Below are 55480 nucleotides of genomic sequence, written 5' to 3'. Positions count from 1 at the left end.
TTGATGGGCGGCGCCGAACCCGGCCACGCCGAACATGTTCTGGAGACGGCATGATGCGCCTCGAACTCGTCAAACGCCCGCAGCGATCGATGCTGTTTTCAGCCCTGTCGCCCTTCATCGCCTTCGCCCTGACGATGATTGCCGGCGCGATTCTGTTCGCGCTGCTCGGCGTCAACCCGTTGAATGCATTCGAGATCTACTTCATCGAACCGATCAGCCAGGTCTGGCAGCTGCATGAGCTGGCGATCAAGGCCGCCCCGCTGATCCTGATCGCTGTCGGCCTGTCGGTCTGCTACAAGGCCAACATCTGGAACATCGGCGCTGAGGGACAGTTCATCCTCGGCGGCATTTTCGGCTCGGCTATCCCGGTGCTCTTCCCCGGCTTCGAAGGCCCGCTTGTGCTGCCGCTGATGCTGTTGTTCGGCATGGTCGGCGGCGCCGCCTACGCGGCCATCCCGGCTTTGCTGAAGACGCGCTTCGGCACCAATGAGATCCTGACCAGCCTGATGCTGGTCTATGTCGCCCAGCTCTTCCTCGACTGGCTGGTGCGCGGTCCCTGGCGCGATCCGCAGGGCCATGGCTTTCCGCAGACGATCCAGTTCAACGACTCGGCCGTCCTGCCGGAGCTGATGCCGGATGCCGGCCGCGCCAATTGGGGTTTTGTCTTCGCGCTTGTTGCTGCCCTGCTGATCTGGGTGCTGATGAGCCGCCTGCTCAAGGGTTTTGAGGTTCGCGTGCTCGGCTCCAGCCCGCGGGCAGGGCGCTTTGCCGGCTTCGGCCTCAACCGCATGGTGTTTTTCGCCTTCCTGCTGTCGGGGGCGCTGGCCGGGCTTGCCGGCATCTCGGAAGTCTCCGGCGCCATCGGCCAGCTGCAGCCCGTGATTTCGCCCGGCTATGGCTTCACCGCCATCATTGTCGCCTTCCTTGGCCGGCTCAATCCGCTCGGCATCGTTGCCGCCGGCCTGGTGCTGGCGCTGACCTATCTCGGCGGCGAGGCGGTGCAGAGCGCGCTCGGCATCTCCGACAAGGTCGCGCGTGTGTTCCAGGGCATGCTTTTGTTCTTCGTGCTCGGTTGCGACACGCTCATCCACTACCGCATTCGCCTCGTCGGCATGGCGCTGGCGAAGGGCGCCGCAAAACTCGATGCTGCGCCAAAGTTGAAGGAAGCCCGCTGATGGACATCACCGTCAACATCCTTTTGACCATCGCCACTGCGGCGACGCCGCTGTTGATCGCGGCCATCGGCGAACTGGTGGTCGAGCGCTCCGGCGTGCTCAACCTCGGCGTCGAAGGCATGATGATCATGGGCGCCGTCGGCGGCTTCGGCGCCGGCTATCTCACCGGATCGCCCTGGATCGGCCTGTTGGCGGCAATCGCCATGGGCGCGGTGTTCTCGCTGCTGTTTGCGGTGATGACGCTGTCGCTCGCCACCAACCAGGTGGCGACCGGCCTGTCGCTGACGCTGCTTGGCCTCGGCCTCTCCGGCATGATGGGGACCAGCTTTGTCGGCCAGCCCGGCGAGCGGCTGCCAAACCTCTACATCCCGGGGCTCACCGACATTCCTGTGGTCGGCAGGTTGCTGTTCGGCCAGGATCCGATCTTCTACATCTCGATCGCGCTCACCGCCGCCGTCATGTGGTTCCTGTTCAAGACCCGCACCGGGCTGACGTTGCGCTCGATCGGCGACAGCCACACATCGGCGCACGCGCTTGGTATCAAGGTCATCCGCTACCGCTATCTCGCGGTCATCTTCGGCGGCGCCTGCGCCGGCCTTGCCGGCGGCCACCTGTCGCTGGTCTATACCCCGCAATGGGTGGAGAACATGACTGCCGGCCGCGGCTGGATCGCGCTGGCGCTGGTCGTCTTCGCGTCCTGGCGGCCGTGGCGGGTGCTGGCCGGTGCCTACATCTTCGGCGCGGTCTGGATCGGCCAGCTTCATGCACAGGCTTTTGGCATTCCGGTGCCGTCACAGCTGCTTTCTTCTCTGCCCTATCTGGCAACCGTCGTGGTTCTCGTTCTAATCTCGCGCAACAAGCGTCTGACGATGATGAACACGCCGGCTTCCTTGGGGCAGCCATTCGTTCCGGATCGTTGACAACAAAAAAACGGGAAGCTCCAAGGCTAAACTCAGAGAGGTAACACAATGAAAAAACTGCTTATTGCTCTTATGACCACAACTGCTGCCATGTCGCTGGCTGCGTCTGCGCAGGCTGCCGACAAGCTGAAGGCGTGCTGGGTCTACACCGGCCCGATCGGCGATTTCGGCTATTCCTACCAGCATGACCAGGGCCGCCTCGAGGTGGAGAAGGCGCTCGGCGACAAGGTCGAAACCGCTTACCTCGAAAACGTCTCGGAAGGCCCCGACGCCGACCGCGCTTTCGAGCGTCTGGCGCGCGAAGGCTGCAAGATCATCTTCGGCACCTCCTTCGGCTTCATGGATCCGGAAGTGAAGGTCGCCAAGAAATTCCCGAAGGTGATGTTCGAGCACGCCACCGGCTACAAGACAGGTGACAATCTCGGCATCTACAATGCCCGCTTCTATGAAGGCCGCTATGTGCTGGGCCAGATCGCCGCCAAGGAATCGAAGGCTGGCGTCGCCGGCTACATTGTTTCCTTCCCGATCCCTGAAGTGGTGATGGGCATCAACTCCTTCATGCTCGGCGCGCAGTCGGTCAACCCGAACTTCAAGGCCAAGATCGTCTGGGTGAACTCCTGGTTCGATCCGGGCAAGGAAGCCGACGCCGCCAAGGCGCTGTTCGACCAAGGCGCCGATATCATCGTCCAGCACACCGATTCCACCGCTGCCTTGCAGGTGGCCGAGGAGCGCAAGCTGCACGGCTTCGGCCAGTCCTCCGACATGATCAAGTTCGCGCCGAACGCGCAGCTGACTTCGCTCACCGACGAGTGGGGTCCGTATTACATCAGCCGCGTGCAGGCGGCTCTGGACGGCACCTGGAAGCCGGACAATGTCTGGCTGGGCATCAAGGACGGCGCAGTCAAGCTGGCACCGTTCACCAACATGCCCGACGATGTGAAGGCGATGGCCGAGGCAACCGCCAAGAAGATCGCCGATGGCTGGAACCCCTTCACCGGTCCGGTCGCCAAGCAGGACGGCACGCCGTGGCTCAAGGACGGCGAAGTCGCCGACGACGGCACGCTGCTCGGCATGAACTTCTATGTGAAGGGCGTCGACGACAAGCTGCCGCAATAAGCAGCAGAACCGCAAAACAAAAAGGGCGCCACGTGGCGCCCTTTTTCATTCCGTGGCCTGCGCTCCGGCGGCCCCTCGAAACCGACCCAAAATGCCATCTAGGGCGCCGCCGATCCAGGCCTTGGCCCAACGCTGGGTCGGTCGTTCGAAATACCGCCAGATCGCCCATGAGATAAGAACCATGAGCGCGACGCAGCCCAGGGCCGCGCCCCATTTGCCGGCAAAAGGTGCGGCGGCATTGATGGCGATGTAGCCGACTTTCTGGTGCAGGAGATAAAGCGGATAGGTCAGGCCGCCCAGCGCCAGAGTCAGTGCGGACGGCATGACATAGCTGCGCAGCAGGATCGCGCCGATCAGCAGGGAATGCATGACGACGTTGGCGATCACCAGATGCGGCTGCGAAACGGCGATGCCGTATTCATTCAGCATCCACTGCTGCGTCACCGACAACGTGCTGCACGACAGAAGGAAGGCCGCACCAAGCAGCAGCAAGGCGGGCAGGGAGCGGCCATGCGCATGGATATGGTGGACGAGCACGCCGGCGGCGAAGAACGGACCGAATTCGGTGATGAACAGCAGCCTRATCGCGCGGCTTTCGATAAAGAGCTCGTTCGACGCCGCAATCGCCAACCAGACGAAGATCAGTCCAAGCTTCCATTTCTGGAAAACGCCGCCGAGCAGAGCGAGCGTCACCCATCCGTAGAACACCAGTTCAAGCAGGATCGACCAGTAGACGCCGTCCATGAAGGGCTGGCCCAAGGCCGGCGCAAACATCGACAGATTGGCGGTGTATTGACCGAGAGAAGTTGAAAACAACGGCGCGCCGAAAGCCATGACGATGACGAAGGAGATGGTCACGCACAGGAGGTAGCCGGGGTAGAGCCGCACGAAGCGTGCGATGGCAAACTCTTGCCAGGCGCGGCCCTCCGCCGACCAGGCAATGACGAAGCCGCTGATCAGGAAGAACAGATTGACGCCGAGATAGCCATAGAGCGCGAACGGCGCCGCGGCCGGATAGCCTTCGGTCAGCGCGCCCTCGGCAGCCGCGCCGCGAAAGAAATAGTGGAAGAACACCACAGCCAGCGCCGCCGCCAACCTCAACAGGTCCAGCGTCGCGACGTGATCCTGCCGGGCAGGTCTGGCATCCATGTGAAGTCTCGGCGTTTACGGTCAGGAAACCATAACGCAGATCGCGACGAAACAGGGTAAACAGCGGCAAATATCGCGAAATTTGGTAAATGGCGGCAGAAGCATCCGGCCGGACACAATTGTCTGCGACACGGTTCCGTGAGCCCCTTCACAGACGAAGTCCCTCTTTACTTTCATGCTCATCTTGCGGCCTGACGAAATCGGCCGACTTTACTAATTTTAGCAGGAGAATGTCTTATGCAATTGAGCAAAAAACTCTTAGCCATCATCGGTAAACGTATTCCAGCCATTTACGACGTCATCCCGCACGGACCACAGTGGCGGCTGGCGCAAGTCGCACTCAATCCCCAGCCGCTCCCGCCTCGCGAACTGGGCGCAGCGATTGCGGACGAATTCGTCCGCTCCGCCTGGTCCGCAGAGCGAGGCGGGCTCGATGCGAAGGCGTTGATGAGCGACCTCGACGATTGGTGCCCGACGCGACCGAAGCACCCGAAGCTTCCGCCGTGGTTGGGTCCGTTCCCGCCAGAGCCGGAGCCGCGACCCGATTGGTTCGTGGACTACCATCTGGGATTTGCCGCACGCCTTTCGGTGATCGCAGCCGACATGGCGGGCACGCGGCTGGACAAGACCCTCAATCAGGCGATCGATCGGTCCCTGGCTGCAATGGAATCGGTGAAGCTCTGAAGAAAACGCGACACCGCCTTGCGAGGCCAGAAAAACGGAGGGCGCCGTAACGGCGCCCTTTTGGCGGCTTTCTAGACCGCTGAACCGTAAAGATCGTAAGCGTCGGCGCGGTCGATCTTGACGGTGACGATGTCGCCCTGGCGCAGCGGACGGCGCGACTGGATGTGCACCGAACCGTCGATCTCGGGCGCGTCGTATTTGGTGCGGCCCTTGGCAGAGGTACCATGCGCCTCGTCGATCAGCACCGGCAGGCGCTTGCCGACCTTCTTGGCCAGCTGCGTCGCCGAAATCTTTTGCTGGCGCTGCATGAAGCGATGCCAGCGCGCTTCCTTGATCTCTTGCGGCACCTGTTCCAGGCCGATATCGTTGGAGCGGGCGCCTTTGACCGGCTCGTATTTGAAGCAGCCGGCGCGATCGATCTTGGCCTCGTCCAGCCAGTCGAGCAGCATCTGGAAATCCTCCTCCGTCTCGCCGGGGAAACCGACGATGAAGGTCGAGCGTATGGCGAGATCCGGGCACACATCGCGCCAGCCGCGAATGCGCTCCAGCGTCTTTTCGCCATGCRCGGGCCGGCGCATGTTCTTCAGCACCTGCGGCGAGGCGTGCTGGAAGRGGATGTCGAGGTAGGGAAGGATTTTTCCGTCCGCCATCAGCGGAATGACGTCGGCGACATGCGGGTAGGGGTAGACATAGTGCATGCGCACCCAGATGCCGAGCTTGCCCAATTCTTCCGACAAATCGAGGAATTTCGCCCGCACTTCGCGGTCGCCGAACATCGAGGTCTGGTACTTGATGTCGATGCCGTAGGCGCTGGTGTCCTGCGAGATCACGAGCAATTCCTTGACGCCGGCCTTGGCGAGTTTCTCCGCCTCGCGCAGCACATCGGCGGCCGGCCGCGAGACGAGGTCGCCGCGCAGTGCCGGGATGATGCAGAAGGTGCAGCGGTTGTTGCAGCCTTCCGAAATTTTCAGATAGGCGTAGTGGCGCGGCGTCAGCTTCACGCCTTGCGGCGGCAACAGGTCGATATAGGGATCGTGGCTCGGGGGTGCGGCCTCATGCACCGCCGCCATCACGCTCTCATAGGCCTGCGGTCCGGTGATGGCGAGCACGTTGGGGTGCTTTTCTCGGATGACGTCCGGCTCGGCACCGAGGCAGCCGGTGACGATGACCCGGCCGTTTTCCGAAAGCGCCGAACCGATGGCGTTGAGCGACTCGTCGCGCGCCGAATCGAGGAAGCCGCAGGTGTTGACGACGACAAGGTCGGCGCCGTCATGCTTGCGCGCGATCTCATAGCCTTCGGCGCGCAGGCGCGTGATGATGCGCTCGGAATCCACGAGGGCCTTCGGGCATCCAAGGCTGACGAAACTGACGCGAGGGGCAGACATAAAGCAACTTCCGGGTTTTTCGGGATAGGCGGCCCAGTACCACACTTATTGCGGCATTGGTATGGGCAGCGGCTGCGGCGAACGCGACCGCAGCTTCAGGCAGGCCCCCGTGCTGTTACAGAGCTATGCGGCCGACAGCGTCAGCTCACCACCGGACTGACATGCGGCCAGACCTCGACCACGCCGCGATAGACCATATCGATAGCGACATAGAGGATGATCAGCAGGCCGATATAGGCGATCCAGCGGTAGCGGTGCAGCAGCCTGGCAATGAAGCTCGCGGCGAGGCCCATCAGGGCGATCGACAGCACGAGGCCGATGACCAGCACCGGGAAATGATCGCGCGCTGCACCGGCGACCGCCAGCACATTGTCCAGCGACATCGAGACGTCGGCGACGACGATCTGCAGCGCTGCCTGGCCGAGCGTCTTGCGTGCTTTGCCGGTCGCCACCGTCTTGTCGCCGTCGAGATCGGCATTGGCCAGCGCCTCGGTCGCCTCCTGCTCGTCGGCATGGGACGTGCGCAGCTCGCGCCACATCTTCCAGCACACCCACAACAAAAGGATGCCGCCGGCCAGCAGCAGGCCGACGATTGCCAAGAGCTTGACGGTGACGGCGGCAAACAGAATGCGCAGCACCGTTGCCGCCAGCACGCCGATGAGGATGGCCTTCTTGCGCTGCTCGACCGGCAGGCCGGCTGCGGCAAGGCCGATGACGATGGCGTTGTCGCCGGCAAGCACCAGATCGATGGCGATGACCTGGAGGAGGGCTGTCATGCTTGCGGCGCTGAAAATGTCCATCGACCGGAGGCCCCTTTTTGTTCGCCGCGTGTTCGTCGTCGGATATGTCGACGGCCTAACGTGTATGGTTCCCGCGCGTCAAGAGAACGCTACGGGCAAGGCCAAAAAACCACGGGAATAGCGAAAGCTCGTTCTGCCAGAGAGAACTCTGGTTTCGGAAAATTCAGTCGTAGAGATTGTACTTCGCCCAGTCGGCTTCGGGGATCTCGTCACCGATGCGGTAACGGAACTGCAGGACCTCCATATGGTCCGGCGCCGTCTCGCATTTGAACTTCAGCCGGTACCATTGCCCCTTGCTGCGGAAGGCCGCACCCGGGCTGCGGATGGCATCGGCTTTCATTTCCGGCGTCGCGAAGGCATACGCGACGACGCGATCGGCCTTGTACTTGTGGTCGTCATGGCTGATGCGGTCGAGCACTTCGGCGTCGCATCGCTGTTCCAGCCGGGTCTGCGGATCGAGTTTCAACAGGCCGGCGCGCAAGGCGGCGTCCATTGCGAGGGCCGGCCAAGCCAGCGTCACCGACGCCAAGGCCGCAAGGAATAGTTTTTTCATGGGCGGGAGAACCAGCATATTTCGGGTGAAAAATCAACCGGAGTGCCGATCCGGTGCCACCCAGCCAGGCTGGCGATTGAAGCCGGAAACGGCGCACAACGGTGCCACGTCGAAGACGTAATCTTCCGGATGGAGCCACGAGAACCAGGACAAAACGATCGCGTTACGGCCCTCGCGCGGACAGCCAGACAGACAGCAGTCCGGTGAGCGAGCCGATGATCCCGATGATCACACCAGCCCACGTAATGGCGGCTTCACGCCGGTCACTGCGCTCCAGCCGGATCGCTTTTCGAACTTGCGAATAACCGATCGTCGTCAGGTGCCACGTGTGTAGCTGGTGCGACCGTTCCCAAATGGAGCTGGCCTCGCTCGGGTATTCATAAGGAACGTCAAGGCTATCCGCGTCGCGCAGGAGCCTCCGCGTTTTGATCGCCTCGATCGCGTCAATGTGTAACGACGTTTCCCGGTGACGAGCGTTTTCAGCATTCTCGCGGTCGTTGACCGTTTTGGCCTTTGCCAATTCGACATCGTAGGCGCGATCGATGCGCCTGATAGCGCGCCGGCTTCTGGCAATTTCTACAGCCTCTTCAATCCGGAGTGGCATCCACATGGTTTGCCTCCTTGGAAGTTGTCAGCGTGAACTTTCTCGACCAGCGCCGCTCGAACCGAGATAGCCGATCGCATTGTTCACTGAAATGGAAAAGCCCAGCGCGGTGGCTGGGCTGTCCAAAGGACTCCGAACCGGAATAGTTTTCAGTTAACGTTCGGCGGCGTGTAGCTCTCCCACCGCGATAGATGGGTCTCGATGTCGAAGCGGGACGCCTCGAAGTTGGTGCCGTTGTTGGCCTTGTTTTTGCCGTCGATCAGCCGGTACAACTCGTCGTTCTTGACATCGTCGACAGGGTGGGTCGATCGCCTCACCCGCAGCCATAGCGATCGTGCTCGATCGCAAACGTCCTTGACCCGGCTCATTTCTTCCTCCCGTCAGTCTCCATGCTGCTCGAGGTTTTTCATCGCTCACGCGGTTCCGGTCGGGCCTGCCCAGGCTCGGTCGGTGCGCAAACCTGCGCCTGATCTGCGATCCCGTCAATGTCATCGCATCCAGATCGCGTTGCCCGAGACCCGTTGTGCGGCTCACCGTCCCGGGATCTTCGGCAGGTGGGACGGGGGGCGAATGTAGGGCCTCCGATCTGCAAAGGCCGTTCGCCGCAGCCCCCTTATGAAACGAGATGCTTCCGCACGAAGTGCAGTTAGAAATGCAGCCGCCGGCGGCTGGGGTCAAAAAACCATATGTAAAAACAATGCCTTAGCCATATCAGCTGGCGGAGGGAGTGGGATTCGAACCCACGGTGGGCTTGCACCCACGCCGGTTTTCAAGACCGGTGCCTTAAACCGCTCGGCCATCCCTCCAACTAGTTGTCTTTATTGCGCTTTTCCGTTTCTGCCCACTGGCCGAAATGGCCGGTTGCAACGCAGTTTGCAACTATTTGGCTTTCCGTTCGCTGCTTATAGCGGCCTGCAACGCGGCGTCAACTTGCTCGGCGGCGTCGGCCTGCATTCCCGGCATCACATGGCTGTAAAGGTCGAGCGTGATACCGATCGTCGAGTGTCCCAAGCGTTCGCTGGCAACCTTCGGATGAACTCCGGCTGAAAGCATTTGCGATGCATGGGTGTGCCGCAAGTCGTGAAATCGGATGCGGGGCAGGGAAGTCTTACCGAGGACGCGGACCCACTCATGGGTCAGCGACCTAGGCTGGATCGGTGACCCGTCCATTTGAGCGACCACGAAGCTGTCAGCGTCGGGGCGGATACCAACGCGAAGCTGCTCCTCTGCCTGACGCGCACGATGTGCTTTCAACTCCGCGACAGTGCTGGCCGAAATGGCAACGGTCCGCGCGCGGCCGCTCTTCGGTTCCTTGTACCGAACGCCATCGTCGGTCTGCTCGGCACTCTCCTCAATCGACAATTGCCGGCGGTTGTCACCAACCTCGACGTGACGCCAGCGGAGGGCAAGGATCTCGCCGCGGCGCAGGCCGCATGTGACCGCCAGCAATGTCGGTAAAAACATACGTGTCGCCCGCAAAGTCTCGAGCAGGGTCGCCGTCTGGCTCACGTCATAGGCAAGCATCTTCTTGCGCTCGACTTTCGGCGGCGTCGTTTTGGCGGCAGGGTTGCGGGAAAGCCGGTCCCATGTCACCGCTTGGCCTAGGGCATTGATCAGGACGCGGCGGTAGTGGTGAATGGTCCGGGGCGCCAGCGGCGGGAGCGGCTTCGTCTCTGCCCCGTCCTTGCGTTTGCGGTGATCGGCCCGGGGCTCGGTTAGTGCCTTCGTGAAATCTTTATCGATACGATCGGTCTTCAACTTCGCAAGGATCACGCTGCCGAACAGCGGGGCCAAGCCCTTGCGGCATATCTCGGCATAGCGCTCCCAGGTTTTCGGCGCGACAGAAGGTTTTACGAAAGTCAGCCATTCGTCGAGGAACTCGGCAACGGTCTGCTTGGTGGGCTCGGCATAGGTGCCGGCGTCGAGCTCAGCGATTAGCCGCGCGCATTCCCTCTGCGCCTCGCGTTTTGTTCCGGTGAAGCTGTGCCATTTGCGCTTCTTCTTGCCGGTCTTGGGGTCGATCTCGCCAACATCCAACACGATGGCGAAATGGCCTGCGCTGCGTTCGCGGATGTGGCCTCTCATTTGTCGTTCTCCCAGCCCTCTATCGCTTGAGTCACAGCCGACAGAGCATCGTGGGCACTTTTCATGGCTGCCTCGAAGCTGGCGTGTTTTCGCAACTGCCGCGTCGGCGCTGTTACTGCGCCGATCTTCGTTGCCAGCGCTGTTTGAGCCTCGAGCACATCAACGATTAGCCTAGCGTTATTTGCCAACGCGTCGCGCAATACATTACCTTCTGTGACTTCGTTCGAGGACTGATCGAGGCTCTTGATCATATCTTTGAACGTGTGCCCGTCGATGATCATCCTTGTGATCGCGACGGCATCCTTTTCTAGGCCGTCGGCCAACGCATCGAAAGACAGGCCGATCTGAACAAGGCGACGGATCGCGTCCGACCTCGTCGCGACCCGTACCGAATGCTGCCACTCGTCAATCTCCTCCAGTTCCTTGGGCGAGATGAGCATATGGAGGCGCTCGGTTTTCTCTCGACCCTTGTACCCTTTTGGCATCGACAATCCCCAACTGTGCGGAACTGCGGAATATGCACATATTCCTGTTGCAGGCAATCGCAAAGCAGCGTAAATCGTATATACGCATATTCCGCATCTCCGATGGAAAGGCATCTTTCGATGACACTCGATGAAGCATTGTCCCGGCCAACGTTGTCGGTCCCTGAAGCCGGCGCGGTTTTTTATGATCTCTGCAGGAACGCAGCGTACAACGCAGCGAAGCGAGGCGATTTCGAAACCATCCGGATGGGCGGCAAAATCGTGGTGCCGGTCGCGCCGATCGCCGCCAAGCTTGGGCTGAAGATGAATGTCAACGCCAGGGCGGCCGCATGACCGAGCCCGCCGCGCAAGATCAACAACACGCGGATGCGATCGACCAAGCCGTTCAGTGGCTGATCGACACCCCCCGTCACCAACGCCAGCGCGCCGCGGTGCCGCTCCTGAAAGCCCATTTTGGTCTATCGACTGACGATGCCGTTTCGGCCGTTCGAGAATTCAATCTGCGGATGGCGCGCGCCGCCTAAAATCCCCCAAACACAAGGGACGTCAACCAGGGACAGCGATCGATCGAGCAGAAGTTAGACAAGTCAATTGACATCCATCACCGCCGCCCTGGATGAACCCGACGCCCCACCCTTGGTATCGACATCATAGCCTTTGGGCGTGTTCCGGAGACCTCGGGGCCTACCAGTGGGACGGTTCCGATCTTAGCGAGTCGCATGATGAAATAAGGAACCAAAGTGTCCGAGCGATTTGTTTTCTACCGTCTCAACGACCTGCCGCGACCTCCGATGCGGCGCGAGGTCGTGACCGGGTTTGCCGCCGAGGGTGAGGTGATCGCTCTCGTTGGTCCTCCGGGTGCAGGGAAGTCCGCGCTAGGCGTTCTCTTGGCCTCCTGCGTAGCAAGCGGCGCAACGTTCCTTGGTCGGCAGGTGAAGAGGGGATCGGTAGTCTATGTTGCCGCCGAACGCCGGATGGAATCTGAGCGCCGGCTCTTGGCTAGCGGCAGCATCGACCAGCCAATCTATATTTCCGGCGCCCGACCCGCGTTAGCCAACCCGGACGACGTGGCCGAGTTCATCTCCTCCGTTCAAGCGATCGATGCCGAACTCCCTGTTCGCCTAATCATCTTCGACACGGCCGCGAAGTGCTTCTACGGGTTGGACGAAAACTCGGCTCGCGACATCGGCCTGGCCACTGAAGGACTGGCGCGGATTAACGAGGCATTCCCGTCTGCGTTCCTCAGTCTGCTCCATCATACCGACAAAGCCGGCCGCGGCATGCGCGGATCTAGCGCGCTCCTCGGTGCGGTTGATCTCGAGGTGACGATCAAAGGTGGCGGTGCCGGTCCGCGCCTCGAGGTTACCAAGGCAAATGCCGTGCCGGAAGGGCAGTCGCTTCCATTCAGGATCGTTCCTATCAGGGCCGCCAATGGGCAGGAGGTCATCTCCGCAAGAGCTTCTGAGGTTGAGGCAACTGCAGCGAATGACAGCACGAGGGGCGGCAAGCTGTCCCGCGATGCTCGTACCCTACTCCGCTGCCTTGAGGGTATGAGCGGTGCAGGCGATGTCGAGACCTGGCGCACCGCCGTCTATGCGGCTTTCGGAGACCGGACGGGCGCCGCGAAACGCGTGGCCTTCAACAAATCCAAAAGTCGACTGATCGAAGAATGCCTCATCGACATCGATGGAAACACCGTAAGCGTAAGCGAGCGTAAGCATGCGTAAACGTAAGCTGGGCAATAGCGTAAGCGGAGGGCGTAAGCGCATCCACCCCTTTTGGGGGTGGTGCTTACGCTTCCTTACGCGCCGAACGATCCTTGGTATCAGGGGCCTATGAGCGCTAACGCTTACGCATGTTGCGCTGATGGCGCGTTAGCCACAGCGAGCCGCTCAGCGGGTCGCATGGGGTCTGGGGGATCATCCCCCAGTGGGGTGCAGGGGCGAAGCCCTGCATCAAGCATTGAACTCATCAAGCAATGGTCCCCCTGGGCTTCCGCAGCGTGTCATGAAACACTCCGGCACAACATTGGCGATCATTGCCTTGGCTGGGGCTAAAGTGGGATCGGTCTACCAGCTCTTCTGCGATCACTTCTGCCGAAATGAAGGGCTCTTCGATCTCTGCCATAGTACGCAGCAGACTGCAGAAGGCTCCGCAGATCGTATTCATTTCCTGAAAGCTAAGAGCCACCGGCCTCTTTCGGCATCTGTGACATTCCTTTGATGTCGCCGAGGGAGTTCGGCTTCTAACTCTTTCCCACTCAATCACCGGGGTAAGTGTCGAAGCCAATCAGCAACAATTGCCGCGCGGTGACTTCACCATCCTATTCATGGGCCGCGGCTCTCAGCATGCCCGTTCAGAATTTATGGGGCAGAATATGTGTACGTGGGTTTGGTTTGGAGATCCAGGGCCCATGAGCAACCAGGAAAGTAAGGTCAGATCCATCAAGCTTCGCATCTCGCAAAAGGGTGAACGCACTTTGAAGGCCGCTGCGCACCGTCGTAGATGCTCGTTACCCACGGTCCTGGGCGTTGTGATGAAGTACTTGATTGAGCGGGAGGAGGTCGCGCGAGACGGCCTTCCAAACAGCGAAGTGGTTGCTTTGTGTGAGGCCACGCAATGAGCGCTCCACTTAAAAATCCGCGTCACGAAGCATTCGTGCGAGCCTACGTCGAAGGCCTGCCCGCCTATAAGGCGTACCTCGAAGCGGGCTACAAATGTACCGTCCGGGCAGCTGCTGTGGAGTCCTCAAAACTCCTGACAAAGCCTGACATCCAGAAACGGCGGCGGCATCTGCTCGAAGGTCTCGCGGAAAGTCTCATGGTCAGCAAGGCATCACTTTGCGCAGAGCTCGAACAAGCCCGTGCCTTGGCACATGAGCATGGCCAGTCGGCGGCGGCGACGGCCGCCAGCATAGCCAAAGCGCGTCTGCTCGGGATCGAAGCTCCGAAGGAACTCGACGTCAATCTCACTGCGACGGTCAACCAGATGACAGGCTCCGAGCTTCATTTCGAGATCGCGGCCATGATCAATGAGATAAGGGCAGCGAAGGGGATGCGCGCCCTAAAAGCGCGAGAGAGCGAAGATGACAACGACACGAAGAACTGATGAAGAAGTGTATCAGCGCCGATAAGCGGGTAAAGATACCGGGCTCATCCACAGCTCTCGAATCCCGGCGCGTCAGGCAATCTTTGGCCAAGGCGTCCTGCCGCGGCTGCTTTGCGCCTCATACCGGTCATCCGCCGGCAGACCTTGTCCGTCGGAAGTGACATCGCTGGCGCAACTAGAGCTTTGGCCGCGCATAGCGGCAATCAATCATTGCCATAGTCCGGCGCGTCATATGAATGCACATCGATGTCGAAATATTCTGTTGGGTCGCTTTCTGACGTTCCGATCACCTGATCCGCTAACCCTACAACCGCAAGCTCGGCCGTACCGGTCAGGGCTAAATCACAGACAGCACACTCGAATTTTCTCGGCGAGTAGATGCTGTCGACATAGATCAGATTGTCGCTGATCTCGGCGGGCCTGTCGGTTACATGCTTGAGAGTAAGGAGCCCCTCGCTGTCGCACACTGGGCATAGTGTTGACTTCAATGAGGTTCCATCTCGAAGGTATCGCCAGGCTCGCTCGGGCTTGGTTTCAGCGCGGCGTGCCTCCAGCTCTCCAGCTTCTTGCAAAGCTTCCAGTTTCTTGCGGCATATGGCGAGCTGCTTCTGGGTCTCTCCCTCAATGCGCTTCCTTTCGCCGGCTGCACTTTCCTCGGCATCCTTTGCGTGCTCTTTGCCGAGGAGTTCGGATAAATCACGAGCAAGGAAATCGGTCAGTATCTTGCATACCCGGTAGAAGTCAGGAAGCCATTGGCCGGTCTTATAGTCGGCGTACGGGAAGGCGCCGGAATGCAGGTGCCGATTTCGGGCATCAATGATGAGCTTGCATGCGGCCTCATCCTCGTCTGTGAAGCGGTCCACCAATAGGGTCAGTCGGCTGAAGATCGTTTTTGCTACTATTGTCGTTGGGCGCGCCGTGGGCACTCCGAAGGCATAGAGGATATTCTTGCCTCCTTCGGACTGTGGGTCGGCAATCAGTACCGGATGTATCTTAGCAAGCGCAGCCTTCCCAAGCACCTCCAGCGTAAAGGCTGCGTTCAAGGGGAACGATGCACCGTTCGGATTCGCCTTGAATGTTTCTTCCGCCAGGGCAATCGCTTTCGCCCACAGTGCATCAGTTGTCCATTCCTGCATGATGCCAACCCTCCAGCCGGAGGAGCCGGCGATATTTGTCGTCTCCTCCTTGTCTATCACCCCTTGAATGCGTGCAGTTCCAGTTGTCGACAAGAACAGCACTGCGCGGCTCCCACTTATGAACTGTCTCCAGCTTGTGGAAAACCTCTCGCATTTTTTCGGCGGCGAAATGTGCGATGCCATTGTGGGGTGTCAGGAACTCAATATCCCAGCGGCGGATAGTGTGGCCGCCAATCGCCGTAGTCCCGCCTACAACGAATGATCCTGCCTTTGTCTTCAGATTCCACAGCGTTCTGGCGTGTAGTTCCAACACCTTCTTAGGCAGGTCGACAAAGCGTGTGATGGCGGTCGGCCTGCCGTACGCCTCGTCCGTATCGTTAATCAGCGCGATCAGGCGAGGCGGGTAGGGCTGGAAGGCAAAATCCGTGTGGTGCGGGAACTCGCCTGCGCCGTACTTCGCCGAAAGCGTGTTCGGCCTGGCTTCCTCCTCAGACTTTATCGACAAACTAGATGTGGTGACACTTCCGATCCTCTGCTTCAGGGCCCGTTCGAGAAGTGGCCGCGATCCGTCGGGAAATGAGATTACGGAAAAGCCATCCTTCAGCGCACACTCGACGGCCTCACGAAATCTGTCTCGCATAGCCTTTCCCCCTAAGTCATCTTTTGTCACGGCGTTCGATCCCGCTTCAGCGGGATCGAAGTCGTTACAGTCATATTTCGTCGCCACCCGCTGTAAAAGAAATGCGTTCCAATATTTCGCAGCTTTCCACTCGTCACGGCCGATCTACCACGACCTCGTTCGCGCTCTTGCTAGGCGTGCGGCGACAGGGACACGGGCGGCGGACCTGCCGCCTACCCCAACCGGGCCTCCAACGGCGTCGGAAGCATAACTCCAGGGCGGTAGATTGATCGAAATACTACCTCGCAGGGTTCGATCGAACACTTCCTACGTTGCAAGAAAGTCGTGAACATATGGACTCGCTAACTCGACTTGCTTTGAACTTGTAGAATAGGGTGTCCGAGGGAATGAGGGGGCGCCTTGGCGATTCAAATCGTGGAGCGAACGAAGCGACGGCGAAGCAAGGCGTCATTGGACGATCGATTCCAATTCGTAGGAGATGCCGTGGCAGCGGGGGACCGTGCTGCGCTCCGATCTGCTATTTTTGAGGTTGAAGACCGGGCATCCGGAGGAGAATTTCTGCTGAAGCTGTGGCGCAAGTCGAATGCACCGGTCGATGATCACCTCCGGCAACTGTGGTTGCACGAGATGCGCCAGGTCCAACGTATCATGGCCTATGCAGGCGCACGGGATGTCATTGTCGATGTCCTTGAATTCGTTGAGGACGACGAGCATTTCGGGGTGCTCCTGGAGAGGGCAGGACATCCGCTGAGTGAACGCATCCGGCGTGTTTCCAGCCAGCACTGGCTCCGCAACCTTGGTGCAACGAGAGCGCGGGTACTCTTCTGGAGGAACATCAAGCGTGTCGTCGCGGCGCTCGGCATCATCCATGCGCAAGGACTCGTGCATGGTCGGCTCACCTCGGACGTCATAATGACTGAAGGGTCCGATGAGCCGGATTTTCAGGTAGGCGGCTTCGAGTGGAGCCTCCGGGTCAGCGGGGACGCGGTCGGTCAGGTGCCGGCATCGGCAATGCCGCGGAAGAGTGCCGAAACGGCGCAACACTATTCGTTCGCGGAGGACTGGTGTGCTTTGGGCTTCCAGGCCGTAAACTGCCTCGAGGCCGAGGTCCTGCCTTCCGGCAATGTCGCACCCCGCGCGGGAGCGCCGTCATCGATCGTGCTTCAGCCACCGGAGCAGATCTTTCTGAAGCGGCTGGTCGCGCCTGGGCGCATGGACCAGCTCGACGCAGATTCGCTCGGCCGCGCCTTAGACGACGTCATCACCAATATCGGTGTCGTCGCAGCTGCCCACTCAGGCAGTTTCATCTTGATGTTCGATCTTCAATCGAAGCTCGGCGATGCCGTCTACCGCGCGAGTGAAGGCGCGATTGCGACCGACGAATTTCGCAGACAGTTGGACTGGGTGCGGGCCGATCTGGATGGCGGGGCAACGCTCTTGGTGCCGCGCGAATTCGATCCGGCGAATGGCCGGCTGAAGCTTGTGACGGACAGCATGACCTATCGCCTAAGACCGTCGCGCGGGGAGGGAAGCGCGGCCGTATGGGACATTGCGATCTGCCAGGACGTTGAGCCTCGCGCTGCATCGTTCAGCGTTGGTGACACGGTTGAACATGCGATCGGTCAGGAGATTCTGGTAGCCACCGGCATACGGAACGCCCAAGACACGCGGGCACGACTTGGGCCGGACGTGCTCGACTGGAGTGCCTTTGCGGCTTCCCAACAAAGTCGATCTCCCGCCACGGGCGATACGGATACAGTGAAGAGAGCACTTCTGCTTATCCAGATCATCGAAGCGGTTGCAAAAGCGCTTGAAGTTTATCCGGTTGAGGTGCTCGACACGGGACGGCAGGACGGTCGGAGATACGTTGTCTTGCGTGCCGAGCCGAACAATGATCGCGATCGTCTCGCCAAACGCATTGGAATGGTCGAATCGGCCAACGCCCTTGTCCGGCTTTTCGAGGAAGAGCACCAGGAAGCCGAAGCGAAATGGCGATTGAGCCAAGCCGCGAGCCTTGGGGCGACGCGCGCTGCCGATGTCGTCGCGAGCTTCATCGATCTCGTCGACCATCGAGGTCGCCGCGGTTACCGGTTCGAAATCGACGAGGAGTTGCCGGGGGGGCGACCCCTCTTCCTGCGTACGGAACGTGACGCCGGGACCGAACAGGTCATCGCCCGCCGGCTCCGCAACATCAAGGCGATTGATACGCGCGTCGATCTCGCTGCAATGCTTGTCGATCCCTGGCAGGTCCGGCGCTCGAGCCGGGAAACGCTGAGTAGCGACGATCGGCGCGATGCGGCGTTCGTCGATCTCGACAAGCCCAAGCAGGAAGCTCTGGTCGGACTCTGGTCGACATTGCCGTCATTCTTCGTCGTCGGCCCACCCGGTGTCGGTAAGACGAAGCTCGCCACGGAAGTGGTCCGCCGGCGGTTCAAAGACGATCCGTCGACACGTATGCTGGTGTCGGCGCAGGGGCACGATGCACTCGACAACCTTCAGACGAAGATTAAGGAAACATTCGCCAAGGCCGGAATGAACGATGTTCTTCTGGTGCGCTCCACAACGCCGGAGGAGCGGCCCACGAGTGAAGAGGAAATCCACCGTACCGGAGCGGATTTCATCGGAAGGCTTGCGAGCAGCGCGCTGGCAAAGGACGCACCCCCGCAGATCAAGTCCCGCATAGTTGCATTAAACGATGCCGCAGAGCGGTTGAACGTCACCAGAGACGGTGTCGATCGGGAGCTTCGAGCCGGCCTCGGTGCCATTTCCCACCTCGTGCTCGACGCCGCGAACATCGTCATCTCGACCGCCAATTCGTCGGATGTCGAACGACTGGTCGAGGCCCGAGAACAGTTCGATTGGGTCATTATCGAAGAAGCGGCGAAGGCATTGGGACCGGAGTTGCTCGGTCCGCTGATGCTTTCGGGCCGGCGGTTGATGATTGGCGATCACAATCAGCTTCCGCCTCAGGATGCAGAGCGGCTCGCAAAGATACTGGGAGACCATGGTCTGGTGAGCGAGGCCCTAGCGCTTGCCGAGCAGATGATCGGCCCGCTCTTGAAGGACGATGAGCTGGACGACCTTGATTTTGACGAGGCGAGGAGCTTGGTCGACACATGCGATATGGCTTTACGCCTGCTCGAGCCATTCCGCACCTTTGTCGAGGAAGACGAACGGCGAAACCGAGTCCAGGCCGGGCACAGGCCGATCGCAGCAACGCTGACGGAACAGCGCAGAATGGACCCCGCGATCGCCGAGGTTGTGTCGAAGGCGTTCTATAAAGGCACGCTCCGGACCGAAGAGCGGCGGGCGCGCGCTGCTGTGGAGGAAACGCCGCCATTCGTTCATTTGGGCGGCGTGCCCGTGTCGCCGATTGTCGTCGTCGATTTTCCGCACGTAAGTTCGACCGGCAGATCCGACGCGCTGGAGAGATCGCGCCCGCGTTGGCACAATCCGTCTGAGGTTGCCGCGGTGATCGATGTGCTGCGCCAAGTCAGAGCGCGGGAGGGATCCGAACAGCCAAGCCTCGCAATACTGACACCCTACAAGGTTCAAGCCAAGAAGCTTCATGAACGCCTCAACGCGCTTCGCCGACAGGAGCTGAAGCACCTCGACGACTTCAGGGCCATCCGCAGCAATGGGGATTTCATCGGCACGGTGGACTCGTTTCAGGGCGGGGAAGCCGACCTCGTGATCCTGTCCCTCGTCAGGAATAATGCCATGGCGGGCGGCCGCGCCCTTGGCTTCCTTCGAGATTCGCGACGGATGAACGTCGCGCTCAGTCGCGCGAAGTCGCAGCTGATCCTAGTCGGCAGCCTGGATTTCCTTCGTGAAACCGTACGGGGGGTAAATCCTGACAACGAGACACACGACCTCTCGTTTCTCACCGAGGTCGTTGCCGCAATCAGCGCGCTTCGCGACACGAAGCGTAATGGCCTGCCTCTGGCCAGTTTCCTGAAACCCGATGCGCTGAGACAGCGCGGATGAGCGTCGTCATTGCCATCCCCGTGTTCCGCATCTCCTGCAAGGTCGGTCTCGATCGGGGGCGGGCGTGGAGTGTGGTCGACGAGCTCTTGCTCTGGGCGGTGTGGAAGCAACCCAAGTCGATCGCAGCATTGGCCGCTGGCGCAAACCTCCCGCACCAGCTTGTGGTTGCGTCAATTGCGCGGCTGATGCGCTTCCGGCTTGTAGAAGTGGTGCTGACCGACGAGGGCGTGACCTTCAAAGCGAGCGCCTTTGGGTTTGAGGCCGTCAACAGCGTCAATCCGTTGCCGTTCTTTCCGACACGGGTTTCGCGCCGGGTCAGCTTCGTCATCGAATGGGCTACGGGGGACTTTTTTCCGACCCGCCAAATCCGTCTCGTAACGCAGGCCAAACTTGAGGAGTTGCGCAGTATCGGGACCGAGGTGCGGGTCATTTCGGTGGACGGCGGTGGCCCGTCGATGTCACACGAGGCCAATCTCAATCGTCTGTCCGATATCGCCACACGCGGCCTGGACGAGCAGGTCGCATTGGTCGATGGGCGGACGGCCACGATGCGAGACGACGAATTTTTGCTTCTTCGGGTAATCGACGGGTCAGCGCAGGGCGTCCCGCAACATGCAGGGACGGCGCTGCGGGCTCTGGTGGATGAGGCCGCCCACCTGCCGGCCGGGACGACCGATTTCCAGGTCACCTATGCGGGCCCGAGGGAAACCGGGGACAATGAACCGGTTGTCCATGATTGCCGCTTTGACCCCGCCGACATCATAATCGGCGGATCAGAGCAGCGGGATTGCCTCGAGCAGCTGTTGGGCCGGGCACATCGACGAGTCATCATCCATTCGACGTTCCTGGATGCTGCTCGCTTCTCACAGTTGAAGCCGCTTATCCAGGTCGCCTGCGCTCGCGGGGTCAATTTTGATCTGCTTTGGGGTGCGGAGAAGGACGAAGAAACGGCGGCAAGAAACGGAGCCGCGGCGGCGTCGATCGCCCAAATCGTGAGGGACGATCGCGACATGAGAGGACGGTTTCGCATTCACATGCGCACGACCGGCTCTCACGCCAAGGTAATCCTGATCGACACCCTTAACGATGGCTGGGTTGCCGGTATTGGATCGTGCAATTGGCTCTCCTCGCCCTTTCAGTCAGTCGAGCTTTCGGTCCTTCTGCGCGACCAGCATCTCGTGGCCGATGTCGCGTCAGCCCTTCAGCGTCTGACCGGACGTCGTGGTCTGGCGGATTCAATCGCAACCGAGATGGCGATCACCGCCCGCGAAATGCGGCGTTCGCCGAACGTAGGCGGCAACGCCCGGGTGTCGATTGTCATCGGCGATGCTCATGACGGGATCCTGCGCACAGCCAGCGGCACGGCCGAGCACACGTTCGTCATCGGAAGCAATCGGCTTGGATCCACCGCCAGACCAGGCGCGCTGCTGCAGGGGGAGGTCGCGGCCCACCGGGACGGATTGCGGTCGATCGTTTTGTATACTCAGCCCTCCGGCCCCCTCAAGAACAGGCATGCCCAGGCGCTGGAGGAGGAAGCACGAGCTGACGGCGTGGTTCTAGTTAAGACGAAAAAGATTCCGCTGCATGGGAAATTCGCGCTGTGGGACGATGACGATCTCGTCGTCACCAGCTTGAACTGGGCGTCCGCGTCGGCCGACCCTGATTTTCCCTGGGGAGAGATCGGGGTCCATGTCAACGCGCCCCGCATCGCGTCACATTCGCTTTCACGACTTGAAGCCATATTTCCCATGCTGAAGGATTCGCATGCCAGTCCTCCGATCGAGAGCTGACAGTGACGAATAGCTTCAATATTCACCGGCAACGGCTGCTTCCCGCCGATGCACTTAAAGCTGACGGTCTGGTTTCGGCCCCAAAGGGTTATGGCTGCACAGCCTCAAATGCCGTCGTTCAGTGCAATCCTACGATGATCCTGAAACCCGCCGTCTTATCGGTACGGCGTCGTAGGGGACACCCTGCGCCATCCTCACGCTGTCCACATGGGCAGGGTCCACCGGACGTCCCTGCAGCAAGCCCAAGCCCCGTCCAATAAGGCTCCTATTGACTTTTGGACACGACTGACTCAAAAGCTTAGAGGCTATTGGACATTGGAGAGTGGGATGCAGGTCGGCTACGCGCGAACTTCAACAGAAGAGCAGGTCGCGGGACTGGAGGCCCAGATACGTGACCTCAATGCCGCCGGGTGCGAGGAGGTCTTTTCGGAGCAGGTCTCAGCCCTGGGGGATCGGCAGGAACTCGATCGCACGCTCAAATTCCTGCGCAAGGGTGATACGCTGGTGGTCACCAAGATCGATCGCTTGGCGCGCAATACCCGGACCCTTGGTGATATTGTCGATGGCCTGCATGGACGTGGTGTAGGTCTGAAGGTCCTACAGTTCGGCAAGGAGACGCTGGACACGACCGGAGCGTACGGTCGGCTGATGCTGAACATGTTCGCCGCTTTCGCGGAGTTCGAGCGGGGCCTGATGAAAGAGCGACAGAAAGAAGGCATCGCGAAGGCGAAGGCAGACAAGAAATACAAGGGGCGGAAGCCGACGGCGCGAGCAAAGGCCGGTGAAGCAGTCGTCTTGTACCAGCAACAGAAGTCCGTGTCAGAGATCGCCGTGTCCCTCGGCATCGGTCGGGGGTCAGTCTACCGCGCGCTTATGGCTGCTGGCCTCAGGTAGCCCACGGTCTGTGTGTCGCCGACACTTCCGAGGCCTAGTAACTCCTAATCCACAAGCGGGTCGACGGCCTCGATCTGTTGCAAGACTTCATGTGGATCGAACCCTACCACCTTCGCCAGATCTAGAAACTCAACAAGATCCACACGACGATCGGCGTTTTCTATGTTGGCAATGAAAGGTTGATGTCGATCGAGAGCTTTGGCGACAGCTGCCTGCGTCAATCCTGCCTGCTTTCGCTTCTCGGTCAGCAGCTCAGCAAGTCGCCGATGGCGTTCCGAATGCAGGGTCTTGGCCATCCGCTCGTCGAGTAAATTTCGTTTCGACGTTGCGGTAATCCGAATTTCATATTATCCAAAAAGTGGATTTTCTTCCTGCCGGGTTCATCGCTTCACCAGGAGGACCGAGCAAATGATTATCGAACGATCAGCCGTAATTCTCGGGGCTGCAATCATCTTGGCAGTTGGGCTTCATCTCTACTTCTCGCCTTACCAGCAGTGCGTGCGCGAGGTCTCGGCCGGTGATCGCCTCGAACATGACGTCAGCTTGTCCGGCCCTGCCGAAATCTGTTTGGCGCAGCAGGGTAGGCGATGATCGACTAACCGCCGATTTCTTCCAAGAGTGATTACGAAATGGGATCGTTATGAAAGCTCTGATCATTGCTCCCGCCACCGCAATTCTCGCCGCAATCATCCCCGGGCCAGCATTGGCGGGGTGCGCCAATTACACGGACGGCTCGCTCGATATATCACCACCCGAGGCAACAATCTGCTTCCGGCGAGTCTGTGAAAAAACCACCGTCGAGTTTGATTGCGCCAATATTCATGGGTCTCAGAAGGGTTATGCTAACGGGTGGCGGGTGTACGTTGACGCCGATCACAARCCCGCGGTCGTTCATGTGTTCCGGCCCGTCCTCATCCCAAAACCCGACCTGGGCAAAATTACCTGTGAGGGAGACTGCTTCACACTTCCGCAATGATCCGTGCTCGTCGTGATGTATTTCTGGACCAGTGTCCCTGAGTTGCGGCTTCGCTCGCGCAAGTGTTCAATCGAACAATAGCGGCGATCCTAGATTTAAAGATGAGGGGCTCGGGCCTCGAACCGCGCGAAAGGTGTACGGATGCCCCGCCTGACTCCGCAGCAAAGGATTGCACTGGCTCGGACGCTTGAGGTTCGCGCTGCGACCGGGGAAGGACTAACCTCGGAGAAAAGAATAGAGCTTCGCCGCGCGGCGAAGAATCTGATCGCGTTGAACGCTATCGAGGAGCGCAAGAACCAGTCGAAGTCGTCGGCTGAAGGACTCGCGCGCATATTCGATCAAGCTGCAGAGCGCCGCTGGTCGGAAGACCTGCGCAAGGAGATTGGGTATCGCCACATGAAACACCTGGCAGACGTGTTCGAGGGATGGGCGTTCGACAGCCGCATGACGCCTGAATGGACAGCCAAGCTTTCGGGATGGGCGGGGTCAATGCGCACCTTGGCGGAGGAAGTCGGCGCAACCTGGGATCCGCCAAGACCAGCGGGTACACTCTCCCTCGTCGGATTTATTGGTCGTAACCTGATGGACGATTAAAGCACCGGTTAAAATGTTTGCTTTGGGCCCGGCCCAGTGCTGGAAGAGGGTCCGTGGCTGCTTTGCGCCTCATTTCAGTCGTTCAGTCTGCGGGCTGCCTCCCCCAGAAGCTGACTTTCGCTCGGTTAGCTACGAGCGCGTGACGGACTTCTGACACGGCTACTACTTTGTAGCCGATTGAGAGCAGGTGCCAGCCTAGCCTTCGCTCGCGATCTCCAAGGCGTCTAGCGTCGAGAACGCCGAAGACAATTCCGACGCGGGCGCGCTACCGTTCACGGAAGCTGAAATCGCCTGGATTGACGCGGTGTTCCGATCGGCAACGGACCGTGCAGCCTTGCAATGTGGTAGGCCTGCGACGCCTAACGCATAAATCCGATGTCAACGGACCGTCATTCGTGTATGTCTGGGATAGAGGAGGTTTGCATGCGAGACATCAAGACCTCCGGGTTCGTCCGCGTTCGCGGCGCGCGCGAGCACAATCTCAAGAACGTCGATGTCGACGTACCACGCGATGCGTTTGTCGTGTTCACCGGCGTGTCGGGATCGGGAAAATCGTCGCTCGCGTTCTCCACCCTCTACGCAGAGGCACAGCGCCGCTATCTGGAATCGGTCTCGCCTTATGCGCGCCGCCTGTTCCACCAGATGGAAGTTCCCGAGGTCGACGAGATAGAGGGCCTGCCTCCGGCGGTGGCACTGCAGCAGCAGCGCGGATCTCCAACCACCCGCTCATCGGTGGGCAGCGTCACCACCCTCTCCAACCTTCTGCGAATGCTTTACTCGCGCGCCGGCGACTATCCGCAGGGCCAAGCCCACCTCGACGCCGAATCCTTCTCGCCCAACACTCCCGAGGGCGCCTGCCCACGTTGCCACGGCCTTGGCCGGATCCACGAGGTCACCGAGGCGTCGATGGTTCCCGATCCTTCCAGGACGATCCGCGAGCGCGCGGTCGCAGCCTGGCCAACGGCTTGGGGCGGCCAGAATCTGCGCGACATCCTGATCAGCCTAGGCATCGACGTCGACACGCCGTGGCGGAACTTGCCGAAGAAGGTGCGCAACTGGATCCTTTTCACCGAGGAGCAGCCCCAGGTTCCGGTCTATCCCGGGTGGAGCCATGAAGAGATTCAGCGCGCGATCCGGCGCAAGGTCGAGCCGGCTTATATGGGCACCTTCTCGAGCGCGAAGCGCCATGTCACTCACAGCTATGCGACGACCCAGAGCGCGATGATGAAGAAGCGCGCCGCGCAATTCATGATCAGCCGTGCCTGCCCGATCTGCGATGGCAAGAGGCTACGCCTGGAAGCCTTATCGGTCCGCTTTAAAGGCCTCGACATCGCCGAAATGAGCCGCCTGCCTTTGGCGCGGTTCTCGAAAATCTTCGGGTCTTACGCCAAGGCGACAGCCGGTAAGCTCGGGGCGCTGCGCAAGACCCATCCGGAGAAGGCCTTGGTGGTCGAGCGCATCGCCGGCGATCTGTGCCGCCGGCTGTCAGTGCTGCTCGACCTCGGTCTCGGCTATTTGACGCTGGAACGCAGCACCCCGACCCTGTCGCCGGGCGAGTTGCAACGGCTGCGGCTTGCCACCCAGGTCGTCTCGAACCTGTTTGGGGTCGTCTATGTGATGGACGAGCCGTCTGCCGGGCTCCATCCCGCCGACACCGAGGCCTTGCTCCGCGCGCTCGACGGCCTAAAGGCCGTCGGCAATTCGCTATTCGTCGTCGAGCATGAAATGGACGTCGTCCGTCGTGCCGACTGGATCGTCGATGTTGGCCCTGGCGCTGGCGAGCATGGCGGCGAAATCCTCTACAGCGGTCCGATCGAAGGTCTGCGCGAGATCGCCGTTTCGGAAACACGGCGCCATCTGTTCGACGAAGACGGCAAAATTCCGCGCCGCGTGCGTGAGCCAGCCGGTTGGTTGCGACTGGAGGGGATTTCACGCAACAATTTAAAGGAGGTCGATTGCGCGATCCCGCTCGGCGTGATGACCACGGTTACCGGAATCTCGGGCTCGGGGAAATCAAGCTTGGTCAGCCAGGCGCTTGTCGAACTAGTTGCTGGTGCGCTCGGCGCGCCGGTCGCGGCCGACGACAGGCCGGATGTCGAGGCGGTGCTCGATGACCGCCCGGCCAGCGTCACCGAGGGCCGGATCGTAGGCGGCCTCGAAGGGATTAGGCGGCTGATCGAGGTCGACCAGAAGCCGATCGGCCGCACCCCTCGTTCCAACCTCGCCACTTATACCGGCCTGTTCGACCATGTCCGGACGTTGTTTGCGGCGACTCCCGAAGCCAGGAAACGCCGGTACGATTCCGGCCGCTTCTCCTTCAATGTCGCCAAAGGCCGCTGTCCGCGGTGCGAGGGGGAAGGCTTCGTCATGGTCGAATTGCTCTTTCTGCCCAGCGTCTACGCCCCTTGTCCCACGTGCCACGGCACCCGCTACAATCCTAAGACGCTTGAGATTCTGTATCGCGGCAAGACTATCGCGGAGGTGCTCGCGCTCACCGTCGAGGGTGCCTGGGAATTCTTCGACGACGCGCCCAACGTGCGCCGGTCGCTCAAGGTGCTTCGCGAGGTCGGACTCAATTATCTCCGCCTCGGACAGCCCGCGACAGAGTTTTCGGGCGGCGAGGCGCAAAGGGTCAAGCTCGCCACCGAGTTACAACGCGCCCAGCGCGGCGGCGCGCTCTATGTGCTCGACGAGCCGACTACCGGCCTTCACCCGACCGATGTCGAACGTTTGCTTGTCCAGCTCCACGCCCTGGTCGACGCCGGCAACAGCGTCGTCCTCGTCGATCACGATATGAAGGTGGCGGCGGGGAGCGATTGGGTGATCGATATCGGCCCCGGCGCCGGCGACGAGGGCGGGGAGATCGTCGCCAGCGGGACGCCGGCAAAAGTCTCCGCCTGCAAAGCCAGCCGCACCGCACCCTATCTCGATCGGGCGCTAGGCGGGGCGGCGGGCCTTACGGCCAAGTGATACTCGGCGCCGAAGCGGCTGCGCCTACAGACGTGGCATCGAAGGGCGCGTAGCGCCCCATCCACCAGGAAGATATGGCGATGGTAGGCGGCAGAGCCTCGTCTTATGCTGCGCGGAGGCTGATTGAAGTCAACACGGTGTGCTGGAGCAAGCTTAAAATAGCCGCGAACAGATGTCTCCCGCTGACAAGCGTGGGTACTAGCCCTTGAACCCAATCAGGATGGGATTCGTAGTTTGGCTACAGTCATGACCGAAAACGATGCCGCAAGCGATACCGATATTTTCCCATCTGGGGGGCATCAGACATATTGGTCCCCGCGTTGATTGGCGGGATCAAAGTCAATGGGCCGTCTCGCACGGCGCGGGCTCATGACTGGGGTGGCGCAGTCGCGTGAGCTAGGGACGCCAGAACCTTACCTCGCGGATTTGTTCGCGATGATACCCAATTTATGAATTTCCGGTGTCTTGGCAAACATGTCGCCTGCCTTGATCTTCTCCATCAACCCTGCGGCGACCTTTCCGTTGAGATGCGCGTCGCGTCCCGCCTCGTCGTCGAAGGTATCGAATATTGCAAAAGAGGAAGGTCCTTCCTGAATCGCATACCAAGTGATCGTTCCGGGTTCGGCCTCCACCAGAGGAACCGCCGACCGCAAGAAGTCCGCGACCTCATTCTCCTTGCCGGGCTTGGCTTCAAGCGGAACGTACAGCGCGAACTTTGTCATTCTGCTCTCCATGTTGTGATCATCGCCAGTTCTGTTGGGCTGACCCTACGCTTAACGTACGGGCCTGTCGCGCCTTAACTCGCAACCGAACGATTAAGGTACAGAAAGGGAACAATGGTTGAGCGTCGTTGCGTTGGTCAGGTATGGTTAGCGAGTCAATCCCCAATGAGTAGGGATTAGAGATCATTCTGAAGCCAAAGCAGCGATGGCGGCTTTGCGCCTCAACTCGGACGTTCCGGAAACTTAGCCTTAGCCGGGAAGCGGACGTCCAAGCCCCTACAGAGGCCGTCAGCGCATTATCTGGAGGCCAGTCGTAATTGGGATCAAGGCAAGAGCGGCTAGTCACGGTTCGGCAATATCGAGTTACGAGCCCGAAATTACGGTGCTGGAAATGGCTTGGTCGCCCGCATGTGAGGCAACGTGGTGTTGATACGGTGGTAGGAAGCGTTCCTATTCTCGGCTCGATCTTCGCCGTTTGTTTTACAGCCAACAACCGCAACATCAGACTCCTTCGCCGCCACCTCCAGAGGTACAGGCTGCAGCCTAAATGCTGTGGCACGCAACTGCCGTGATACGAAGTGGCCCCTGCGTGACGATGCAAAACTCGCTCGGGCTGATTGAAAAGATTGCCTACCGACTGGGGGTCACCGTAAGGTCAGGGCACCGGTGTACTCGCTGAGCGCTTTCCATTGAGGCAGATGCTAGACGCACACGCGCGAGCAGTCGCCCCGTCAAAGCTGCGACCTTAGCCAGCTGGCAAACCAGTCCGTGATCTTTTCGCGCAATGGTCGCGCTTGCCATTCTTCCAGGCTGATTTGCCTGGATCGTTGCAGATCTTGGTTGAACAAATCGATTTGCGTCTTAGCAAACTCTCTGCCGTAAACATTCAGCGTGGCTTCGTCGTTCAGACGTAGGGAACGCTCGTCCAAATTGGCTGAACCAAAGCTCGCCCAGACGTCGTCAACGATCAAGAGCTTGGGATGGTACATTGTTGGCTGAAACTCGAAGATCCGAACGCCAGCTTTGAGCAATGCGCCCCAGAAGTAGCGCGAACTCTTTCGGGTTAGCGGCACGTCGGTCAGCGAATTGGGCACGATGACATCAACCGATACACCACGTCTCCTGGCGTCCAGGATCTGCTGGAGGGCGATGTCGTCCGGCACAAAGTACGCCATCCCGATACGCAAGTGGTTCTTGGCAGCAGCTATCGCTGCCAACATCATCAGTTCCATGTCCTCCCAGCCATTCGGCTGCGAAGACAGGATCAACTGGGCGTCGAGCACTCCTGCTGGTTCGGGTGGAGGATAGAACGTCTTACCCTGCAAGGTCTCGCCGGTTGTCTCCAACCAATTTTCGGCGAACGCCGCCTGGAAACCTGACACCGCCGGTCCTTCAATTCGGTAGTGCGTGTCGCGCCACTCATCCCGGTTGCGCGCGTTCCCTCTCCAGTTGTCGGCGATGCCGACGCCACCGGTGAATGCGATCCGTCCGTCCACGATCAACAGCTTGCGGTGGGTACGGTTGTTTACGCGGTCAAGCGTATACCAGTGGACGGGCCGATAACGCTCGAACGTCACGCCGGCACTTGTCATGATTTTGATCAGGTCCTCATCGAACGGAAGACTGCCGACCCAGTCGACCAGGACGCGGACCTCAACGCCCTCTTTGGCTTTAACCGCAAGCGATGTCGCAAACTCATGGCCGACGGCACCCGACCAGTAGATGTAGGTTTCCATATCGACGGTCGAATGAGCCGCTTGGATCGCTTGCAACATCGATGGGAAAATCTCGTCCCCGTTGACCAGGGTTTGGACGGCATTCGAATGGAACATGTGCCCTTGCGAGAAACTGCTCATGGTCCTGGCGAATTGAGGGTCCGACGCGTCAAAACGATGAGGCACGATTGATCTCAAAACACGCGGCTCTGGGGTCAAATTTATGATCAGCAGCGTGAGCAAAGTGGCGATGAGAGCAACGGCCACATAAACGAGCCACTTGCGCCACCTCGTTGACGAGTCGGAATTGCTTGGTTGCTCAACTTTGCCCTCAGCGGGCATGCTCGGCATTCCGCTTGCGGGTTGTGGCAGCTTTCGTTGCCGATTTCGAACGGCTTGCGGCCGAGCGTGCGGCCGATGCCTTACCTCCCTTCTCGCCGCCCTTGTGCGCTGCCGGGTGGCCGGTGTGCTTTCCGCGCCCAGAGCCACCCTCCTTCTTGCCGCCGCCGTCATCCTTGTTGACGGTAGCCCATGCGCGCCGCTCAGCCTCCTTTTCCGATATGCCGCGCTTCTCGTATCCCTCGGCGATGTGGTCGGCCTTGCGCTCCTGTTTGTCGGTGTATTTGGATTTTTCGCCTCGTGGCATGGTCTCCACTCCTTTGATTTAGTTCACAAATGATGTGGTTCAAAAGAGGTTCCGCCGTCGTGGAAATCAAAAATGCTGACGGCGCGAGGCCCACAAATTGTTGGGGAACTCGCAAGGCTTCAAGCATGGAACCGGAGAACCAATGGAGGGTCGCCAGCTAGGGCTTCTTCGCAGCAACGCTATTCACATCTGGGGATTTCTGAGGGATGGAGGACTGCTAATTGCCAACGGCTGGCGTTAAATCCAAAAAGAGAGGATGATCTCGCAGGTTTAGGTACCCGGGATCGAAGTCTGCCATCTCGCTTAAGCCGTCCCAGTTCAGAATGGCGAGCCGCCCTTCTTTGTGTTCTAAAAGGCGGTCAGAGCGCAGCTTCTTCAATATCCGATTTACGTGGACCACGGTCGCCCCGATAGTCTCGCCGATCTGAACTTGAGTTAGTGGTAAGGGGTAAGAATTGTCCTTTACCAACCCCATGACCTGCATGCGCACGTAAAGCTCACAGGCGAGGTGGGCTAACCTGCCCACCGCCTCATGCCCCCCCAATACCTTGACCCACGCGCGCGCGACCGCTGCGTCTACTAAACTTTCCCGCCAAAATAGATTTGACAGGCGGGGTGATTTACGCAGAACCTCGAGAAGGTCACGGTGTGCAATCATGGCAACCTTGCTCTTACCGATCGACGCGAGTGTGTGATCCATGGTTCTTAGATGCAGGCCCTGGAGATCAGGTATATCGCCGGGGACATGGATTGAGAGCGTTTGCAGGTTGCCGTTGCTCAAAATACTATACCGTCGCAGGAGCCCCTCAACCACCAGGCAACAATGGCTTGGTTCATTCCCTTCAAGCGCAACCTGCTCACCGGGCATCAACTGCTTACCTACAAGTGGCATAGCTTCGACGCACTCGCGCTCATCTGGGGTAAGCCGACCTAGGCATTCAAGCTTTCGGAGGAGCGGCGTTTTCAAATCGGACATCGCTGACCTTAGCACTTTGTCATGATCAAACAACGGACTTTGCGGCTCCCGTTGCCTGATTCGACGTACGGGAAAGGCCCGCCGAGTTGGCGCTCTCCGACGGAGCAGAAATGATGCGTAAAAAAACAGTCGAAGCCCGTTGAACCCTTGATCGAAGCGAATAGGAATCACTATTTCGCTAGCTGGGAGTTGTGGGCGTCGGCGCTTGAAAGCTCACGCTCAGTCTTGGGAGCGACACTCATGGATCAGGACCGTGAAGACGTACGTGTTTCAGCCTTCCATCTCGACATCGTACGTGAGGCTTTCAGAAAGTCGGTAACGTGAGACAAACCTGGCTGAAGAACATTGGGTTGACACGCCAAGCGGCTCTTGCAGGAGATAACGGGCGGCGAGCCCGACGAAACCATTATCCGCCGCATTATCGGGCTTTAAGCATTTCTTACGAGGGGCGTCTCACGCTTTAATTTCATCATTTCGCGAAATCCGCGGGCATGCCGCCTCGAGCGTGAATTCGTGCGTGCTCCTCCTCATCGATCACACGAAATCAACGTCCCTGAAGAGCTCGAGGCGCTCGCTGCCCCGTGACTTTCTCTATCGCTGATATCGGATCCTCGGCGTCCGTGGCATGTGACGAGACAAGCTCGTCTCCATGCCACCCCTTCCACTATGCAGGGGTTACGCTAAGAATCGGACAGCTGCGCCGCAATAACTAATGTCTCGGGGAGCCCAACTTATGATATTGAAAGCCGCTGCCAGCCAATCTTATAAAGTTCAACGTTACCATTGCTTTTTATAGGGAGGCTGTGATGGATAACGTAGTTCCAATTCGCAAGCCCTTGGCTCGCATCGAAGTGGGAGAAGCCTGCGGAGAGTGGTTTGTCCGCGTGTTTGAGGAAGACGAGGAAATGACCCGATCATTCGAATTGGAGTCATTCGCTCTAGCCTTTGCCGAGGGCCAGCGAATACATCTTGGGCTTGACCGCATCATCCGGATTTGACCGGCCCGCGGTTGTCCGCACACCTTTCGAACGCGATGACGGATGACCCCGTTGCTATCAGCGATCTGGCCGACCAGGCGATGAAGGCTGCGGACAAGGAAGGCATTCGCATGAGCGAAATAGCCCAGCGTGTTCGAGGTCATCGCGGAAGCGATGGAGCGCGAAGGCGCGTCGCGGGTTGACTTGTTCTGTCTCCGTTCCCACGTCCGCCGTTCCGGTGCCATCATGGGGCGGTCGCTGAAATGTGTGAACGCGTTTTCGTTAAATCGACAATCCCTCACATGGTCCGGCGGTTCGAATTTGCGCATGCCGGCGACATCGAGGGGCTGGGCAATGGCTTTCCGATCTGGAACGGTGCGCCGAGCCTGATCTATCCGATCGTCATCCGCGAAGAGCATTCCATCAGCATGGCAGGTTTTGTCTCGGCCAAATGGGGATTGGTGCCCGGCTGGGCGCGGGACGGCGGCGGCATCGCAGTGTGCCGGAGATCACACGCGGGTTTGCGCTCGTAATACCATCGTTCTGGTTGCTTGAGTATGGCTTCGGCTTTTGCGATCCCAAGGATGGCCTCCGGCCGCCAGTCAGACGGCAGGATCGACGTCGAAGACCGGTGGCGATCAGCCCGCCGCGAAGCCCGTCGATAATGCACATCCTCGGAACCTGATGCATCGCCGCGCATTTCGTCTGCACCACGATGGACGGAAAACCGTCGAGCACTCCATCGGTACCCAGGGAGAACTCACATGCAAACGTCACGCCTACCTCCAGGACACCCGCTTGGATTCGTCATTGAACCGTTTGCCGGCACAGTGACGGTCCGATTTTCCGACGCTATCGTCGCGTCGACGGAGCGTGCGAAAATTGTGCGGGAGGACGGGCACGGGCCTGTCTACTATATCCCTTTTGAGGACATCTACTTCGATCTTTTCGAGAAGACCAACACTGTCAGCAAATCCCCGATCAAGGGTACCGCAAGCTATTGGCGCGTCCACGCGGTCGGCAGTTCATCCGATGACTTCATGTGGGCCTACGAAACTCCCGATTCGGCTGCCCAAGCCGTTGCAGGCCACGGGACTTTTGATCCGGAAAAGGCCCGTATCGATGCAGAACCTTTCGAGGACAAGCGGCACACGCCGCACATTGTTAAATAGTCATTTCTGCTCGAGGCAGCACACACGCGAAAGAGCACTTCCTACCGGTCGGCTAAATCCCTTTCCGCTGTCATGGACAGGAATGCAATTCACGCGCCAACTGCTTTGCTCATTGAGCAAGGTCGCCGCTTAACCCGCACCCCGAACTAGCCGCAGTGCAGGCATTTTTCTGGGGTGGGTCTCTTGAACCAACCTTATGATGGGTGGTCTTGGCCAAGGCAGCTCAATCCAGTCGGAAACTGACCGAAATGGCCGAAAGCGGTTTGAAGGCCGCGGTCGACGGGTTGGCTCCTAAGCCGCGGCTACGAACCAGCGAACATCTGGTCAAAGTCAACGACACCGAAATTGACCAGCCGGTAGCATTTGCTAACGCATCAGGGCGGTGGCCCGCTCTGCCGGGCGTTCGGCGACCCGGTACTGGTTGTCGCGATGTGCAGCAACAAGCTCATAGTCCCCGGCAAGACCGTCAATTACTAAGTCGAGGAATGCATTGCAGGCGGCAACCCAGTCCACACTATCAGGCACCGCGAGAGAAAATGTCATGCCTTTGTTGTAGCTGGCCAACAAGACAGGTGAGCCGCGCCTGCTCCACCTTACGCTTAACTCCACCCACGCATCTGCCGATCCTGGCTGTTGAGGTGCTGCTTTGGCAGGAAGTCTACGTCGGCTGCAACATTCTCCGAGGATCGACAGCCGCCGGTCAAATCCTCGCAGCTGGATCACGGGCGATTCCTTCAACCTTTTTCCGGGGGCACGCCACCAGCCGGTCTGGCCGAGCACTGGATGGCTGAAAGATTGCGCATTCGCCAGGGCCGAAATCGCATCCCCCATTATCGTTTTGCGCGGGGGCTCTGCCCTCATGTCAAAAACCCCACATTCATAGTAATGATCCTCGCGCATCATCATTGAATTCCAGTCCACGGCGCCGAACATCGACCAGGCGGTGACGGCGCGTACATCGACACCTTCAGCCGCGCATTCACAGGCAGCCTGCCATCCCTCCATGAACCAGCGCAGCTGTTCCTCACGAGTGCACCCATTGTGCACTTCTCCGAGTACCACCGGCAAAGCGTAACGGCGCCACACCTCACGCAGACGCGAGGCAAAACCGAGTTCGCCGGCTGGCAGGCCGGCGCGGAAAGCGGCGAGATCGACATAGGGTTCGACGCCGTTGCCGCCTACCGGCTCACAAGGATGCCGTTGGACGCGGTGATCAAGGAACCGATCGCTGGTGAGGTAGTAATCAACACCAATCAGGTCCGGATTGCAGGGCGCGGCCTCCAGTTCAGCCAGGTGAGCGTGATCGACACCAGCCTGAAGGAGGCGTTCATGGAAAGGGTGGCATGGACCGACACGCCCACCAAGCAGATCCAGCGAGAGCCATCGCCTGCCATTTTCATAATCAGCTTGGTACGCAAGCTCTTTCGTTGCGAATATTTTTCCGAAGTCTTCAGTCTGTAGGAGGCAAGCATCTGGGATGACCTTTCGGATGGCCGACATTGTCTTGGCGATCGCGCGGCATTGAGCTACGACAAGCCGCAAGCAACTTGGCTCATCCGTCAGGTGCGGGTGCCAGAATCCATAGAGGCCGCTGAGGCGAGCGGTCGCCATGGGCTCGTTGATCGGCGTGAACGTCCTTATCCACGGGTACCGCCCCGCGAGCCGAGCGGCAAACGCCGCGAGGCGTTCGGCAAAATCCGGCGCGAGAATGGACGTCCAGGATGGCCCGCTTCCGTGGTGAATGAGGGTTGCCAGTGGACTGATGCCGAGTTCACGCATCCGCCCCAACCGTTCGTCCAACCAGTTCCAGTCATCCTGGCCCTCCACCGCCTCGACGTGCTCCCACAGCGCTGGATATCGAATCGTTTTGATGCCGAGGGATGCAACGAGATTCAAATCCTCAATGCGTTTTGAATGACCGGTTTCCAGGAGTTGATCGCGGATCACAGCGCCCACACGAACCACGCTGCATTCAATGCCGCCCCAGACCTCCACCATGATTATCCCGCCGCCCCTTTGGCAAAAGATAGCGCCGAGCCGCCCGCCTTCTGAATACGATTGAACGCAGTCAGCGCCTGACCAATCACTTGGTCCATATTGTAGTACCGGTAAGTTGCCAGCCGCCCGGCGAAAACCGTATCTGTCTGCTGAGCAGCCAGCGCCTCATATCGCTTGTAAAGCGCCTCGTTCTCCGGCCGCGGCACCGGATAGTATGGATCGCCGTCATCTGTGGGATATTCGTAAGTCAAACTGGTTTGAGGATGCTGCTGTCCCGTCATATGCTTGTATTCCGTGACCCTAGTGAAGGCCTCGGTCTGCGGGTAGTTGACGACGGCGACCGGCTGGAACTCTGACCTGTCCAGCGTCACGTGCTCGAAGCGCAAAGACCGGTATGGCAATTTTCCTAGCCTAAAATCGAAGAATTCGTCGATCGGACCGGTATAGACGAGCCGCCGATAGGGGATGACGTGTCGAATTTCGCGGTAGTCCGTCTGCAGCATTACCTTGATTTTGGGATGAGCCAGCATCTGTTGAAACATGCGCGTATAACCGCCCGCCGGCATGTTCTGAAACGTGTCGCCGAAATAGCGGTCATCGCGATCGGTGCGCGTCGGGACCCGCGCCGTCACCGATTTGTTTAGCTGAGACGGATCGACGCCCCACTGTTTGCGCGTGTAGCCACGAAAGAATTTCTCATACAGTTCACGCCCGACCGTGCTGATGACAACGTCCTCGGCGGTCCGGATTTCGTCCACCGTCTCGCGGCGCGAGGCGAAGAACTGTTCCAGCTCCGCAGATGACAGGTCGAGATCGTAGAGCCTGTTGATCGTGTCCAGATTGATGGGGATCGGCAGCAACTGACCGTCGACGTTCGAGAGCACGCGATGCTCATAGGGGCGCCATGCCGTAAACTGCGAGAGATAGTCGACGATCGACTGAGCGTTCGTGTGGAAGATATGAGGCCCGTATCGGTGGATCAGAATCCCGGCTTCGTTGTAGCAGTCATAGGCGTTGCCGCCGATATGGCTGCGCCTGTCGATGAGCAGGACGCTTTCATTGCGTTGCGACGCGATACGCTCCGCGAGAACGCTGCCGGCAAAGCCGGCGCCAACAATCAGCCAGTCGAACATGCTTACGCCCTCCGCCGGAACGGCAGGACATTTTTCGTGGCACGCGCGCGCTCAATATGGCCCGCCATGGCGATCCAGGTCTTTTCCCACGACATGTCGATGAGATAGGCGTCGGCTTGCGCCAACAAGAAGTCGCGCGGTCGCGAGAGAAGTGACCGGAGCTTGGCTTCGACATCTTCAGCATCGACGATATCAACGAGACCCTCCGCACCATAGGTGCGTACGACATCCACGATCGCTGTCGAGACGAGAGGTACACCTGCCGCCAAAAATTCCGGTGTCTTCGTTGGGCTGATGTAGCGGGTGGCCGCATTGAGGGCGAATGGCATCCACCCGGCATCCCAATGCCTGAGGTAGTCGGGAAGCTCGGCGTAGTCCTTGCCGCCCAGCCAGTGAAGATTCTCTGCCTGGGGCAAACCGTTGGGATCGATCTTGACCACCGGGCCAAGCATCACGAAATGGACGTCGGGCATACTCTGGGCGGTCCGCGCCACCAGGTCGGCGTCAAGCCTTTCGTCGATGACACCGAAATACCCAACTCTGGGGTGGGGTATTTGCTGCTGATCGGCAGGATCGTTGCCTGGTGCCCTGGCCTGATGGAAGTGCGTAAAGTCGATGCTGCTCGGGAATGGAAACATCGACCGATGCAGGCCTCGCTTTGCTTCATAGAGGCTCTGCCCGCCGGTGAACACGACATCCGCGCGTTCCAAGAGGCGCCTTTCCATCTGGACAAGTTCGGGGGGCGCATTCTTGAACGCCGACAACTCGTCCATGCAGTCATAGACGCAGATGTCAGAAAGAAGGTGATCGCTGAACCGCAGCGCCATTGGAGTGTAGTACCAAGTCGTCAACAGATCCTGGGGCGTGGCGGCAACCAGAAGGTCGACAAATCGGCGCTGGACGGCATCAGCGTCTTCCACATCGGTCCCGATCGGAATCACCGGTGTAACCACTTTGATGGACGGCGAGACGTCGGTCGCCCGCATTATCGCTCGAGGTATATCTTCGAAAACGGGTTCCTCGAAATAGATCACCTTGCGATCTTTTGCGGCGAGCGTCAGAAGATGCTGCGGACGCTGGTAGACGAAGTTCCACCGAAGATGAGAGAAACAGAGAAGCATCGGATTTTGCTCTAAGACACGTCTTGAAGGCGAATTGCCCATTCTATTTTCCATTAGAAAAAAGTCCCTGAGTGATCTCCGATGCGCTCGCACAACAAATGTTAATGGAGGCATTGAGATGTGATTGTTGACTACGGGGCTAACTTGCGCGGCAGGGACTCGTTCCGCGAAGAAAGCGATTAGCTCTGGCTGGCAAGGTCGCGGGAGGAGGCTGCTAATCGCACCAATCCGGCAACTGTTAATTGTGCCTTAACACGCGATGCTTCACAGTTAACGATCGGTGAAACGATTCGGTGCCTCGCAGGATTGGCCCGCGACTCTCGTGTCGAACCTTGATTGAGTGAAATCAATGTCGATCACATTTGAAACGAACGTCTTTCCGCTGTTTCATCCCACTGCCGTTGACGATGTGAAGGACCCTTGTCCGGTGTTTGACGGGCAGCTCTGGCACATGTTCGGATCGAGTGGCACGGTCACCAGTGAAAGCTGGAGCATTCTTCACGCCACGGCTCTGGATCTCTATGGCCCCTGGATCGAGCACGATCCTATCGTTTTGTCGGTTGCCGGATCAGGCGTGGCCGCGCCCGGCGTTATCTATGATGCTGGCGTCTTTCACATGTTCATCCAGACGGAGTTCATGAAATCGGGCGGCCGTTGTGAGCATGCCGTTTCGAACGATGGTTTCGAGTGGGTGGTTTTCAATTCCGCGATCGTTGCCTTGCCGGGTACCGATGAGGATGGCATCTATGATCCGCATCCGGCGATCATCGGTGGCAAGCGCTACATCGTCTATTCAGGCATGCCGCAATTTACGGGAATACCACAACCCGACATCTATCTCGCACGCAGCCAATCGGACTCTTGGTTTGGACCCTGGAAACGAGTGGGCAAGATACTCGACCACGCCGACCTGCCTCACCACAATTCGCGGCAACACCCGGATTATGAATGGGGCATAGAGGGGGCGCAGCTGGTCGAGTTGCCGGACGGGCGCATCCTTCTAAACGCGACCTGCTTTCTGCCGGAGGGTGCCCGTGGCAGCCGACAGCGCGTTTTCTTCGCCGTAGCCAACCGGATCGAGGGCCCATATCGCACGGTCGGGCCAGTGCTCGATCCCGGAGAGCCTGGAGAGAACGGGCATTCGACAGTCATGATCGAGGGGCGACAGCTGCTTTTGTTCTATCAGTGCCGGCGCGCCGCGACCAATCACCGTTGGCGCTACGGAGTGGCCAAGTGCGATCTGGATCGGGAGATCCTGTCCCAAGTGGCCTGATGCTCCCCAAGGTCAGTGGTCATATTTCTTCGCCGCCGCCGGGTTCTGTCCTGTGGCAGCCGAGCTCTTGGCGTCCTTTGAATGGGCAGCGATAGCCGGGCCAGTCGCCTTCCGCATGTCGCCGCTCGGTTGCTTTTCGTCCGATTTTTTGCGGCCGAGGCCGGAGAAGTATTTGCCAAAAATCCGTGGGCGCAGAGCAGTTCCCATTTTTTGTGTTCTGTCGGAACGTCCACCCGCGTCATCGGTTGAGCCACCAGTGACAGGCCTTCATCGGCCCAAGATTAGAACCTTTCAAGCTTGGTCGGCCAGCGCTGTTGGACAGGATGCGTGAGCCATCCTCCTTATCTCAAGGTGCCCAGTATGAATGACATTCCTGAAAATAAAGCGCGCCAGGGGGCTTTGGGGAGGCCCGTACTGGGCGTCCTGTTAGGAGCGCTCGTGCTAGCCATCATCGCTTGGGGTATTGCCGAGGTGTATGGCGTAATGATCAAAAGCCCATCGACGGACCAGAGCAGCCAACCGCCGGCATCCTTCAGCCCGGAGCCGGCATCCACCGATCCAGTTCAGTCAAAGACTGACAGAGTAAATGCGGAGCCGGTCGATCAAAATCCCAAAGTCGACAAAAACCCTACGCCGCAATCGAGCACGGGTGGTGACAGACAAGGAACCCAACCAGCGCAGCCGGCATTGCCGAAATAGACCGCCCTTGTTGACTGGATGACGCATCAGGCGGCCTAGGTTGGTCGAGGCAGTGGGTTTCCCTGGTCTTGGCGACGAGAGGGCACCGCGCACGAACACCGAGCAGCCATGGCCCCGAGTGCTGAGGGCGAAGACAGGCAGGGATGGAAAAAATGGTAGCCATCTTCGGCGTTTCAAGTTGTTCCTAGTGGATTGAGCTGAGAGGAAACGGTCATGACTAAAGCGAAAAGCAATAAAAGCATTGAAATCGAAAAGGATGCGCGTGGCCAGTACGCGCGAAGTGACCATGGCCACCGAAATGATGGCGTGTCGAGCGTCGAGCCACGGGTGCTGAAGGATCAGCGAACCGAGAATGCTCAAGCTAAAGGTTCAGAAGGTGGGTCCAAAAGGGACAGCTGACGCTTGGTGACCCAACCAGCCGACACGTTGCTGTGCTTCATCCTCCAAGTTGGCCGAATTTTTGTGGTTGCGCGAGCCGGCGCTCAGCACCGCGCGAGGTCCAAAGCAAATTCTAGATGGCCCTTTTTTGTCGGCCACCCTGATCCATACGGTTGTGCCTAACGCCTCCTTCGGTGCCTCCCGCGCGGCCCTCAACGGCGTCGTCGCATGTGAGGTGCGTGGCTGTAATCGCATCGTCGTTCTCGATTTCGCATTATGTCTGGAACGGGCATCGCCTCCGCAAGTTGTCGGCGGGGAGACGCAAATGATTGTCGATGCACACCTACATACGTCCGGCCGCGAGACGACTGCTGATGTGCTACGATCACTTGACGATGCGGGCGTCGACACAGCCTTCCTGCTGGCGCCGTTCCTGACGGAACCTTATTCCCTTGATGACCGCGAGTCGTTACGCGCCGGCAATCGGTACCTTTCGAACCTGATCGCAGGCCATTCGGATCGGCTGGTCGGGTTCGCGGTTGTCAATCCGCTCCATTCGCAATCTGCTGACGATCTTGAGGAGGCAGCCTCGCTTCCCGGTATTCGCGCGTTAAAGATGGTTCCGACCGGTTGGTATCCTTACGACGAGTGCGCTCATCGAGTGTACGCAGTCGCTGCAAGGCTCGATTTCCCCATCTTGTTCCACAGTGGAATATTCATTGACGGTCGCTCGGGACGGTTCTGCCGCCCCTCCTTCTACGAGGCGGTTCGTGATCATCCTGGCCTTCGCGTCACGTTGGCTCACCTTGGCTGGCCATGGTGTGACGAAGCTAACGCAGTTGGCGTCATCGATCGGATAAATGGCGTCGACCCGGCCGCGAGCCAGTTCCGCTTCGACCTGTCATTCGGGCCACCTCCCATCTACCGCGAGGAGGTCTTTCGCAAGGCGATCGACGTGATCGGCCCGCGCTCCCTGCAATTCGGCAGCGACCGCTTCTTGCCTTGCAGTGGTGCTCACATACGCGCGGCAATAGACGAGGTTAGGGCAATTCTCGATCAGCTCGACGTCGCAATCGAAGACCGAAATGCGATCCTGGCGGGAACTGCAATGGACTGGCTGAGGCTACGTCCGTCACAAGGAGGAGAATGATGGCCCGGACGCCGCGTGTGCTGCCAGGAGGCCAAACCGATGAGCGCACGCATGTCCTAGAGATACTAGGAAACGCCATAGTGGGCGGCATGGAAAACTATGTGCGCAACCTGGCTGCAAACCTGCCATCGAACGAGTTCAAAGTATCTCTCCTGTGTCCATTCGAGAGCCCTTATACAGGGTTGCTACGCTCCGAAGGGAGGGAGGTCTATATTGCGCCGCTGCGTGACGATCCGCCCTGGCGGACGGTCGAATTGATTTGCACACTGGTCCGCGAAACTGGCGTCGACCTGCTCCACGCTCACCTGATGAACGCACATACCGTCGCGGCAATGGCCGGTCGCCTTTGCGGGACGCCAACCGTCGCCACATTGCATGGCATGAGCTTTCATCCGCAGGAAATCAGCGTGGCACGCACAACGGGGAGCCACACCATTGTGGTGTGCCGCGAAGCCTGGTCACAGGCGCTTGCGGTGGGGTTGGCGCCTGAACTCGTAAGCCTTGTTCCCAATGGCGTCGATCTCGCAATGTATCACCCCATGTCCGCTGATCCCGCGGAGTTCCGCCAAACGATCGACGTCGGTCCTGCCGATTTGCTGGTTGGTTTCGTTGGCAGGCTTGCCTGGGAAAAAGGCCCCGATAAGTTCCTCAAGGCAGCCGAGTTCATTCTGCAAAGGCGACCCGAAGTACATTTTGCAATGATTGGGACGGGGTCAATGGAGAAGGATCTCGTCGCCACCGTACGACGCGCGGGGCTGGAATCGCGCATTCATATGGTGGGGCTTGCGCGCGAACCACATCGGATTTACCCGGCACTTGATTTGCTGTTGCATACTTCGCGGGCAGACGCGATGCCGCTCACCATCCTGGAAGCCATGGCTTCGGGTGTGCCGGTCGTGGCGATCGGCGTCGGCGGGGTTCCGGAAATCGTCGCTACAGGCGAGACCGGGATTCTAATAGGCACGACCGAATGGCCCGGTATTGTGTCGGAATATCCTGGTGACTGGGAGGGCGTGGCCTTGGCGGCGCTCGCCCTGTTATCCAACTCAGCCAGGCTAAAGTCGATGGCTACTGCGAGCGTGAGGCGAGCGCAAGCATGCTTCGACATCCGCAAGTCGGCGATCATGACCAGTCAGATTTTCCAGCAATTGATCGGATCCCGTCCCGACAAGGCTCGCCTCCACTCAGTTCCCTGAGTTCGAGACGAGCGAACGATTACGATTTGGTGGCCCTGATCGCAGTAATCACAGGGTACAGAGGATCCACGACGTCGAGGCTCGCGGGATTCATCTCTTCGAAGGCGATACCCTGCAGGAAGGCTGTGGCTGCCAGCACGTTGCCGAATTGCTGCACTTCCACTGCCGAGGTGCCAAACCGCTCCTCGAAGAGGCGTCGCGCAGCACTCTGAGTCATCGCCCAGAACCATTTTTCTGGCCCGTCAAAAGCGTCGATCGACGTAATGCCCGGTACCGTCGCCAACACGACGCCACCTGGCGCCAAGGCGCGATGGATCGTGGCAATGGCGCCACGCACGTCGTAGATCATGTGTAGAGTCTGGGTCACGATCATGCAGTCAAAGCAGCCGCGCTCTACGGCGTCTTGGTTCTGGAGATCAAACCGCATTGTGGCATGGGGATTGGCACTCTCGGGGAAGTCGATAATGTCGGATCGCACAACACGTTCAAGGCCAAAACGGAGCGTGTAGACATTGTCGCCAATCTCCGCGACATGCCCTCTAATGTCGCGTGCATGACCCATCAGGAAACTCTCAATATAGTAACGATCCAACGGCATGCCGCGATCGCCACCAAATTTCCGGCTCAGGGGCTCGACCTCCCCGAGGTCTCCAAAGACCACCGTACCGGGCACGGGGACGGCTCGCACGATTCAAACCTTATGGCCGTGGCGACGCGAGTTTCGCGTTTGAGTTACCCTCGGTGTTGCCCGGTCTGCTGGAGCATCACTTTTTGCGTCCTTCGAGTGAGCTGCCAGGGCGGGGCCCGCGCCAGTCGCCGTACGCATGTCGCCGCTGCGCTTTTCCGGTCGTTGTTTTTTCCCCAGGAGCCCTGAAAAATATCTACCGAAGAATCCCATCAGTTCCTCCTCGCTTAAGCGGTTCAGCTACGTCTAATACGAATTTGCATGGAGGTGATTTGTTCCCCCCGCATGTGAAACTCTGCTCGATTTCCGCCGAGGCCGGTCGCAGCAGAGAAGCGGGCCAGGACACTGCGGTTGGGGCGTGGCGACCATAAGGGTTCAAGATCGACAGGACGGCCGCTGCGTCACCGCTGGGTCGGTGAAGATCACAATACCGACACGCCCCACTTTAGAGATCCATCGCCCAATGTCGATCTCGCCAGGGATCACGGCTCGACCATCGCTCAGAGTGTTCAACAAGCCGATCGCGCTTGGGTAAAAGCTTGGCGCATTCGCTTGCCGTCCGCGCGTCGGCCGTTGCCTCCTCAGAGAAATATCATCGGCACCGATCGAGAAAGTCTATCCCGCGTGAGTTCACGGCCTACGAGGTCAACGGGCGCCATGAGTTTCGCTCTGGTCACGAGCTTTGCCCAGCCGCAAATCCCTCAATCGCGAGGTCTTCGCATCCCGAGCTTGGCGCTCGGCATAGAGAACCTTTTTTGCTTCGCGGTCGGCTCGTTCGAATTTTTCTTTGTCCACACTTCGCTTCTTCAAAACAGCCTCCTTTTTTTCGATGCAAAGAGTGCTGCTGTGGAAAATGTCCAAGGACAAGGCGGATTTCCACCTCATTTGTTAAGCCATGAGACGGTGTGATCGATTGTCACGTTGGACACGAACTGCATCAAGCCGACAGAGATGAAGCTAGGTGCGGAAGAGTGTGACGGAACGTTTTGCGCTTTCCGCGACCACGACGTTTGCTGACAGCTGACAGTCTCTTTTCGAGGCGCTTCGGAATTGCATTGCAAGTCTGGAACCTCAGATGGTGTGGAAAGTTGTCCAACGTCCCGGAGGACATTCCAGCCATGGCGCACAACATAGCAAACCCGATGCCGCAGAGCCGCCAGAGCGCACCAAGGCCCCGTGCGGTGATCAACATCACCTCGCGGCGTACGCGTTGGACTTAGATCTATGAATGTCGCCAACCTTCAGCTGCAGGGCCTGTTGATGGCGGTCGCGGCGGTCAACAGCGCCTTGAATGCAGGCGAGCGGCCCTCAGGGCGCGCGACTATAACGGCAGGCACATCGTCGCCACGGTCGAATTTCCGACTTGCAAAGCGCCTTGGCCGAACTGGATTAACGACCTCCGTCCGCAATTTGAGCACGTTATTCACACGCGTTAAAAGGAGAGCACTATGCCACGCAAGCCGATATCCGAAGCCAACGCATCGACAGCCACCGTCCACGACTTGACGCTGGTCAGGGGCCAAGGCGGGGAATTGCATCAGGTTGCGCAGGGTGACACCGACGTCCTGACAACAGCGCAAGGCGGCCCGGTCTCAGATGATCAGAATACTCTCAAGATTGGAGAACGTGGCCCGACGCTGATCGAGGATTTCCATTTCCGCGAAAAGATTTTCCATTTCGATCATGAACGCATTCCCGAGAGGGTCGTGCATGCACGAGGTTACGGTGCTCATGGCTTTTTCGAAACGTACGAGTCCCTCGCAAAATATACGCGCGCCGATATTTTCCAGCGGGCCGGGGAAAAGACACCGGCTTTTGTCCGGTTCTCGACGGTGGCCGGCAGCAAGGGGTCATTCGACCTCGCCCGCGACGTCCGCGGGTTTGCCGTCAAGCTTTACACCAAAGAGGGCAACTGGGACATCGTTGGCAACAACATCCCGGTATTCTTCATCCAGGACGCGATTAAGTTTCCAGATATAATACACTCGGTCAAGCCGGAGCCTGACCGTGACTTCCCGCAAGCCCAATCGGCGCACGACACGTTCTGGGATTTCATCAGCCTAACGCCGGAATCGATGCACATGATCATGTGGGTAATGTCGGATCGGGCCATTCCGCGCTCTTTCCGTTTTATGCAGGGGTTTGGCGTCCATACCTTCCGGCTAGTCAACGCGGCCGATGAGTCCACGTTCGTAAAATTCATCTGGAAGCCCAAGCTCGGCATGCAATCAGTGGTATGGAACGAAGCGGTCAAGATCAACGGCGCCGACCCGGACTTCCATCGGAGGGATCTCTGGAATGCCATCCAATCTGGCGATTTCCCCGAATGGGAGCTGTGCCTGCAACTTTTCGACCAGGAGTTTGCTGACGGTTTCGACTTCGATATCCTTGATCCGACCAAGATAATCCCGGAAGAGATCCTGCCGCCAATTCCTGTCGGGCGCCTTGTTCTCGACCGCATGCCGGATAACTTCTTCGCCGAGACTGAACAGGTCGCGTTCATGACTCAGAATGTGCCGCCCGGCATCGACTTCAGCAATGACCCGCTGCTCCAGGGCCGCAACTTCTCCTACCTCGACACCCAGCTAAAACGCCTGGGGAGCCCCAACTTCACCCATCTTCCGATCAACGCGCCGAAATGCCCGTTCAACCACTTCCAGCAGGACGGCCATATGGCAATGCGCAATCCAGTCGGACGCGCCAACTACCAACCGAATTCATTCGGCGCGGGGCCGCGCGAATCCCCTCAACGTGGGTTTAGGTCGTTTGCCGACGGCGAGGAGGGCCAAAAGGTCAGGCTGCGTCCGGAGAGTTTTGCCGACCACTACAGCCAGGCTGCACAGTTCTTCAACAGCCAGACTCCACCTGAGCAGCGCCACATCGCTCAGGCCTTGACTTTTGAACTGAGCAAGGTTGAAACCCCAGCCATCCGGGAGCGGATGATCGCGCACTTGTTGAACATCGACGAGGGGCTCGCGACCACGGTCGCCGACAAGCTTGGCATCACCGACATGCCTAAGCCGGCCGACGCCGCCGTACCTCCGCGAACGGATCTCGAGCCCTCGCCGGCGCTGAGCATCATTGCCAACGGGCCAGAGAGTTTTGCTGGCCGCAAGGTCGGTGTACTGATCGGCAACGGCACCGACGCCGGTCTCTTCAAAGCCTTGCAGGCCGCCATTGAGAGCGAAGGGGCGGCCATGGAAGTAATCGCAGCGAAGGTGGGCGGCGTAGTCGCGAGCGATGGCACCAAAATTGTAGCCAAGCATATGATCGACGGTGGCCCATCAGTGCTGTTTGACGCGGTCGCCATCTTGCTCACCGAAGAGAGTGCCAATTTGCTGGCCGGCGAAGCAGCGGCACGCGACTTCGTGGCGGACGCCTTCTCCCATTGCAAGTTCATTGGCTTCACGCCCGACGCGGTGCCGCTTCTGGCCAAGGCCGGCGTTGAGCCGGGGGCCGACGAAGGCATGTTGCCGCTCGCTGACAAGGCAAGCGCCGCGGATTTCGTTCAAAGCTGCCGGAGTCTGCGGCTGTGGGCGCGGGAACCTGGCGTCAAACTATAAGCGCGTCTTCCAGACAGCAAAAAAGAACGGCCCGGTAGAACGGGCCGTTCGGCGCTTAGCGCGAGTGGTGATGGCAAAAGCGCTCGATATTGATCCAGTGGATGCCGAGCACGAGCCTGCACATCTAGTTCCACTGGGGGGACACTTGTCGGCGCTGGCATCGACATTGTTTGCCGTGAGTGAGCCATGGACGCCGTGTTTGCCGCAGCTCATGAATGAATGATGCAAGCGCTTGGACTCCCCCCGTAGAAGTGGCCACGTCGATGTCGCCGTGGCCATTCTTCCGTGGGGAGTTCAAGCGGCTTTTTGCTCCTCTGCCGCCCTGTCATTCACACCGGCCTCACCGAGGGACGTTAGTGCCTCGTCGGTGGCCTTCTCCTCTTCAAGCGTGGCGGTGAGAAGTTCGACGATGTCATCCTTGCCGAGAGATGTCGCCCAGGCGATCAGGGTGCCATAGCGTGCGATCTCATAGTGCTCGACCGCCTGCGCGGCGGCGACAAGACCCGCGTCGATCGAGGCCGAGCCCTTATATTCCTCCAAGATCTCGGATCCTTCCTCGATGATTCCGTCGATGGCCGGGCAAGTCTTGCCGCGCGCCGCGACGCCAAGGATATCGAATACCTGCTCAAGACGCTCGACCTGACCCTCCGTCTCGGTAAGGTGTTTCTCGAAAGCGGCGGCAACCTGCGCGTCGTCCGCCCCATTGGCCATCTTCGGCAGGGCTTTGAGAATTTTCTTTTCGGCGTAGTAAATGTCCTTGAGACCGTCGAGGAACAGGTCATCGAGGCCCTTGGTGCTCGCACTTTCTTTCTTGGTGGCTACCATCTGACAATCTCCTTTGGTTGAAATCACCCATTCGGGTGCTAATCCAACTCCAATTGTCATTGTGGGTTCCTGCGAAAGTCAGGTGTTATGGATTTTTCTTTTCAGCGTGGGCGATTGCTTCAGATCCGCGAGAAATAGCACTTATGCCCGGGGCGGCGAGCTCCATCACGGCAGCCCGACATCTAATCCGCGCGGCATGCCGAACAACGTGGCCCAGGAAAAGGTGACGACGTTCTCTCGTTATGCATCTGCCGAATCGGCGGCGATATGCGGTAGAAGGTCCAAGGGTTGCTCCTCCAGCAAGCGTCGCATCGCCAGGGCATTCTTTGGCGCAAAGCCGTCATAGTCGTTATTGAAATAAACCCAGGCTCTCTTTGCGCCACTGGCTCGGATGTTCTCGGCCCATTTGGTTAGTTCATCTGCGGTGTAATCATGCCGGTACCAACGCTCTGGACCGTGGAGCCGCACGTAGACGTCATCCGCGGTCCGTACCAGGACATTCGGAAGGCGAGGGCCGCTGCATGAGCAAAAGATTGTGCCCGTCGCTCGAAAGGCCGAGTAGACAGTTTCGTTCCACCAACTGCCGTGACGAAACTCCACCACATTGCGCCGGGCGGGGTCGAGTTGGCCGAGAATGCTGTTCAGTCTCGCCTTTGTAAAATGGTAACTGGGCGGGAGCTGGAACAGAAAGCAGCCCATTCGCTCACCCAGGATATCGGCAATCATCCCGAAATCCGTCACGAGGGTTTTGGTGCCCTTGAACCTCTTGATATGAGTGATCAGCTCGCAGACCTTTACCGTATAGACGAACCTGCGGTCCCCCGCTTGCCGAACCCAGTTTTTGACATTTGTGACGGTTGGCCAAGAATAAAATGATGCATTGATTTCTACAGTGTCGAACTGGTTCGCGTAGTGATCGAACCACTCGCTTGTGGGCATTTCCGTCGGGTAAAACTGTCCCCGCCATTTCCAGTAAAACCACCCCGAGCAGCCCACATAGATGGATGCCTCCAAGTCCGACACGGCATGCCCGCGCTCTGCACCTGCCCCGGCCAAGCGGGCAAAATGCATTTTTTCGGCACGACCTATGTTCTCGACTCGCTGCTTCTCCCTGCGCAGCCGACGCCTTTCGCGGCGCTGATCGGGCACAAGTTCTTTCCACTTGATGGCTTCCACATCCATGAAAAATTCCTTCCGGTCGTAACGCGGCTGCAGCCGGATGGCTCCGGGAAGGCGGTAATGTTGGCTGGTCTTGCTTGCGCTCGCGCAGCGCGAGAAAAGCCGCAGAGAGCATAACAGCCATGCCGGTGACGTCGATCAGGCTAACCTCTTCACCGTAAGTAACGATGCCGAGCAAAAACGGCAATCACGGGTGAGACGAAGGCGAAGGCACCGGCCCGCGCGGCACCGATGTCGCGCAGCAGACGCATAAACAGCGTGTAGCCTACCGTGACCGGCGGTCACGGAACATTAGCACTCTCTAATAGTTATGACACTGCAAAGACTTTATGTGATCGGGTGACGCATGAAAATGACAGTACGGCGGATTGCAATCAAGGAAGGGTATGCGAACAACGAGAGCCCCAAAGCTATCGCCGCCCGACTAAACTGTAGCGTCGCTTCTGTGAAGGCCACGGCAAGCCAGTTGGGCATCACCCGCACCCAGAAAGCGGCGTCAGACTTTCGGCGTGGCTTCGCAGTGCCGGAAGAGATGCTGGTGCACTACAAGAAACTGATGGCCAACCGATTCAGTTCGAAGGAATGTGGAGAGCTTCTAGGGCTGGCTTGATGCATGCGCGGCCTTTACATGAGGCCGGACCGTCTATCCCCCGAGACGGCTAGGCTCTGCCATCTTTCAGCGGTCTCGTGCTGGGACCAAAGCGCGCCCAAACGTCATGCCCGCGCTGCCTGCGCACGAGGCGGGCGCGGGCATTCCATTCAAATCCACTAGTACCGTTATAGTTTAGCGAGGCCAGCCTTCACGGCTCGCTCGAGTGTCTCACGGTCATTGCCATGCTTGGCGATCAGTTCGCGGACCTGCGCGGGCGTAATGCCGTTCTGGTCCGCGAAGTACTGAACCTCATAGTCCTCATCAGCCGATACTCGGTTACGGTCGCGGAAATCGCGCTTGCTCTTGTCGTCTGCCATCTTCGTGGTTCCTAGCTGTGTGTGTCAGTTGCCTTCCGACCTGTGAATTTCAGAACAGTTGTACTGTCCTCCCGCTCTAGCGGCTCGTGCCCTGGGACTTCGTGATAGAACACTTGGCGCGCATCTCGTTGGTCGACAGCTGACCGCAGTGCGGACAGTTATAAAAACGGTCTCCCTCATCGGTGGGCTTGACGCCGTGTCGTTTGCCTATGACCGGCGGACCTAAATCCGACAGTTTCGTCATGTCTGTTGTCCTCGCTCACTTCATACAGCATCTCTAGCGCGGCACTCTTTTCCGCCGGCAGCAACAGGCGCTGATCGATCGCGGCGTGCTTGAATGCCGCGAATGCGATGGTCGGCTTTCAGCTTCCGTCTTTGGCTGCAGCAATGAGTCTGCACGCGTCTTTGTAGGCGGCCGCCTGCTTATTTCGCCATTGGCCTCCGAGCGCCAATTCGGCCTCGTAGATCGACGAAACAGACATCGTTTTGCCATCCACCAACTTAATGGAAAGCCGCATAAAGTGGCCCATGGCACGACCTCCCCGATCCGTTCTGAACGGCTCAACGTGTCCAGAGCTTTATGGTTTCCTGATTTGGGAACCATTTTAGCTTAAGCTTATTGAATCGCCGGGTTGCGGGGTGGTGGTTCATGCGTCTGAAGTTCGTCGAGCCTTTGTTGCCGACACTTGTCGAGAAGCCTCCTGAGGGTGCCGAATGGATTCATGAGGTCAAATTCGACGGCTACCGATCGCAGAGCATCATCGACCACGATGTCCGCATCTTCACGCGCAATGGCCATAACAGGACTGCGAAATATCGCGACCTGGCCGGGGCGGCCAAACGGCTCGGCGTCGAGAGCGCGATCATCGACGGCGAAATCGTCGTTCTCGACGAAGCCGGCCTTTCGGACTATCACGCACTGCGCAAGGCGATCACTCGCCGGCAGCATGACCTGTATTTCGTCGCCTTCGATCTGCTGCATCTGAACGGTCATGACTTGCGCGACATGGACCTAGAAGACCGGCGCGAGATTCTGGAAAGCATCATCCTGCCGGATGACCGCATCCAGTTCAGCCAACCGCTTCCCGGCGACGCGAAAGCAATCTTCAAGCTCATCGATGAGGCCGGCATCGAAGGCATGGTATCGAAGCGCCGCGACAGCAAATACTGCAGCGGCCGGTCGACCAGTTGGCTGAAGGCCAAGAGCTACATGGTGGAAGAGTACGACCTCCTCGGCGTCGAGCGCGAACCAGGGAAGCCGGCTTTCGCCCTGATGGCTGATCGGAAGACCGGGCAGTACGTCGGCAGCGCTTTCATCAACTCCAGCCGTGCTATCCGCGAACGGTTGTGGAAGCGCGTCCAGGAGCATGCTGGGCCGGCGCCGAAGGGGATGAAGCGGCCGGCGACACAACGGGTCAAGCCGGACCTCATCGGCCGCGTTAATCACCTGCGCGGCGAGGAAGATTTTCGCCACGCCTCGCTGCAAGATTCTCGGGAGGAGTAGTTTGCTTTATGGCGGATATCTGATCAGTCGCGCTGCCATTGCTTGTGTCGCGGGGCTACAGCCTCATTGTTTTGCGGTTCTGTATTCTGCATCCCACGGCAACGCATCAACGTCGGGGCTTGTAGCCGCCGGCTCGGTGGGCCTCCCGCGTGATGTAGCTGGCTCTGTCCCGCTCCATGATGTAGGCAAACGGCGGTAACCAACATCGGCAGCACTCTCTAGGTGCTCAGATTAGCAAGGTCTCGAAGTGCTTGCCACGTGATATGCTGGCCCTCGGGCGCCACGATACGAGTGACCTTCTGATCTCTCCTCTGCAGAGCGCCAAATTCCTCCCAGGCGTCATGCGCATTTTCAATCTCTACGGTGACCGGGACAATCTCTTCGTCGGGCTCCAGCGGTTCGTAGGTCAACAAAAATGCCATTCCTAGCCCTCCAGGTCTTCAGCGAAGGTATACTCGAAAATGTGGCCGCGGTTCTCGTCGGCCACTCTGATCCAAACCGCTTCGTTTGCGCGCAGCGTGATGCTTCGTTCCGTTGCGTCCTGGGCCGCCCTTAAAGGCGTTTTCGCGTTGACAACATGGGTAGCTGTGACGGCGTCGCCGTTCATTTCTTCGACATGATACTTCGGCAACTCGCCCGCTCCTTAGTTGTCCAGCTCGAGAGGCTCATGATCGGGCTGTTCGTGCCACAACACTTGCCGAAGGTCGCGTCGGTCAACGCGCTGACCGCATATTGGGCATTCATGAAAATGGTCATGGCCGTTCCCGGGCTTTTGAGGTTTGCCGGGGACAGGTGGCGGTCCGAGATCTGCAATTCTTGTCATGAACGACCGAACACGGCTGCGGCGCAAAGGTTCCTGGTTGACCCCATTATGGGAACCTCCTTCGCCAGAGTGGAGGCGCGGGCACAGTCAAAAACACCTTGTTCGGGTGGCGGCTAAAGCCATAGGCGCCCCCCAAAAAAGAAAAACCCGCCGACCAAAGTCAGCGGGCCATCTTCCCTCGTACTACGCCGGGGTTCCAAGGATTGGCCCCCACCAACAACCCGTCGCCCCTGCGCTGCCAAAAGTTATATTAGGTTGCCAAAAACTTCGCTGTAGCGAACTGGCAACAGGGGTGAGAAATTCACCGCTTGCCGCGCTCCTAGGCGTCGCACCTCCGATTCCGCGATCTCGAATACCGTCGATCGGCGGCGCGAGGTGTTTGCTCGGCGGCCTTTTTTAGCGTCGACTTTTCTAGCTCTGACTTTAATGTTCCATTTACCACGAGCGGGCATGCTTTATGGCGCGGCGATGTTTCAGTACTGCGCGCCTCAGGCAACAGCTCGTCGCTCTCTGGACCCCTGAGAGCGGCGAGAGCGAGGTCGCAACCAACATCTTCAAAGTTCGTTGACTCGCGCCGGTTTGATTCCGGCTACTCCAGACCAACCAAACTGCCCGCTGGCTCGCGCCAGCGGGCTTTTTGTCTGAGCCGCTTCCTCTTGACAGGCTTCGTGCGAGTAAGGCAACGCTGAAGACTGAGGGCAAATTGGGGTGACCATGACAAAGCGCGTTTATGAAAAGCCGAAGCTAGACAAGAAGGGCAGGCTGACTGCCATCACTGCATCACCCCAGGCTTCTCCTGCTGTGCCCGCAGAGGCGACGCCAACCTGAACCCGGTGACCTTGGCATGAAAAAGATCTACGTTAGACCGACCCTCAGCCGGGCTGGCAAACTCTCTTCTGTAGTGGCAATCATCGCCTCAAAGGAAATCTAGCCGCTGTTTTCGAGCGGCGAGCGAGGATTAGACAGCTCCTCATTTGCGGGAAGGGTTGTCGACAAGCGGCGTTTTTCGCTTTGGCGTCACTTAGCTCTCCACCAGCCGGACAGGCTCGGCGTCGACGGTCACCAATGGCCGGAGGCTGATGGTTACCTTATCGCCGTCGATGCGAGTGACATGGCCGGTTAGCTCCATGTGCTGGCCGATCACTGCCTTCGAAGTGGAATCCACCACCGAATGCGGCCAGAGCGTGTTGACCGAAGCCAAGGAAGCTATTGTCCATACCTTCGAACAAGCAGCAGTGCGATTGGAGCAGAGCGGCGCCCGCAGCAAGAGGAAGCCCGCCACTTGATGGCGCAATTGGCGGGCTTCCCTTCCCAGACGCTCGGTGAGGGGACCAAGCACATCCAAAACTTTGATGAAAGATGCATGTTCCGAGGCGAGAAGAAAAAAGGCATCACGGATCACCGCGCGATGGAACCAATTCCCAGTGAAGCACCTGCGGGGCGAGGAGATAGGCCGGTGGCGGATAGGGCTATCTCCTCATTGAAGGCTCGGGCCGCCGCATCGCAGGCAACTTGGGAGGGGCCGTTGACTTGCAGAATGACCTCCGCTGCCCTTATTGACAGACCGTGCTTCGCGGCAAAATCCGCCGTATCATACGGGTAGTCCGCTGACGCGGGATCGATGGAACGTTGTTGCTTACTCATTGGACTTCTTTCATGGGGAGAGACCTAAGCCGATCCGCTGACCGTCGGCGAAAGAGCGAGCGTAGCATTCATTCTCAAAGCTGCTGATGCTTGCCTTGCCGTTGCGCACGACGCGGACAAACCACTCGCCAAGGCATTCGGTGATCTCCACGGAATCAGGACCGGGGTCCGGGGTGACTTCAACCATGGCTTTCTATCCCTGGCGGGGCGAAAGTACCTGAGTTGGCTCCCAAGCGTCCACATGCCGGTGGAAGCGGACGACGAGCCACCGTACACCCCCTTACGAGCAGATCGCAGCATCATTTGTTACGCGCGGCCGCATTTCCACTCGTCCACGAAAAGGGTAGGAACGCCGTTCTGACGTGAGGTAAGCGGATCAGCGGAACCTAATAAACGCCGCGAGCTTTATTTCTCATGAGCGCACGCGGCATCAACTTCCTCGATCGTTGGATCGCCAACAATGTCCCTGAGACGACGAAGGCTGATGTCATCTCCGTCGACGAACTCACCCACAAGCTGATCGCCGACGCCAAGGCGCTCGGCATCAAGCGGGGCGAGATCGACGAAGAGGTCGACAGCCTCTATCGAACGTTGCTGGACGCGATAGTCCACTTTGACCCGGGGCTCGCGGAATGAGCGAGCGAGCTGTTCAATTCCTGCATTTGTGGCTGGAAAGAAATGACGTTCTCAACGCCCGTTCCGTTGACGACGTGTCGCTCCTCCATCTCGCGACGCGTCTGTTCCTTGACTCAAAGGCGGCTGGGATAAGCGAAAGCGAAATAGTCGAAAGCTGGGATGATATTCGTCAGGGTCTGGTCGAGATCATGGTCCGACGCAACCTGGCGCGTCCAACATTGCACTAGAGCCATGACCATCGTCTGGATCGCATACTGTTTGGTCGGCATCGTGGTGGCACTGGTGGTGTAATGGTCGATGAGGTTGCAGCGGCTCGACGCTATATTCTTCTGATGATGATGGCTCCCGCGGCTGCGTTGGCCTTGTCCCATTCCACTGGATGAACGGCGCCCGTTTCCCGGTGATGGTCACGATTGATTTCAACAGAGGCTCATGGACCTGACGAAGCGCTTGGTAAGGCTGGCTTCTCGGATAATCGCCAATTTTATGGCCGGCGTCGTTTACGAAGCGGAGCTGATTGAGCTTTCAAGGCAACATCTGGGCCGCTAGAGCGAGAATCCAGGCGCAGTCGCTCACCTTCTGCGCAATCCTTGGCATCTTGTTCGAGTTCGAATTCACGCTTTTTGAGTTGTCCTTGCTCAACGATTTGGACGATCCACTGACCGCCGAAAAAAACGACTGAAACGCGGGCAGGCCCAATTGAGAGCTTGGTCATTTTTAGGGCTACGCCTTGTCGACAAGCGACGTTTTCCGCCTCGGCGCCACATAGCTGGTGACGAGCCTCACGGCACTGTGTTTTACCGTAATGCCCAGATCCTTGCCGCCTACCGTGACCGTATCCTCGTCAACGCGAACCACTTCGCCGGTCAGCTCGACTTTCTGCCCGCTGCTGATGTAGGGCGTGCTGTCTACGATCGAGTGTGGCTCACCGTAGGAAGGGATAAGAACACTCACGCGGTCTTCCGTGACCCGCTTGCGCACGGTTGCAGTTATGGCGACGGTGTCGCCGACTTTGATATTACCCCGAGCCATGTTTAAGATTCTGGAGCGGCCGGCGCCTTATTCAAGAGGTCTCTAATATGCGCGACAGCGCCTGCCACCAAACTCGAGCGATCTCGTATTCGCCTACGCCTTCGGCCCAGCGGGACCAGCCGCGGCCGGGACGGTCGGTCAACTCGAGAGCGGCCGGCAAGAATGCGCGCTGGCGGGGCTCCTACCCAAGGAGGTGGGGCTAAGGTCTTTGGCCACAAGGCGCAAAGGTCTGATGCGCTAGAACAGGCTGGAACAACAGCGCACTCTAATGACATGATTGGGACCTGCGCCGGGCGAATAGAGCGGCAGGCTTCTTCCCGTAATGGTCATTGGCTTCGGCCGGTGGCCTTTGGTGTGACCCGTCAGCCAGTTGGCACCGCAATTGCATGGAGCAGATATGTTGGGGGTGGGTG

At 59.0% G+C, this 55480-nt stretch carries 58 protein-coding genes and 1 tRNA gene (1 of these 59 cut by a window edge); 28 read left to right on the top strand and 31 right to left on the bottom strand.

The features are described from left to right. The 4 genes in view from AC1DYJ_RS19665 to AC1DYJ_RS19650 are tightly spaced (at most 48 nt apart) and all read left to right on the top strand, a layout consistent with a single transcriptional unit that may run on beyond the window. A protein-coding gene (locus AC1DYJ_RS19665; protein WP_477284079.1) for an ABC transporter ATP-binding protein crosses the window boundary here: on the top strand, positions 1-54 show its final stretch. Its footprint begins 1524 nt before the window's first position; 54 of the gene's 1578 nt are visible here — the last part of the coding sequence; its start codon lies beyond the left edge, outside the window; it ends in the stop codon at positions 52-54. Further along, positions 51-1175, top strand: coding sequence for an ABC transporter permease (locus AC1DYJ_RS19660; RefSeq protein WP_477284077.1), 1125 nt, complete (start codon positions 51-53; stop codon positions 1173-1175). The genes AC1DYJ_RS19665 and AC1DYJ_RS19660 overlap by 4 nt, the downstream gene beginning before the upstream one ends. Next, positions 1175-2095 carry an ABC transporter permease gene (locus tag AC1DYJ_RS19655; RefSeq protein WP_454575129.1) on the top strand — a complete coding sequence of 307 codons (921 nt, stop codon included), beginning with the start codon at positions 1175-1177 and terminating at the stop codon, positions 2093-2095. The genes AC1DYJ_RS19660 and AC1DYJ_RS19655 overlap by 1 nt, the downstream gene beginning before the upstream one ends. Positions 2096-2143: 48 nt before the next feature. After that, entirely contained in the window at positions 2144-3211 is a 1068-nt protein-coding gene (locus AC1DYJ_RS19650) for a BMP family ABC transporter substrate-binding protein (RefSeq protein WP_477284075.1), read from the top strand. Positions 3212-3256: 45 nt separating this feature from the next. Here AC1DYJ_RS19650 and AC1DYJ_RS19645 read toward each other — a convergent pair whose 3' ends face one another. Then, a complete protein-coding gene (locus AC1DYJ_RS19645) occupies positions 3257-4360 on the bottom strand; it encodes an acyltransferase family protein (RefSeq protein WP_477284073.1) in 1104 nt (367 codons plus the stop codon). 237 nt (positions 4361-4597) lie between these two features. Here AC1DYJ_RS19645 and AC1DYJ_RS19640 point away from each other — a divergent pair, with 237 nt between their 5' ends. Beyond that, a complete protein-coding gene (locus AC1DYJ_RS19640; protein WP_477426210.1) occupies positions 4598-5044 on the top strand; it encodes a hypothetical protein in 447 nt (148 codons plus the stop codon). Between the two features lie 71 nt (positions 5045-5115). Here AC1DYJ_RS19640 and rimO read toward each other — a convergent pair whose 3' ends face one another. The 8 genes from rimO to AC1DYJ_RS19600 all read right to left on the bottom strand — a co-directional run bounded on the left by rimO (position 5116) and on the right by AC1DYJ_RS19600 (position 10956). After that, a complete protein-coding gene (gene rimO / locus AC1DYJ_RS19635) occupies positions 5116-6429 on the bottom strand; it encodes a 30S ribosomal protein S12 methylthiotransferase RimO (RefSeq protein ID WP_477426208.1) in 1314 nt (437 codons plus the stop codon). Positions 6430-6569: 140 nt separating this feature from the next. Continuing rightward, on the bottom strand, positions 6570-7229 hold the full coding sequence (locus tag AC1DYJ_RS19630) for a TerC family protein (RefSeq protein ID WP_477284067.1): 660 nt from the start codon (positions 7227-7229) through the stop codon (positions 6570-6572). Between the two features lie 163 nt (positions 7230-7392). Beyond that, positions 7393-7800 (bottom strand): DUF930 domain-containing protein, encoded by a 408-nt coding sequence (locus tag AC1DYJ_RS19625; RefSeq protein ID WP_477284066.1) that lies wholly within the window; start codon positions 7798-7800, stop codon positions 7393-7395. A 145-nt stretch (positions 7801-7945) separates the two neighbouring features. After that, positions 7946-8392: a hypothetical protein gene (locus tag AC1DYJ_RS19620; protein WP_477284064.1), complete on the bottom strand. Its 447-nt coding sequence runs from the start codon at positions 8390-8392 to the stop codon at positions 7946-7948. Positions 8393-8535: 143 nt separating this feature from the next. Continuing rightward, on the bottom strand, positions 8536-8754 hold the full coding sequence (locus AC1DYJ_RS19615; RefSeq protein WP_477284062.1) for a hypothetical protein: 219 nt from the start codon (positions 8752-8754) through the stop codon (positions 8536-8538). A 348-nt stretch (positions 8755-9102) separates the two neighbouring features. Further along, a tRNA-Ser gene (locus tag AC1DYJ_RS19610) sits at positions 9103-9192 on the bottom strand. A gap of 73 nt (positions 9193-9265) precedes the next feature. Next, the gene (locus AC1DYJ_RS19605) at positions 9266-10471 is read right to left on the bottom strand and encodes a tyrosine-type recombinase/integrase (RefSeq protein WP_477284060.1); all 1206 of its coding nucleotides are present in this window, start codon (positions 10469-10471) and stop codon (positions 9266-9268) included. Continuing rightward, positions 10468-10956 (bottom strand): hypothetical protein, encoded by a 489-nt coding sequence (locus tag AC1DYJ_RS19600; protein ID WP_477284058.1) that lies wholly within the window; start codon positions 10954-10956, stop codon positions 10468-10470. The genes AC1DYJ_RS19605 and AC1DYJ_RS19600 overlap by 4 nt, the downstream gene beginning before the upstream one ends. Before the next feature lie 120 nt (positions 10957-11076). Here AC1DYJ_RS19600 and AC1DYJ_RS19595 point away from each other — a divergent pair, with 120 nt between their 5' ends. The 4 genes from AC1DYJ_RS19595 to AC1DYJ_RS19580 all read left to right on the top strand — a co-directional run bounded on the left by AC1DYJ_RS19595 (position 11077) and on the right by AC1DYJ_RS19580 (position 14064). Next, entirely contained in the window at positions 11077-11289 is a 213-nt protein-coding gene (locus AC1DYJ_RS19595) for a DNA-binding protein (protein ID WP_477284056.1), read from the top strand. Then, positions 11286-11480, top strand: coding sequence for a hypothetical protein (locus tag AC1DYJ_RS19590; RefSeq protein WP_477284055.1), 195 nt, complete (start codon positions 11286-11288; stop codon positions 11478-11480). The genes AC1DYJ_RS19595 and AC1DYJ_RS19590 overlap by 4 nt, the downstream gene beginning before the upstream one ends. 216 nt (positions 11481-11696) lie before the next feature. Next, complete coding sequence (locus AC1DYJ_RS19585) at positions 11697-12683, top strand: AAA family ATPase (protein WP_477284053.1); 987 nt, start codon at positions 11697-11699, stop codon at positions 12681-12683. 892 nt (positions 12684-13575) lie between these two features. Next, positions 13576-14064 (top strand): terminase small subunit, encoded by a 489-nt coding sequence (locus tag AC1DYJ_RS19580; protein WP_477284051.1) that lies wholly within the window; start codon positions 13576-13578, stop codon positions 14062-14064. A 203-nt stretch (positions 14065-14267) separates the two neighbouring features. Here the strand turns inward: AC1DYJ_RS19580 and AC1DYJ_RS19575 are convergent, their stop codons facing one another. Further along, complete coding sequence (locus AC1DYJ_RS19575; protein ID WP_477284049.1) at positions 14268-15200, bottom strand: hypothetical protein; 933 nt, start codon at positions 15198-15200, stop codon at positions 14268-14270. Beyond that, positions 15181-15870 (bottom strand): hypothetical protein, encoded by a 690-nt coding sequence (locus AC1DYJ_RS19570; protein WP_477284047.1) that lies wholly within the window; start codon positions 15868-15870, stop codon positions 15181-15183. The genes AC1DYJ_RS19575 and AC1DYJ_RS19570 overlap by 20 nt, the downstream gene beginning before the upstream one ends. 453 nt (positions 15871-16323) lie before the next feature. Between AC1DYJ_RS19570 and AC1DYJ_RS19565 the strand changes: the two genes are divergently transcribed. The 3 genes from AC1DYJ_RS19565 (at position 16324) to AC1DYJ_RS19555 (ending at position 22511) form a co-directional block, all read left to right on the top strand. Then, positions 16324-19827 (top strand): DEAD/DEAH box helicase, encoded by a 3504-nt coding sequence (locus tag AC1DYJ_RS19565; RefSeq protein WP_477284045.1) that lies wholly within the window; start codon positions 16324-16326, stop codon positions 19825-19827. Beyond that, a complete protein-coding gene (locus AC1DYJ_RS19560) occupies positions 19824-21617 on the top strand; it encodes a phospholipase D-like domain-containing protein (RefSeq protein ID WP_477284043.1) in 1794 nt (597 codons plus the stop codon). Before AC1DYJ_RS19565 ends, AC1DYJ_RS19560 begins: the two co-directional genes overlap by 4 nt. 327 nt (positions 21618-21944) lie before the next feature. Continuing rightward, complete coding sequence (locus AC1DYJ_RS19555) at positions 21945-22511, top strand: recombinase family protein (RefSeq protein ID WP_477284041.1); 567 nt, start codon at positions 21945-21947, stop codon at positions 22509-22511. A gap of 44 nt (positions 22512-22555) precedes the next feature. Here the strand turns inward: AC1DYJ_RS19555 and AC1DYJ_RS19550 are convergent, their stop codons facing one another. Further along, on the bottom strand, positions 22556-22807 hold the full coding sequence (locus tag AC1DYJ_RS19550) for a helix-turn-helix domain-containing protein (RefSeq protein WP_477284039.1): 252 nt from the start codon (positions 22805-22807) through the stop codon (positions 22556-22558). 821 nt (positions 22808-23628) lie between these two features. On the opposite strand from AC1DYJ_RS19550, the gene AC1DYJ_RS19545 reads away from it, so the two are divergent. Together AC1DYJ_RS19545 and AC1DYJ_RS19540 are read left to right on the top strand one after the other, a co-directional pair. After that, the gene (locus AC1DYJ_RS19545; protein WP_477284036.1) at positions 23629-24081 is read left to right on the top strand and encodes a hypothetical protein; all 453 of its coding nucleotides are present in this window, start codon (positions 23629-23631) and stop codon (positions 24079-24081) included. A gap of 423 nt (positions 24082-24504) precedes the next feature. Then, entirely contained in the window at positions 24505-27051 is a 2547-nt protein-coding gene (locus AC1DYJ_RS19540; protein ID WP_477284034.1) for an excinuclease ABC subunit UvrA, read from the top strand. Positions 27052-27464: 413 nt separating this feature from the next. Here the strand turns inward: AC1DYJ_RS19540 and AC1DYJ_RS19535 are convergent, their stop codons facing one another. After that, positions 27465-27773 (bottom strand): putative quinol monooxygenase, encoded by a 309-nt coding sequence (locus AC1DYJ_RS19535; RefSeq protein ID WP_477284032.1) that lies wholly within the window; start codon positions 27771-27773, stop codon positions 27465-27467. Positions 27774-28183: 410 nt separating this feature from the next. Between AC1DYJ_RS19535 and AC1DYJ_RS19530 the strand changes: the two genes are divergently transcribed. After that, positions 28184-28345, top strand: a complete 162-nt coding sequence (locus tag AC1DYJ_RS19530; RefSeq protein WP_477284030.1) for a DUF4112 domain-containing protein — start codon at positions 28184-28186, stop codon at positions 28343-28345. Positions 28346-28504: 159 nt separating this feature from the next. Here the strand turns inward: AC1DYJ_RS19530 and AC1DYJ_RS19525 are convergent, their stop codons facing one another. The 3 genes from AC1DYJ_RS19525 to AC1DYJ_RS19515 form a co-directional block, all read right to left on the bottom strand. Beyond that, on the bottom strand, positions 28505-29830 hold the full coding sequence (locus tag AC1DYJ_RS19525) for a phospholipase D-like domain-containing protein (protein WP_477284028.1): 1326 nt from the start codon (positions 29828-29830) through the stop codon (positions 28505-28507). After that, positions 29820-30134 (bottom strand): plasmid stabilization protein, encoded by a 315-nt coding sequence (locus AC1DYJ_RS19520; RefSeq protein ID WP_477426206.1) that lies wholly within the window; start codon positions 30132-30134, stop codon positions 29820-29822. The genes AC1DYJ_RS19525 and AC1DYJ_RS19520 overlap by 11 nt, the downstream gene beginning before the upstream one ends. Positions 30135-30351: 217 nt before the next feature. Beyond that, entirely contained in the window at positions 30352-31110 is a 759-nt protein-coding gene (locus tag AC1DYJ_RS19515) for a Crp/Fnr family transcriptional regulator (RefSeq protein WP_477284024.1), read from the bottom strand. Between the two features lie 806 nt (positions 31111-31916). On the opposite strand from AC1DYJ_RS19515, the gene AC1DYJ_RS19510 reads away from it, so the two are divergent. From AC1DYJ_RS19510 to AC1DYJ_RS19500, 3 genes are all read left to right on the top strand, one after another. After that, positions 31917-32108, top strand: coding sequence for a hypothetical protein (locus AC1DYJ_RS19510; protein WP_477284022.1), 192 nt, complete (start codon positions 31917-31919; stop codon positions 32106-32108). A 281-nt stretch (positions 32109-32389) separates the two neighbouring features. Continuing rightward, positions 32390-32620 (top strand): hypothetical protein, encoded by a 231-nt coding sequence (locus tag AC1DYJ_RS19505; RefSeq protein ID WP_477284020.1) that lies wholly within the window; start codon positions 32390-32392, stop codon positions 32618-32620. Positions 32621-32851: 231 nt separating this feature from the next. After that, on the top strand, positions 32852-33259 hold the full coding sequence (locus AC1DYJ_RS19500) for a DUF427 domain-containing protein (RefSeq protein ID WP_477284018.1): 408 nt from the start codon (positions 32852-32854) through the stop codon (positions 33257-33259). 366 nt (positions 33260-33625) lie between these two features. Here the strand turns inward: AC1DYJ_RS19500 and AC1DYJ_RS19495 are convergent, their stop codons facing one another. From AC1DYJ_RS19495 to AC1DYJ_RS19485, 3 genes are read right to left on the bottom strand one after another with little or no spacing between them, the layout of a single operon-like run. Continuing rightward, positions 33626-35257 carry a glycoside hydrolase family 1 protein gene (locus AC1DYJ_RS19495; RefSeq protein ID WP_477284016.1) on the bottom strand — a complete coding sequence of 544 codons (1632 nt, stop codon included), beginning with the start codon at positions 35255-35257 and terminating at the stop codon, positions 33626-33628. Positions 35258-35259: 2 nt separating this feature from the next. Continuing rightward, the gene (gene glf / locus AC1DYJ_RS19490) at positions 35260-36390 is read right to left on the bottom strand and encodes a UDP-galactopyranose mutase (RefSeq protein WP_477284015.1); all 1131 of its coding nucleotides are present in this window, start codon (positions 36388-36390) and stop codon (positions 35260-35262) included. Positions 36391-36392: 2 nt separating this feature from the next. After that, entirely contained in the window at positions 36393-37553 is a 1161-nt protein-coding gene (locus AC1DYJ_RS19485) for a glycosyltransferase family protein (protein ID WP_477284013.1), read from the bottom strand. Positions 37554-37860: 307 nt separating this feature from the next. On the opposite strand from AC1DYJ_RS19485, the gene AC1DYJ_RS19480 reads away from it, so the two are divergent. The 5 genes from AC1DYJ_RS19480 (at position 37861) to AC1DYJ_RS19460 (ending at position 42207) form a co-directional block, all read left to right on the top strand. Continuing rightward, positions 37861-38784 carry a glycoside hydrolase family protein gene (locus tag AC1DYJ_RS19480; RefSeq protein WP_477284011.1) on the top strand — a complete coding sequence of 308 codons (924 nt, stop codon included), beginning with the start codon at positions 37861-37863 and terminating at the stop codon, positions 38782-38784. A gap of 360 nt (positions 38785-39144) precedes the next feature. Further along, positions 39145-39483 carry a hypothetical protein gene (locus AC1DYJ_RS19475; protein WP_477284009.1) on the top strand — a complete coding sequence of 113 codons (339 nt, stop codon included), beginning with the start codon at positions 39145-39147 and terminating at the stop codon, positions 39481-39483. A 213-nt stretch (positions 39484-39696) separates the two neighbouring features. After that, positions 39697-39882, top strand: a complete 186-nt coding sequence (locus AC1DYJ_RS19470) for a hypothetical protein (RefSeq protein ID WP_477284007.1) — start codon at positions 39697-39699, stop codon at positions 39880-39882. Positions 39883-39931: 49 nt separating this feature from the next. Next, entirely contained in the window at positions 39932-41011 is a 1080-nt protein-coding gene (locus AC1DYJ_RS19465; protein ID WP_477426204.1) for an amidohydrolase family protein, read from the top strand. A gap of 89 nt (positions 41012-41100) precedes the next feature. Next, a complete protein-coding gene (locus tag AC1DYJ_RS19460) occupies positions 41101-42207 on the top strand; it encodes a glycosyltransferase family 4 protein (RefSeq protein WP_477284834.1) in 1107 nt (368 codons plus the stop codon). Positions 42208-42226: 19 nt separating this feature from the next. Here AC1DYJ_RS19460 and AC1DYJ_RS19455 read toward each other — a convergent pair whose 3' ends face one another. Both AC1DYJ_RS19455 and AC1DYJ_RS19450 read right to left on the bottom strand, forming a co-directional pair. After that, the gene (locus AC1DYJ_RS19455; protein WP_477284003.1) at positions 42227-42880 is read right to left on the bottom strand and encodes a methyltransferase domain-containing protein; all 654 of its coding nucleotides are present in this window, start codon (positions 42878-42880) and stop codon (positions 42227-42229) included. 657 nt (positions 42881-43537) lie between these two features. Then, positions 43538-43759: a hypothetical protein gene (locus AC1DYJ_RS19450; protein ID WP_477284001.1), complete on the bottom strand. Its 222-nt coding sequence runs from the start codon at positions 43757-43759 to the stop codon at positions 43538-43540. Positions 43760-44340: 581 nt separating this feature from the next. Between AC1DYJ_RS19450 and katE the strand changes: the two genes are divergently transcribed. Then, a complete protein-coding gene (gene katE, locus AC1DYJ_RS19445) occupies positions 44341-46455 on the top strand; it encodes a catalase (protein ID WP_477283999.1) in 2115 nt (704 codons plus the stop codon). A 294-nt stretch (positions 46456-46749) separates the two neighbouring features. Here the strand turns inward: katE and AC1DYJ_RS19440 are convergent, their stop codons facing one another. Both AC1DYJ_RS19440 and AC1DYJ_RS19435 read right to left on the bottom strand, forming a co-directional pair. After that, complete coding sequence (locus AC1DYJ_RS19440; protein ID WP_477283997.1) at positions 46750-47280, bottom strand: YciE/YciF ferroxidase family protein; 531 nt, start codon at positions 47278-47280, stop codon at positions 46750-46752. 240 nt (positions 47281-47520) lie between these two features. Continuing rightward, positions 47521-48462: a DUF72 domain-containing protein gene (locus AC1DYJ_RS19435; protein WP_477283995.1), complete on the bottom strand. Its 942-nt coding sequence runs from the start codon at positions 48460-48462 to the stop codon at positions 47521-47523. A gap of 343 nt (positions 48463-48805) precedes the next feature. Between AC1DYJ_RS19435 and AC1DYJ_RS19430 the strand changes: the two genes are divergently transcribed. After that, positions 48806-49069, top strand: coding sequence for a hypothetical protein (locus tag AC1DYJ_RS19430; RefSeq protein WP_477283992.1), 264 nt, complete (start codon positions 48806-48808; stop codon positions 49067-49069). A gap of 167 nt (positions 49070-49236) precedes the next feature. On the opposite strand, the gene AC1DYJ_RS19425 is transcribed toward AC1DYJ_RS19430, so the two are convergent. Further along, on the bottom strand, positions 49237-49428 hold the full coding sequence (locus tag AC1DYJ_RS19425; RefSeq protein WP_477283990.1) for a DUF3606 domain-containing protein: 192 nt from the start codon (positions 49426-49428) through the stop codon (positions 49237-49239). A gap of 362 nt (positions 49429-49790) precedes the next feature. Continuing rightward, the gene (locus AC1DYJ_RS19420; RefSeq protein WP_477283988.1) at positions 49791-49958 is read right to left on the bottom strand and encodes a DUF982 domain-containing protein; all 168 of its coding nucleotides are present in this window, start codon (positions 49956-49958) and stop codon (positions 49791-49793) included. Positions 49959-50077: 119 nt separating this feature from the next. Between AC1DYJ_RS19420 and AC1DYJ_RS19415 the strand changes: the two genes are divergently transcribed. Next, on the top strand, positions 50078-50932 hold the full coding sequence (locus tag AC1DYJ_RS19415) for an ATP-dependent DNA ligase (protein ID WP_477283986.1): 855 nt from the start codon (positions 50078-50080) through the stop codon (positions 50930-50932). A 218-nt stretch (positions 50933-51150) separates the two neighbouring features. On the opposite strand, the gene AC1DYJ_RS19410 is transcribed toward AC1DYJ_RS19415, so the two are convergent. From AC1DYJ_RS19410 to AC1DYJ_RS19395, 4 genes are all read right to left on the bottom strand, one after another. Continuing rightward, positions 51151-51354: a hypothetical protein gene (locus AC1DYJ_RS19410; RefSeq protein WP_477283984.1), complete on the bottom strand. Its 204-nt coding sequence runs from the start codon at positions 51352-51354 to the stop codon at positions 51151-51153. A 2-nt stretch (positions 51355-51356) separates the two neighbouring features. Beyond that, complete coding sequence (locus tag AC1DYJ_RS19405; protein WP_477283982.1) at positions 51357-51563, bottom strand: hypothetical protein; 207 nt, start codon at positions 51561-51563, stop codon at positions 51357-51359. Between the two features lie 1213 nt (positions 51564-52776). Continuing rightward, on the bottom strand, positions 52777-53157 hold the full coding sequence (locus AC1DYJ_RS19400) for a hypothetical protein (RefSeq protein ID WP_477283980.1): 381 nt from the start codon (positions 53155-53157) through the stop codon (positions 52777-52779). 252 nt (positions 53158-53409) lie between these two features. After that, positions 53410-53586 (bottom strand): hypothetical protein, encoded by a 177-nt coding sequence (locus AC1DYJ_RS19395; protein ID WP_477283979.1) that lies wholly within the window; start codon positions 53584-53586, stop codon positions 53410-53412. Positions 53587-53813: 227 nt separating this feature from the next. Between AC1DYJ_RS19395 and AC1DYJ_RS19390 the strand changes: the two genes are divergently transcribed. Beyond that, a complete protein-coding gene (locus tag AC1DYJ_RS19390) occupies positions 53814-54035 on the top strand; it encodes a DUF768 domain-containing protein (RefSeq protein WP_477283977.1) in 222 nt (73 codons plus the stop codon). After that, a complete protein-coding gene (locus tag AC1DYJ_RS19385) occupies positions 54032-54262 on the top strand; it encodes a hypothetical protein (protein ID WP_477283975.1) in 231 nt (76 codons plus the stop codon). Before AC1DYJ_RS19390 ends, AC1DYJ_RS19385 begins: the two co-directional genes overlap by 4 nt. A 257-nt stretch (positions 54263-54519) precedes the next feature. Here AC1DYJ_RS19385 and AC1DYJ_RS19380 read toward each other — a convergent pair whose 3' ends face one another. Both AC1DYJ_RS19380 and AC1DYJ_RS19375 read right to left on the bottom strand, forming a co-directional pair. Beyond that, positions 54520-54750, bottom strand: coding sequence for a hypothetical protein (locus AC1DYJ_RS19380; protein ID WP_477283973.1), 231 nt, complete (start codon positions 54748-54750; stop codon positions 54520-54522). Between the two features lie 8 nt (positions 54751-54758). Beyond that, positions 54759-55067: a hypothetical protein gene (locus AC1DYJ_RS19375; RefSeq protein WP_477283971.1), complete on the bottom strand. Its 309-nt coding sequence runs from the start codon at positions 55065-55067 to the stop codon at positions 54759-54761. Positions 55068-55480 lie beyond the last annotated feature (413 nt).

The organism is Mesorhizobium sp. P2_B11, assembly GCF_056404855.1.
This window is presented reverse-complemented; position numbering and strand designations above follow the sequence as displayed.

Bases quoted from the DNA above. Each gene is read 5' to 3' on its own strand.
- AC1DYJ_RS19485 (WP_477284013.1), bottom strand. From the start codon at position 37,553: ATGGGCAATTCGCCTTCAAGACGTGTCTTAGAGCAAAATCCGATGCTT.
- AC1DYJ_RS19520 (WP_477426206.1), bottom strand. From the start codon at position 30,134: ATGCCACGAGGCGAAAAATCCAAATACACCGACAAACAGGAGCGCAAG.
- AC1DYJ_RS19575 (WP_477284049.1), bottom strand. From the start codon at position 15,200: ATGCAGGAATGGACAACTGATGCACTGTGGGCGAAAGCGATTGCCCTG.
- AC1DYJ_RS19390 (WP_477283977.1), top strand. From the start codon at position 53,814: ATGAGCGCACGCGGCATCAACTTCCTCGATCGTTGGATCGCCAACAAT.
- AC1DYJ_RS19560 (WP_477284043.1), top strand. From the start codon at position 19,824: ATGAGCGTCGTCATTGCCATCCCCGTGTTCCGCATCTCCTGCAAGGTC.
- AC1DYJ_RS19435 (WP_477283995.1), bottom strand. From the start codon at position 48,462: ATGGATGTGGAAGCCATCAAGTGGAAAGAACTTGTGCCCGATCAGCGC.
- AC1DYJ_RS19660 (WP_477284077.1), top strand. From the start codon at position 51: ATGATGCGCCTCGAACTCGTCAAACGCCCGCAGCGATCGATGCTGTTT.
- AC1DYJ_RS19395 (WP_477283979.1), bottom strand. From the start codon at position 53,586: ATGGTTGAAGTCACCCCGGACCCCGGTCCTGATTCCGTGGAGATCACC.
- glf (WP_477284015.1), bottom strand. From the start codon at position 36,390: ATGTTCGACTGGCTGATTGTTGGCGCCGGCTTTGCCGGCAGCGTTCTC.
- AC1DYJ_RS19420 (WP_477283988.1), bottom strand. From the start codon at position 49,958: ATGGGCCACTTTATGCGGCTTTCCATTAAGTTGGTGGATGGCAAAACG.
- AC1DYJ_RS19590 (WP_477284055.1), top strand. From the start codon at position 11,286: ATGACCGAGCCCGCCGCGCAAGATCAACAACACGCGGATGCGATCGAC.
- AC1DYJ_RS19595 (WP_477284056.1), top strand. From the start codon at position 11,077: ATGACACTCGATGAAGCATTGTCCCGGCCAACGTTGTCGGTCCCTGAA.
- AC1DYJ_RS19650 (WP_477284075.1), top strand. From the start codon at position 2,144: ATGAAAAAACTGCTTATTGCTCTTATGACCACAACTGCTGCCATGTCG.
- AC1DYJ_RS19375 (WP_477283971.1), bottom strand. From the start codon at position 55,067: ATGGCTCGGGGTAATATCAAAGTCGGCGACACCGTCGCCATAACTGCA.
- AC1DYJ_RS19410 (WP_477283984.1), bottom strand. From the start codon at position 51,354: ATGGCATTTTTGTTGACCTACGAACCGCTGGAGCCCGACGAAGAGATT.
- AC1DYJ_RS19475 (WP_477284009.1), top strand. From the start codon at position 39,145: ATGAATGACATTCCTGAAAATAAAGCGCGCCAGGGGGCTTTGGGGAGG.
- AC1DYJ_RS19500 (WP_477284018.1), top strand. From the start codon at position 32,852: ATGCAAACGTCACGCCTACCTCCAGGACACCCGCTTGGATTCGTCATT.
- AC1DYJ_RS19615 (WP_477284062.1), bottom strand. From the start codon at position 8,754: ATGAGCCGGGTCAAGGACGTTTGCGATCGAGCACGATCGCTATGGCTG.
- AC1DYJ_RS19605 (WP_477284060.1), bottom strand. From the start codon at position 10,471: ATGAGAGGCCACATCCGCGAACGCAGCGCAGGCCATTTCGCCATCGTG.
- AC1DYJ_RS19580 (WP_477284051.1), top strand. From the start codon at position 13,576: ATGAGCGCTCCACTTAAAAATCCGCGTCACGAAGCATTCGTGCGAGCC.
- AC1DYJ_RS19620 (WP_477284064.1), bottom strand. From the start codon at position 8,392: ATGTGGATGCCACTCCGGATTGAAGAGGCTGTAGAAATTGCCAGAAGC.
- AC1DYJ_RS19430 (WP_477283992.1), top strand. From the start codon at position 48,806: ATGAAAATGACAGTACGGCGGATTGCAATCAAGGAAGGGTATGCGAAC.
- AC1DYJ_RS19460 (WP_477284834.1), top strand. From the start codon at position 41,101: ATGGAAAACTATGTGCGCAACCTGGCTGCAAACCTGCCATCGAACGAG.
- AC1DYJ_RS19380 (WP_477283973.1), bottom strand. From the start codon at position 54,750: ATGACCAAGCTCTCAATTGGGCCTGCCCGCGTTTCAGTCGTTTTTTTC.
- AC1DYJ_RS19505 (WP_477284020.1), top strand. From the start codon at position 32,390: ATGGTCCGGCGGTTCGAATTTGCGCATGCCGGCGACATCGAGGGGCTG.
- AC1DYJ_RS19545 (WP_477284036.1), top strand. From the start codon at position 23,629: ATGCCCCGCCTGACTCCGCAGCAAAGGATTGCACTGGCTCGGACGCTT.
- AC1DYJ_RS19510 (WP_477284022.1), top strand. From the start codon at position 31,917: ATGGATAACGTAGTTCCAATTCGCAAGCCCTTGGCTCGCATCGAAGTG.
- AC1DYJ_RS19385 (WP_477283975.1), top strand. From the start codon at position 54,032: ATGAGCGAGCGAGCTGTTCAATTCCTGCATTTGTGGCTGGAAAGAAAT.
- AC1DYJ_RS19630 (WP_477284067.1), bottom strand. From the start codon at position 7,229: ATGGACATTTTCAGCGCCGCAAGCATGACAGCCCTCCTCCAGGTCATC.
- AC1DYJ_RS19495 (WP_477284016.1), bottom strand. From the start codon at position 35,257: ATGGTGGAGGTCTGGGGCGGCATTGAATGCAGCGTGGTTCGTGTGGGC.
- AC1DYJ_RS19600 (WP_477284058.1), bottom strand. From the start codon at position 10,956: ATGCCAAAAGGGTACAAGGGTCGAGAGAAAACCGAGCGCCTCCATATG.
- AC1DYJ_RS19535 (WP_477284032.1), bottom strand. From the start codon at position 27,773: ATGACAAAGTTCGCGCTGTACGTTCCGCTTGAAGCCAAGCCCGGCAAG.
- AC1DYJ_RS19555 (WP_477284041.1), top strand. From the start codon at position 21,945: ATGCAGGTCGGCTACGCGCGAACTTCAACAGAAGAGCAGGTCGCGGGA.
- AC1DYJ_RS19525 (WP_477284028.1), bottom strand. From the start codon at position 29,830: ATGCCCGCTGAGGGCAAAGTTGAGCAACCAAGCAATTCCGACTCGTCA.
- katE (WP_477283999.1), top strand. From the start codon at position 44,341: ATGCCACGCAAGCCGATATCCGAAGCCAACGCATCGACAGCCACCGTC.
- AC1DYJ_RS19655 (WP_454575129.1), top strand. From the start codon at position 1,175: ATGGACATCACCGTCAACATCCTTTTGACCATCGCCACTGCGGCGACG.
- AC1DYJ_RS19415 (WP_477283986.1), top strand. From the start codon at position 50,078: ATGCGTCTGAAGTTCGTCGAGCCTTTGTTGCCGACACTTGTCGAGAAG.
- AC1DYJ_RS19470 (WP_477284007.1), top strand. From the start codon at position 39,697: ATGACTAAAGCGAAAAGCAATAAAAGCATTGAAATCGAAAAGGATGCG.
- AC1DYJ_RS19625 (WP_477284066.1), bottom strand. From the start codon at position 7,800: ATGCTGGTTCTCCCGCCCATGAAAAAACTATTCCTTGCGGCCTTGGCG.
- AC1DYJ_RS19425 (WP_477283990.1), bottom strand. From the start codon at position 49,428: ATGGCAGACGACAAGAGCAAGCGCGATTTCCGCGACCGTAACCGAGTA.
- AC1DYJ_RS19480 (WP_477284011.1), top strand. From the start codon at position 37,861: ATGTCGATCACATTTGAAACGAACGTCTTTCCGCTGTTTCATCCCACT.
- AC1DYJ_RS19440 (WP_477283997.1), bottom strand. From the start codon at position 47,280: ATGGTAGCCACCAAGAAAGAAAGTGCGAGCACCAAGGGCCTCGATGAC.
- AC1DYJ_RS19550 (WP_477284039.1), bottom strand. From the start codon at position 22,807: ATGGCCAAGACCCTGCATTCGGAACGCCATCGGCGACTTGCTGAGCTG.
- AC1DYJ_RS19640 (WP_477426210.1), top strand. From the start codon at position 4,598: ATGCAATTGAGCAAAAAACTCTTAGCCATCATCGGTAAACGTATTCCA.
- AC1DYJ_RS19515 (WP_477284024.1), bottom strand. From the start codon at position 31,110: ATGTCCGATTTGAAAACGCCGCTCCTCCGAAAGCTTGAATGCCTAGGT.
- AC1DYJ_RS19540 (WP_477284034.1), top strand. From the start codon at position 24,505: ATGCGAGACATCAAGACCTCCGGGTTCGTCCGCGTTCGCGGCGCGCGC.